General features: G+C 41.7%; 67 protein-coding genes, 1 tRNA gene and 1 pseudogene (2 of these 69 only partly in view). 4 read left to right on the plus strand and 65 right to left on the minus strand.

Annotated features, from left to right (window positions below; genetic code table 11):
* The 14 genes from ACTNB3_RS01695 to murB form a co-directional block, all read right to left on the minus strand.
* Positions 1-6, minus strand: partial view of a metallophosphoesterase family protein gene (locus tag ACTNB3_RS01695; protein ID WP_427807793.1) — the 5' portion only. Its footprint begins 480 nt before the window's first position; the window shows 6 of its 486 coding nt (coding positions 1-6); the start codon lies at positions 4-6; the stop codon falls past the left edge of the window.
* Positions 3-608, minus strand: coding sequence for an XTP/dITP diphosphatase (locus tag ACTNB3_RS01700; RefSeq protein WP_427807795.1), 606 nt, complete (start codon positions 606-608; stop codon positions 3-5). Before ACTNB3_RS01700 ends, ACTNB3_RS01695 begins: the two co-directional genes overlap by 4 nt.
* Positions 609-612: 4 nt before the next feature.
* On the minus strand, positions 613-1,758 hold the full coding sequence (locus tag ACTNB3_RS01705; RefSeq protein WP_441024285.1) for a THUMP domain-containing class I SAM-dependent RNA methyltransferase: 1,146 nt from the start codon (positions 1,756-1,758) through the stop codon (positions 613-615).
* Between the two features lie 175 nt (positions 1,759-1,933).
* A complete protein-coding gene (locus tag ACTNB3_RS01710) occupies positions 1,934-2,161 on the minus strand; it encodes a hypothetical protein (RefSeq protein ID WP_427818816.1) in 228 nt (75 codons plus the stop codon).
* 259 nt (positions 2,162-2,420) lie between these two features.
* Positions 2,421-2,885, minus strand: coding sequence for a DUF1700 domain-containing protein (locus ACTNB3_RS01715; RefSeq protein ID WP_427807801.1), 465 nt, complete (start codon positions 2,883-2,885; stop codon positions 2,421-2,423).
* A 198-nt stretch (positions 2,886-3,083) separates the two neighbouring features.
* Entirely contained in the window at positions 3,084-5,198 is a 2,115-nt protein-coding gene (locus ACTNB3_RS01720) for a glutamine synthetase III family protein (protein WP_441024287.1), read from the minus strand.
* A 213-nt stretch (positions 5,199-5,411) separates the two neighbouring features.
* The gene (locus ACTNB3_RS01725) at positions 5,412-7,535 is read right to left on the minus strand and encodes a glutamine synthetase III family protein (protein WP_441024289.1); all 2,124 of its coding nucleotides are present in this window, start codon (positions 7,533-7,535) and stop codon (positions 5,412-5,414) included.
* Between the two features lie 140 nt (positions 7,536-7,675).
* On the minus strand, positions 7,676-8,542 hold the full coding sequence (fba, locus tag ACTNB3_RS01730) for a class II fructose-1,6-bisphosphate aldolase (protein ID WP_427807807.1): 867 nt from the start codon (positions 8,540-8,542) through the stop codon (positions 7,676-7,678).
* A gap of 38 nt (positions 8,543-8,580) precedes the next feature.
* Positions 8,581-8,652: transfer RNA gene (locus ACTNB3_RS01735), tRNA-Glu, on the minus strand.
* A 114-nt stretch (positions 8,653-8,766) separates the two neighbouring features.
* Complete coding sequence (locus ACTNB3_RS01740) at positions 8,767-9,702, minus strand: diacylglycerol/lipid kinase family protein (protein ID WP_441024292.1); 936 nt, start codon at positions 9,700-9,702, stop codon at positions 8,767-8,769.
* Positions 9,703-9,825: 123 nt separating this feature from the next.
* Entirely contained in the window at positions 9,826-10,089 is a 264-nt protein-coding gene (locus ACTNB3_RS01745) for an HPr family phosphocarrier protein (protein ID WP_427807811.1), read from the minus strand.
* Positions 10,086-11,045, minus strand: coding sequence for a DNA-binding protein WhiA (gene whiA, locus ACTNB3_RS01750; protein WP_427807813.1), 960 nt, complete (start codon positions 11,043-11,045; stop codon positions 10,086-10,088). The genes ACTNB3_RS01745 and whiA overlap by 4 nt, the downstream gene beginning before the upstream one ends.
* Positions 11,046-11,053: 8 nt before the next feature.
* Entirely contained in the window at positions 11,054-11,935 is an 882-nt protein-coding gene (gene rapZ / locus ACTNB3_RS01755; RefSeq protein ID WP_427818811.1) for an RNase adapter RapZ, read from the minus strand.
* A 1-nt stretch (position 11,936) separates the two neighbouring features.
* Positions 11,937-12,848, minus strand: a complete 912-nt coding sequence (murB, locus tag ACTNB3_RS01760) for a UDP-N-acetylmuramate dehydrogenase (RefSeq protein WP_427807843.1) — start codon at positions 12,846-12,848, stop codon at positions 11,937-11,939.
* 142 nt (positions 12,849-12,990) lie between these two features.
* Here murB and ACTNB3_RS01765 point away from each other — a divergent pair, with 142 nt between their 5' ends.
* Positions 12,991-14,259, plus strand: coding sequence for an HlyC/CorC family transporter (locus ACTNB3_RS01765; RefSeq protein ID WP_441017885.1), 1,269 nt, complete (start codon positions 12,991-12,993; stop codon positions 14,257-14,259).
* 51 nt (positions 14,260-14,310) lie between these two features.
* Here the strand turns inward: ACTNB3_RS01765 and ACTNB3_RS01770 are convergent, their stop codons facing one another.
* Both ACTNB3_RS01770 and ACTNB3_RS01775 read right to left on the minus strand, forming a co-directional pair.
* Positions 14,311-14,976, minus strand: a complete 666-nt coding sequence (locus tag ACTNB3_RS01770; RefSeq protein WP_427807819.1) for a sigma-70 domain-containing protein — start codon at positions 14,974-14,976, stop codon at positions 14,311-14,313.
* 70 nt (positions 14,977-15,046) lie between these two features.
* On the minus strand, positions 15,047-15,826 hold the full coding sequence (locus tag ACTNB3_RS01775) for an N-acetylmuramoyl-L-alanine amidase (protein WP_427818810.1): 780 nt from the start codon (positions 15,824-15,826) through the stop codon (positions 15,047-15,049).
* Positions 15,827-16,220: 394 nt separating this feature from the next.
* Here ACTNB3_RS01775 and thiC point away from each other — a divergent pair, with 394 nt between their 5' ends.
* A complete protein-coding gene (gene thiC / locus ACTNB3_RS01780) occupies positions 16,221-17,531 on the plus strand; it encodes a phosphomethylpyrimidine synthase ThiC (RefSeq protein ID WP_427807823.1) in 1,311 nt (436 codons plus the stop codon).
* Between the two features lie 95 nt (positions 17,532-17,626).
* Here thiC and ACTNB3_RS01785 read toward each other — a convergent pair whose 3' ends face one another.
* From ACTNB3_RS01785 to ACTNB3_RS01805, 5 genes are all read right to left on the minus strand, one after another.
* Complete coding sequence (locus ACTNB3_RS01785; protein ID WP_427807825.1) at positions 17,627-18,370, minus strand: amino acid ABC transporter ATP-binding protein; 744 nt, start codon at positions 18,368-18,370, stop codon at positions 17,627-17,629.
* Entirely contained in the window at positions 18,360-19,055 is a 696-nt protein-coding gene (locus ACTNB3_RS01790) for an amino acid ABC transporter permease (protein WP_427807827.1), read from the minus strand. The genes ACTNB3_RS01785 and ACTNB3_RS01790 overlap by 11 nt, the downstream gene beginning before the upstream one ends.
* 24 nt (positions 19,056-19,079) lie before the next feature.
* Positions 19,080-19,853 carry a basic amino acid ABC transporter substrate-binding protein gene (locus tag ACTNB3_RS01795; protein ID WP_427807829.1) on the minus strand — a complete coding sequence of 258 codons (774 nt, stop codon included), beginning with the start codon at positions 19,851-19,853 and terminating at the stop codon, positions 19,080-19,082.
* 153 nt (positions 19,854-20,006) lie between these two features.
* Complete coding sequence (locus ACTNB3_RS01800) at positions 20,007-20,825, minus strand: undecaprenyl-diphosphate phosphatase (RefSeq protein WP_427807831.1); 819 nt, start codon at positions 20,823-20,825, stop codon at positions 20,007-20,009.
* A 27-nt stretch (positions 20,826-20,852) separates the two neighbouring features.
* Positions 20,853-21,722: a Cof-type HAD-IIB family hydrolase gene (locus ACTNB3_RS01805; protein ID WP_427807833.1), complete on the minus strand. Its 870-nt coding sequence runs from the start codon at positions 21,720-21,722 to the stop codon at positions 20,853-20,855.
* Between the two features lie 142 nt (positions 21,723-21,864).
* Here ACTNB3_RS01805 and ACTNB3_RS01810 point away from each other — a divergent pair, with 142 nt between their 5' ends.
* Complete coding sequence (locus ACTNB3_RS01810; RefSeq protein ID WP_441024297.1) at positions 21,865-22,920, plus strand: cell wall hydrolase; 1,056 nt, start codon at positions 21,865-21,867, stop codon at positions 22,918-22,920.
* 87 nt (positions 22,921-23,007) lie between these two features.
* Here the strand turns inward: ACTNB3_RS01810 and ltrA are convergent.
* From ltrA to ACTNB3_RS02025, 43 genes and pseudogenes are all read right to left on the minus strand, one after another.
* Positions 23,008-24,211 (minus strand): annotated as a pseudogene (gene ltrA, locus ACTNB3_RS01815) (group II intron reverse transcriptase/maturase).
* Between the two features lie 568 nt (positions 24,212-24,779).
* On the minus strand, positions 24,780-26,279 hold the full coding sequence (araA, locus tag ACTNB3_RS01820; RefSeq protein WP_427806724.1) for an L-arabinose isomerase: 1,500 nt from the start codon (positions 26,277-26,279) through the stop codon (positions 24,780-24,782).
* 76 nt (positions 26,280-26,355) lie between these two features.
* Positions 26,356-27,042, minus strand: coding sequence for an L-ribulose-5-phosphate 4-epimerase (locus ACTNB3_RS01825; protein WP_427806723.1), 687 nt, complete (start codon positions 27,040-27,042; stop codon positions 26,356-26,358).
* A 26-nt stretch (positions 27,043-27,068) separates the two neighbouring features.
* A complete protein-coding gene (locus ACTNB3_RS01830) occupies positions 27,069-28,664 on the minus strand; it encodes a xylulokinase (RefSeq protein WP_427806722.1) in 1,596 nt (531 codons plus the stop codon).
* A gap of 66 nt (positions 28,665-28,730) precedes the next feature.
* Positions 28,731-29,825 (minus strand): GntR family transcriptional regulator, encoded by a 1,095-nt coding sequence (locus ACTNB3_RS01835; protein ID WP_427818802.1) that lies wholly within the window; start codon positions 29,823-29,825, stop codon positions 28,731-28,733.
* Between the two features lie 67 nt (positions 29,826-29,892).
* On the minus strand, positions 29,893-31,062 hold the full coding sequence (gene mmsB, locus ACTNB3_RS01840; protein ID WP_441024300.1) for a multiple monosaccharide ABC transporter permease: 1,170 nt from the start codon (positions 31,060-31,062) through the stop codon (positions 29,893-29,895).
* 2 nt (positions 31,063-31,064) lie between these two features.
* Positions 31,065-32,624 carry a multiple monosaccharide ABC transporter ATP-binding protein gene (gene mmsA, locus ACTNB3_RS01845; RefSeq protein WP_427806719.1) on the minus strand — a complete coding sequence of 520 codons (1,560 nt, stop codon included), beginning with the start codon at positions 32,622-32,624 and terminating at the stop codon, positions 31,065-31,067.
* Between the two features lie 190 nt (positions 32,625-32,814).
* Positions 32,815-33,930: a multiple monosaccharide ABC transporter substrate-binding protein gene (gene chvE / locus ACTNB3_RS01850; protein WP_427806718.1), complete on the minus strand. Its 1,116-nt coding sequence runs from the start codon at positions 33,928-33,930 to the stop codon at positions 32,815-32,817.
* Positions 33,931-34,355: 425 nt separating this feature from the next.
* A complete protein-coding gene (gene rpiB, locus ACTNB3_RS01855) occupies positions 34,356-34,799 on the minus strand; it encodes a ribose 5-phosphate isomerase B (protein ID WP_427806717.1) in 444 nt (147 codons plus the stop codon).
* 97 nt (positions 34,800-34,896) lie between these two features.
* On the minus strand, positions 34,897-35,922 hold the full coding sequence (locus ACTNB3_RS01860; protein WP_441024302.1) for a substrate-binding domain-containing protein: 1,026 nt from the start codon (positions 35,920-35,922) through the stop codon (positions 34,897-34,899).
* 87 nt (positions 35,923-36,009) lie between these two features.
* Positions 36,010-36,546: a bL17 family ribosomal protein gene (locus ACTNB3_RS01865; protein ID WP_427806715.1), complete on the minus strand. Its 537-nt coding sequence runs from the start codon at positions 36,544-36,546 to the stop codon at positions 36,010-36,012.
* A gap of 127 nt (positions 36,547-36,673) precedes the next feature.
* The gene (locus tag ACTNB3_RS01870; protein WP_427806714.1) at positions 36,674-37,633 is read right to left on the minus strand and encodes a DNA-directed RNA polymerase subunit alpha; all 960 of its coding nucleotides are present in this window, start codon (positions 37,631-37,633) and stop codon (positions 36,674-36,676) included.
* Between the two features lie 155 nt (positions 37,634-37,788).
* On the minus strand, positions 37,789-38,382 hold the full coding sequence (gene rpsD, locus ACTNB3_RS01875) for a 30S ribosomal protein S4 (protein WP_427806713.1): 594 nt from the start codon (positions 38,380-38,382) through the stop codon (positions 37,789-37,791).
* Positions 38,383-38,409: 27 nt separating this feature from the next.
* Positions 38,410-38,805: a 30S ribosomal protein S11 gene (rpsK, locus tag ACTNB3_RS01880; protein ID WP_016223756.1), complete on the minus strand. Its 396-nt coding sequence runs from the start codon at positions 38,803-38,805 to the stop codon at positions 38,410-38,412.
* Positions 38,806-38,854: 49 nt separating this feature from the next.
* Positions 38,855-39,223, minus strand: coding sequence for a 30S ribosomal protein S13 (gene rpsM / locus ACTNB3_RS01885; protein ID WP_427806712.1), 369 nt, complete (start codon positions 39,221-39,223; stop codon positions 38,855-38,857).
* A 330-nt stretch (positions 39,224-39,553) separates the two neighbouring features.
* Positions 39,554-39,667, minus strand: a complete 114-nt coding sequence (gene rpmJ / locus ACTNB3_RS01890; RefSeq protein WP_005339020.1) for a 50S ribosomal protein L36 — start codon at positions 39,665-39,667, stop codon at positions 39,554-39,556.
* A 117-nt stretch (positions 39,668-39,784) separates the two neighbouring features.
* Positions 39,785-40,003, minus strand: a complete 219-nt coding sequence (gene infA / locus ACTNB3_RS01895; RefSeq protein WP_004607275.1) for a translation initiation factor IF-1 — start codon at positions 40,001-40,003, stop codon at positions 39,785-39,787.
* Between the two features lies 1 nt (position 40,004).
* Entirely contained in the window at positions 40,005-40,271 is a 267-nt protein-coding gene (locus ACTNB3_RS01900; RefSeq protein ID WP_427806711.1) for a KOW domain-containing RNA-binding protein, read from the minus strand.
* Between the two features lie 29 nt (positions 40,272-40,300).
* Positions 40,301-41,065: a type I methionyl aminopeptidase gene (gene map / locus ACTNB3_RS01905; RefSeq protein ID WP_427806710.1), complete on the minus strand. Its 765-nt coding sequence runs from the start codon at positions 41,063-41,065 to the stop codon at positions 40,301-40,303.
* Between the two features lie 3 nt (positions 41,066-41,068).
* Positions 41,069-41,713, minus strand: a complete 645-nt coding sequence (locus ACTNB3_RS01910) for an adenylate kinase (RefSeq protein WP_427806709.1) — start codon at positions 41,711-41,713, stop codon at positions 41,069-41,071.
* 86 nt (positions 41,714-41,799) lie between these two features.
* Positions 41,800-43,152 (minus strand): preprotein translocase subunit SecY, encoded by a 1,353-nt coding sequence (secY, locus tag ACTNB3_RS01915; RefSeq protein ID WP_427806708.1) that lies wholly within the window; start codon positions 43,150-43,152, stop codon positions 41,800-41,802.
* A complete protein-coding gene (gene rplO, locus ACTNB3_RS01920) occupies positions 43,152-43,592 on the minus strand; it encodes a 50S ribosomal protein L15 (RefSeq protein WP_427806707.1) in 441 nt (146 codons plus the stop codon). The genes secY and rplO overlap by 1 nt, the downstream gene beginning before the upstream one ends.
* Positions 43,593-43,617: 25 nt before the next feature.
* On the minus strand, positions 43,618-43,800 hold the full coding sequence (rpmD, locus tag ACTNB3_RS01925; protein WP_427806706.1) for a 50S ribosomal protein L30: 183 nt from the start codon (positions 43,798-43,800) through the stop codon (positions 43,618-43,620).
* A 14-nt stretch (positions 43,801-43,814) separates the two neighbouring features.
* The gene (gene rpsE / locus ACTNB3_RS01930) at positions 43,815-44,324 is read right to left on the minus strand and encodes a 30S ribosomal protein S5 (RefSeq protein ID WP_427806705.1); all 510 of its coding nucleotides are present in this window, start codon (positions 44,322-44,324) and stop codon (positions 43,815-43,817) included.
* Between the two features lie 15 nt (positions 44,325-44,339).
* Positions 44,340-44,708 (minus strand): 50S ribosomal protein L18, encoded by a 369-nt coding sequence (gene rplR / locus ACTNB3_RS01935; RefSeq protein ID WP_427806704.1) that lies wholly within the window; start codon positions 44,706-44,708, stop codon positions 44,340-44,342.
* A gap of 19 nt (positions 44,709-44,727) precedes the next feature.
* Positions 44,728-45,270 (minus strand): 50S ribosomal protein L6, encoded by a 543-nt coding sequence (gene rplF / locus ACTNB3_RS01940; RefSeq protein WP_427806703.1) that lies wholly within the window; start codon positions 45,268-45,270, stop codon positions 44,728-44,730.
* A 72-nt stretch (positions 45,271-45,342) separates the two neighbouring features.
* A complete protein-coding gene (rpsH, locus tag ACTNB3_RS01945) occupies positions 45,343-45,744 on the minus strand; it encodes a 30S ribosomal protein S8 (protein ID WP_427806702.1) in 402 nt (133 codons plus the stop codon).
* An 18-nt stretch (positions 45,745-45,762) separates the two neighbouring features.
* The gene (locus tag ACTNB3_RS01950) at positions 45,763-45,948 is read right to left on the minus strand and encodes a type Z 30S ribosomal protein S14 (RefSeq protein WP_008372546.1); all 186 of its coding nucleotides are present in this window, start codon (positions 45,946-45,948) and stop codon (positions 45,763-45,765) included.
* Between the two features lie 13 nt (positions 45,949-45,961).
* Complete coding sequence (rplE, locus tag ACTNB3_RS01955; protein ID WP_427806701.1) at positions 45,962-46,501, minus strand: 50S ribosomal protein L5; 540 nt, start codon at positions 46,499-46,501, stop codon at positions 45,962-45,964.
* A gap of 23 nt (positions 46,502-46,524) precedes the next feature.
* On the minus strand, positions 46,525-46,836 hold the full coding sequence (gene rplX / locus ACTNB3_RS01960; RefSeq protein WP_427806700.1) for a 50S ribosomal protein L24: 312 nt from the start codon (positions 46,834-46,836) through the stop codon (positions 46,525-46,527).
* 12 nt (positions 46,837-46,848) lie between these two features.
* Positions 46,849-47,217, minus strand: coding sequence for a 50S ribosomal protein L14 (gene rplN / locus ACTNB3_RS01965; protein ID WP_427806699.1), 369 nt, complete (start codon positions 47,215-47,217; stop codon positions 46,849-46,851).
* Between the two features lie 35 nt (positions 47,218-47,252).
* Positions 47,253-47,507, minus strand: a complete 255-nt coding sequence (gene rpsQ, locus ACTNB3_RS01970; protein ID WP_427806698.1) for a 30S ribosomal protein S17 — start codon at positions 47,505-47,507, stop codon at positions 47,253-47,255.
* A 38-nt stretch (positions 47,508-47,545) separates the two neighbouring features.
* Positions 47,546-47,749 carry a 50S ribosomal protein L29 gene (rpmC, locus tag ACTNB3_RS01975; protein ID WP_427806697.1) on the minus strand — a complete coding sequence of 68 codons (204 nt, stop codon included), beginning with the start codon at positions 47,747-47,749 and terminating at the stop codon, positions 47,546-47,548.
* On the minus strand, positions 47,739-48,176 hold the full coding sequence (gene rplP, locus ACTNB3_RS01980) for a 50S ribosomal protein L16 (RefSeq protein WP_427806696.1): 438 nt from the start codon (positions 48,174-48,176) through the stop codon (positions 47,739-47,741). Before rplP ends, rpmC begins: the two co-directional genes overlap by 11 nt.
* Complete coding sequence (gene rpsC / locus ACTNB3_RS01985) at positions 48,176-48,832, minus strand: 30S ribosomal protein S3 (protein WP_427806694.1); 657 nt, start codon at positions 48,830-48,832, stop codon at positions 48,176-48,178. The genes rplP and rpsC overlap by 1 nt, the downstream gene beginning before the upstream one ends.
* An 11-nt stretch (positions 48,833-48,843) precedes the next feature.
* Positions 48,844-49,230 carry a 50S ribosomal protein L22 gene (rplV, locus tag ACTNB3_RS01990; RefSeq protein WP_427806693.1) on the minus strand — a complete coding sequence of 129 codons (387 nt, stop codon included), beginning with the start codon at positions 49,228-49,230 and terminating at the stop codon, positions 48,844-48,846.
* 31 nt (positions 49,231-49,261) lie between these two features.
* Complete coding sequence (gene rpsS, locus ACTNB3_RS01995) at positions 49,262-49,543, minus strand: 30S ribosomal protein S19 (protein WP_008372528.1); 282 nt, start codon at positions 49,541-49,543, stop codon at positions 49,262-49,264.
* A gap of 25 nt (positions 49,544-49,568) precedes the next feature.
* On the minus strand, positions 49,569-50,411 hold the full coding sequence (gene rplB / locus ACTNB3_RS02000; protein ID WP_427806692.1) for a 50S ribosomal protein L2: 843 nt from the start codon (positions 50,409-50,411) through the stop codon (positions 49,569-49,571).
* Between the two features lie 68 nt (positions 50,412-50,479).
* Positions 50,480-50,779, minus strand: coding sequence for a 50S ribosomal protein L23 (gene rplW, locus ACTNB3_RS02005; protein WP_427806691.1), 300 nt, complete (start codon positions 50,777-50,779; stop codon positions 50,480-50,482).
* Positions 50,779-51,399 carry a 50S ribosomal protein L4 gene (gene rplD, locus ACTNB3_RS02010; RefSeq protein ID WP_427806690.1) on the minus strand — a complete coding sequence of 207 codons (621 nt, stop codon included), beginning with the start codon at positions 51,397-51,399 and terminating at the stop codon, positions 50,779-50,781. Before rplD ends, rplW begins: the two co-directional genes overlap by 1 nt.
* A 30-nt stretch (positions 51,400-51,429) precedes the next feature.
* Entirely contained in the window at positions 51,430-52,110 is a 681-nt protein-coding gene (gene rplC / locus ACTNB3_RS02015; RefSeq protein ID WP_441024305.1) for a 50S ribosomal protein L3, read from the minus strand.
* 74 nt (positions 52,111-52,184) lie between these two features.
* Positions 52,185-52,502 (minus strand): 30S ribosomal protein S10, encoded by a 318-nt coding sequence (gene rpsJ / locus ACTNB3_RS02020; RefSeq protein WP_427806687.1) that lies wholly within the window; start codon positions 52,500-52,502, stop codon positions 52,185-52,187.
* 712 nt (positions 52,503-53,214) lie between these two features.
* Complete coding sequence (locus ACTNB3_RS02025; RefSeq protein ID WP_441024308.1) at positions 53,215-55,488, minus strand: beta-L-arabinofuranosidase domain-containing protein; 2,274 nt, start codon at positions 55,486-55,488, stop codon at positions 53,215-53,217.
* 310 nt (positions 55,489-55,798) lie between these two features.
* Here ACTNB3_RS02025 and ACTNB3_RS02030 point away from each other — a divergent pair, with 310 nt between their 5' ends.
* Positions 55,799-56,404, plus strand: coding sequence for a TetR/AcrR family transcriptional regulator (locus ACTNB3_RS02030; protein ID WP_427818796.1), 606 nt, complete (start codon positions 55,799-55,801; stop codon positions 56,402-56,404).
* Positions 56,405-56,422: 18 nt separating this feature from the next.
* Here ACTNB3_RS02030 and ACTNB3_RS02035 read toward each other — a convergent pair whose 3' ends face one another.
* Positions 56,423-56,867: the 3' portion of a glycine/sarcosine/betaine reductase component B subunit gene (locus ACTNB3_RS02035; RefSeq protein ID WP_427818795.1), read on the minus strand. 26 nt of this gene lie beyond the right edge of the window; 445 of the gene's 471 nt are visible here — the last part of the coding sequence; its start codon lies off the right edge, out of view; it ends in the stop codon at positions 56,423-56,425.

A 56,867-nucleotide genomic window follows, 5' to 3' on the forward strand; every position in this document is an offset into this window, starting at 1 on the left:
TTTCATAATTTTTTCTCCATTATCTCACGCATCATGCGGAGTCCTTTTCCTCTGTGACTGAGTTCATTTTTTTTCTCGGGAGCAAGCTCCGCTGAGGTACACCCATACTCCGGCAGATAGAAAATCGGATCATATCCAAATCCATTTCCCCCTGCAATCTCATATCCAATTTTCCCCTCCATCGTTCCACGCACAACTTCATGACTTCCATCCGGGAAAACTGCCGCAATCGCACAGACAAACCGGGCCGTCCTTTCTTCGTCCGGAACCCCTTTCATCCTTGAAAGGAGAAGGCTGTTTTTAATATCATAGGAAGTATCTGTCCCAGCATAACGCGCCGAATAAATCCCCGGTTCTTTATTCAGATAATCAATCTCCAATCCGGAATCATCCGCCATAACAATCGCATTCATATTCTTAACTTTATCCAGGCCTGCGATTGCCTTCGCCTTGATCATTGCATTTTCTTCAAACGTCTTTCCGTCTTCTTCAACCTCCACATCAATTCCAACTTCCTTCATGGAAAGTATCTCCATTCCCAGATCGGACAGAATCATACGGATTTCTTTCATTTTGTTCTTATTTCCTGTTGCAAAAATAATCTTCATCTCTCTACCCTCTTTTCGGCGGTTTCGGTCCCATAAACTGATAAAAATACGTTTTCAGCATTCCATTATATATTTTCCGGTTTTTATCTGCCTTGCGTCCAAAGTATCGTTCTGCGTCCTCATAACTTGTAATCATGTACGCCGACCACGAATCCAGGAGTCGGAAGCTTTCTCCAAACTCGCGATAAAGCTCCGGAAGGTTCTTTTTCTCTTCCAGACGTTCCCCATAGGGCGGGTTCGTGATAATAAAACCATATTTTTTCGGATGTCTCAGATCCTTCACCGCTCGCTCCTGAAAATGGATCAAATGATCCATTCCTGCATCCTTCGCATTCTGTCTGGCAGCCTTCACCGCCTCTGCATCAATATCATAGCCTTGAATATCCACTGAAACATTCACATCTACCAGATCATTTGCCTCATCCAATGCATCATACCAGGCCTTTTTGGGAATCAGATTATCCCATTCTTCCGCAAGGAAAGAACGGTTCATCCCCGGAGCCATATTCGCTGCCATCATCGCCGCCTCAATCGGAAATGTTCCACTTCCGCAGAAAGGATCTACCAGAATCCGCTCTTTCTTCCATGGTGTAAGCATGATAAGAGCGGCAGCCAAGGTCTCTGTAATCGGTGCCTTCACTTTCATCTGACGATATCCTCGCTTATGCAGTGATACACCCGAAGTGTCAATTCCGATCGTGACAACATCTTTCATCAAAAAAACACGAATCGGATAAGATGCTCCGTCTTCCGGGAACCATTCCAGCCCATAGTATTCCTTCAGCCTTTCCACCATTGCTTTCTTCATAATGGACTGGATATCGGAAGGACTAAATAGCTTACTCTTAACAGACGCTGCTTTTGTCACCCAGAATTTTCCGTTTTTCGGTATATATCTCTCCCATGGCAGAGCTCTGGTCTTATCAAATAATTCTTCAAACGTCTCTGCCTTAAAAGCGCCCACCTTCAAAAGAACGCGTTCTGCCGTGCGCAAAAAAATATTCGCATCGCAGATTGCCTGCGCATCTCCCCAGAAACTTACTCTTCCATCATCAACCGACGCTATTTCATACCCCAGATCAAGCACCTCTCTTTTAAGAACCGATTCCAGTCCAAAATGACAGGGTGCAATCAACTCCATTTTTTCCATGTGTATCCTCCAGTTTTTCTTCCATTCTATATTACGTTTACTGATACTGTTTTGTCAACACTTCCCTGCAAACAAAAAAACGTCCTTTGGACGTTTTTATCTATATATGATATTAGAATCAGGGGATGCAGTGCCTGTTTAACGGCACCACATCCCCAGCCTTTACAGCAGTACTCTAGTATTTGTCACTTCCCGCATTCCGGTTCTGACCAGCATTGTTTCTGTCAGATACATTTTTGTCCGCTGCGTTTCTTCCTGACGCATTTTTGTTAGACCCATTCCTGTCTGACGCGTTTCTGTTTGATGCATTCCTGTCTGATGCATTTCTACTCTGTTCGTTTCCATACGAAGAATACGAATTTTTGTTTGTGCTGCTCTCTGATGAGCTATAATTCTTTGCCATTTGATATTCCTCCTGCCTGATTTAATAAACATTTTCCGGCTACAAGCACCACTTGCTTGTATCTGGTACAGACTATAGTATCTCCCGGCATTTCCTTTTTATGCGAACCTTAAGGATTTTTTAATTTTTGCTTGATTTTTTTACCAGTTTATATTATACTGATTTCTGTAGAGAGAACACTTTCTACAACCCCTTATTAATTATTTATACTCCCCTCAAAAGACCGGTAGCTCCCCTATCGGTCTTTTATTGTACCCTTCTATTCCTTTGATCCTTTTATCAATTTTATCAGTAGCATAATGATCAGTATCGGAATCACAACTGGTGCAATCAGGCTGACTAATCCGGTGATTATCGAAACGACAACGCAGATAATACCCACAACAACCAGCACAAGCAACAGCTTTTTCCACCATGTATCAAACCGGAACACTTTCACCTGGTTCGTACTGTAATCCTTTCCGGCCCCACCGGCTGCCCCATATCCACTATTCGATTCATAAATATACTCTCCGCCATTCTTCGCTTCCTCGGAGTCAATGATCGTCTTCGCAATCACCCAGGGATCTCCCAATTCTTCCAGTATCTCCTGTTCGCTTCGTCCCTTTCTCATCTCTTCATTGATATATCGTCCGTAATATTCTACATTTTCCCGTACCACATGCGGTGAAACATTCTGATCGAGTGCTTCTCTTAATTTTTCCAAAAATTCTGTTCTGCTCATCCTTGTTCTCCTCTATACTCTCCAACTGGCTTTATCCCATCTGAAACAAACTGCATTTTCCAAAATCCACTCTCTGTTTCAAAAAAGACCTTAGACTTAGCGTAGCATAAAAGCTTCCACTTTCCAAGTCTAAGGTCTTAAAATTATATTATGATTTTCTATGCTTTTTCTAAAATTTCCACTTTATCCCACAGAGTTTTAAACTTCAAACAGAAGATCTCCATAAGAAGGCATCGGCCATACTTCCTTATCCACAATCATTTCCAGTTCATCCACCGGTTTACGAAGTGCTGCCATTGCCGGTACTACACTGAAATGATAAAATTCAGACTGAACTTTTCCTTCTTCTTTTTCAGCAGCTTCTTCTGTAATATCAGACAGAGCAGACAGAGCTTTCTTAGCCTCTGCAAGAAGTGCTGTCACTTCAGAAAGCATCTCTTCCTGAACAGAAGCATCTGCTCCTGCCTCTTTAACTGCGATTACAGTATCAGCGAGAGTCTTTGTATATTTCACAACTGCCGGGATAATCTGTTTTGCAGCAATGTCAATCATCGCTCTCGCTTCAATATTAATTGCCTTGGCATAATTCTCGTATTTAATCTCAGCTCTGGACTCCAGTTCCGCTTTGGTAAATACATGGAATTTACCGAACAAATCTACCGCTTTATCAGTTGTAAGCGCCGGAATTGCTTCCACCATGGACTTAATGTTCGGAAGACCGCGTTTCTCAGCCTCTGCAACCCATTCGTCCGAATATCCATTGCCATTGAAAATAATTCTCTGATGTTCCGTCAGATATTCTTTGATTAAGTTATGTACTGCAACATCAAAATCTTCTGCTTTCTCCAGAACATCACATGCCTCAGAAAAAGCTTCTGCAACGATTGTGTTCAATACAACATTCGGGCCTGCAATCGAATCACGGGAACCTACCATACGGAACTCGAATTTATTTCCCGTAAACGCAAACGGTGAAGTTCTGTTTCGGTCAGTTGCATCTTTTGTCAGATCAGGAAGTGTTGACACACCTGTCATCAATTTACTTTCTGCAAGGCTGTGTGTTGCCTCTCCTGTACTGATCAACTGTTCCACAACATCTTCAAGCTGCTCACCAAGGAATACAGAAATAATAGCCGGAGGTGCTTCATTTGCTCCCAATCTATGATCATTACCAGGATCTGCCGCAGACTCACGAAGCAGATCTGCATGGGTATCTACCGCTTTCAAAATGCAGGCAAGTACCAGAAGGAACTGGATATTCTCGTGTGGAGTTTTTCCCGGATCAAGAAGATTAATTCCGTCATCTGTTGTAATAGACCAGTTATTATGTTTACCAGAACCGTTAACACCGGCAAACGGTTTTTCATGAAGAAGACATTTCATGCCGTGTTCGCATGCAACTTTTTTCAGTGTCTTCATTACAATCTGATTATGATCTACCGCAATATTTGCCTCGGCATAAATCGGTGCAAGTTCGTGCTGTGCCGGGGCAACTTCATTATGCTGTGTTTTTGCAGCCACGCCAAGTTTCCAGAGTTCCTCATTTACATCTTTCATAAAAGCAGCGATTCTCTGACGAATCGTTCCAAAATAATGATCGTCCAGTTCCTGCCCTTTCGGAGGCATTGCTCCAAACAATGTACGTCCTGTATAGATAAGATCTTTTCTCTGCATGAATTTCTTCGCATCTACCAGAAAATATTCCTGTTCAGGACCAACAGATGGTGTCACTTTCTTGGATGTTGTATTTCCAAATAAGCGAAGAAGCCTGATCGATTCTTTATTAATCGCTTCCATCGAACGAAGAAGTGGTGTCTTCTCATCAAGCGCCTCACCGGTGTAAGAGCAGAATGCTGTAGGAATACAGAGGATCGCCCCACCTGCATCTTTTCTCACAAATGCCGGTGAAGTGCAGTCCCACGCTGTATAGCCCCTCGCTTCGAAGGTGGCACGCAGTCCGCCTGACGGGAATGAAGAGGCATCCGGTTCACCTTTGATCAGTTCTTTTCCGGAAAAACTCATTAATACTTTACCACTCGGCAGCGGTGCTGAAATGAAAGAATCATGCTTTTCAGCAGTCACACCGGTGAGCGGCTGGAACCAATGTGTATAATGAGTAGCACCTTTTTCAATTGCCCATTCTTTCATCTCATGCGCAATTACATCTGCAGTTGCAAGATCCAGCTCTTTCCCCTCTTCAATTGTCTCTTTCAGTTTCTTATAAACTTTCTTTGGCAGTCTCTGCTGCATAACAGTATCATTGAATACATCTTCGCCAAAAATATCTGCCACATTAAACAGTTCACTACTCATAACTACCTTCCTTTCCTGATACAAAAAGTGAGGGCATCCCGCCTTATGCGGAACGCCCTCGTTCATGTTCTAAATATATTTGCTTTTTAGATACGTTTACGATACACTCTTTTTTCAAAAAATGCAAGACAATTTTTCCTTTTTGTGGATTTTTTCACAAATCATCATAGCATCTTATGCGATTTTCAACATATCCACCAATACTTTCATGGATTATACTTCAAATAACAGATCCCCGTAAGAAGGCATCGGCCACATGCTCTTGTCCACAATCATTTCGAGTTCATCAACGGGTTTTCTTAATTGTCCCATCACCGGAACTACTTCCTGCATGATAAAATACGCCTGTTCTCTTCCGATTTCTTTTTTCGCGACTTCATCCGTCACGGAAATAAGCTTCTCCAATGCATTTTGTGTATCTGTCAACAGTTCCGATGCCTGTACAAGCAATTTGTCCTGTACGACTGTGCTCGCATTCGAATTCGCCTGTTTCACCTGATTAATTGAATTCGCGAGAGAAGTCACATAATGGATCACCGCCGGAACGATGTGCTTACTTGCAATATCGATCATAGAACGCGCCTCAATATTCACTGCTTTGGAATAAGTCTCGTATTTAATCTCAGCGCGTGATTCCAACTCAGCACGGGTAAACACGTCGAATTTTTCGAACATCTGAACCGTATCTTCTGTGGTCAGATACTCCACAGATTCAACCATAGTTTTGATATTCGGAAGGCCACGTCTTTCCGCTTCTTTCACCCATTCCTCGGAATATCCATTACCATTGAACACAATTCTCTGATGTTCAGAAGCATACTGCTTGATCAGATTGTGTACAGCCATCTGAAAATCATCCGCCGCTTCCAGCACATCACACGCATCCGAAAACGCTTCCGCAACGATTGTATTCAAAACAACATTCGGAGCAGCTACAGAATCTCTGGAACCCACCATACGGAATTCAAATTTGTTCCCTGTAAAGGCAAATGGTGAGGTTCTGTTGCGGTCAGTTGCATCCTTAGCAAAATCCGGAAGTGTACTCACACCCGTATGCAATTTGCCGCCCTTCAAGCTGTGTGCCGCTTCCCCAGTATTGATCAGCTGTGTAAGTACATCCTCCAACTGTTCCCCAAGATACGCTGAAATAATTGCCGGCGGCGCTTCATTTGCCCCCAGCCGATGATCATTTCCCACATCCGATGCCGATTCTCTCAAAAGCTCCGCATGCCGATCTACTGCACGTAAAACACAAGTCAGAACCAGCAGGAATTGAATATTCTCGTGCGGAGTTTTTCCAGGATCAAGGAGATTGATTCCATCATCCGTAACTAAAGACCAGTTATTGTGTTTTCCGGAACCATTCACCCCTTCAAATGGCTTTTCATGAAGCAGGCAATGCAGATTATGACGATACGCGACCTGTTTCAGCGTCTCCATCACAAGCTGGTTGTGGTCAACAGCCACATTACACTGCTCATAGATCGGTGCAAGTTCATGCTGTCCCGGAGCTACTTCATTATGCTGCGTCTTAGCAGAAACTCCCATTTTCCAGAGTTCTTCATTCACATCTTTCATAAAAGCTGCAATTCTTTCACGGATTGCTCCAAAATAATGATCGTCCAGTTCCTGCCCTTTCGGAGGCATTGCGCCAAACAACGTACGTCCTGTAAACACCAGATCTTTTCTCTTCAAATATTTATCCCGATCCACAAGGAAATACTCCTGTTCAATTCCAACTGAAGGAATCACTTTCTGAGAAGTTGTGTTTCCGAACAATCTCAGAAGGCGAATAGATTGTTTATTGATTGCTTCCATGGAACGAAGAAGCGGTGTTTTCTGATCCAGCGCCTCGCCTGTATACGAGCAGAATGCCGTCGGGATATAGAGAATAGCTCCGGTCCCCTCTGGATCCTTTTTCACAAATGCCGGCGAAGTACAATCCCACGCTGTATAGCCCCTTGCCTCAAACGTAGATCTGAGTCCTCCCGACGGGAAAGAAGATGCGTCCGGTTCTCCCTTAATCAATTCTTTACCCGAGAACTCCATCAGTACCTTCCCATCCGATCTGGGCGCAGAAATAAAAGAATCATGTTTCTCTGCTGTCGCTCCGGTAAGCGGCTGAAACCAGTGCGAATAATGAGTTGCACCTTTTTCAATCGCCCACTCTTTCATCTCATGCGCTATTACATCGGCCGTTGTCGCTGCCAGTTCTTTCCCCTCTTCAATTGTTTTCTTCAGTTCCTTGTAAGTTTTTTTCGGAAGACGTTCCTGCATGACAGCATCATTAAATACATTTTCCCCAAAAATATCAGCTACATTTACTACACTACTCATATGTTTCCCTCTCAGATTCTTTCATTCTTATTTCCGGCAGTTATCCCTCTGCCTAATATTATCAAAAAGGAGTCTTGCAGTTAAGCAAAACTCCTTTTATACCATTTTTCATAGGACATCCTTGTCCATTTTCCAAATGATTATTCAGCTTTTCCCACAGAGCCAAATAATTCCATTTTTTCTTTTACTTTAGCAACAATTGCTTCTGCACCCGGTTTCAAAAGTTTACGAGGATCAAATCCTTTTCCTTCCAGGTCTTTACCAGCTTCAATATATTTGCGAGTGGCTTCTGCAAATACGAGCTGACATTCTGTATTAACATTAATCTTAGACACACCAAGATCAATTGCTCTCTTAATCATATCATCCGGAATACCTGTTCCGCCATGAAGCACTAACGGGAGATCTCCGGTAAGCTGCTGGATTGCATCCAAAGTTTCGAAGCTGAGTCCCTGCCAGTTAGCCGGATATTTTCCATGGATATTACCAATACCAGCCGCAAGGAAATCTACTCCAAGGTCAGCAACCATCTTGCACTCGTTCGGGTCTGCGCATTCGCCCATACCAACGACGCCATCTTCTTCTCCACCGATAGCTCCAACTTCTGCTTCAAGAGACAATCCCTTTTCAGCACAAATTGCTACCAGTTCTTTTGTCTTTGCGACATTCTCTTCAATCGGATAATGAGAACCGTCAAACATAACTGATGAGAAACCTGCTTCGATACATTTCATACATCCGTCATAGCTGCCGTGATCCAGATGAAGTGCTACCGGAACCGTAATATTCATTTCTTCCAGCATACCATTCACCATACCAACAACTGTCTTGTATCCGCACATGTACTTTCCAGCACCTTCAGACACACCAAGAATAACCGGTGATTTTGTTTCCTCTGCTGCAGTTAAAATTGCTTTTGTCCACTCAAGATTGTTGATATTAAACTGTCCTACTGCATAATGTCCAGCTTTTGCTTTCTGAAGCATCTCTTTTGCTGATACTAACATTTTCATTCCTCCACTTCTCTGATGGCATTAAAAAAGGCTGACCCCCAGGGGAATCGAACCCCTGATTCGACCGTGAGAGGGTCGCGTCTTGACCGCTTGACCAGGGGGCCAGGTGATTTACCTCACTCGCTTATTGTATCTCATTTTCCACTAATATACAAGTGTTTTTTTTATTTTTTTACTTTTTTTGCTGTTTCAATAGCGAAAGTCCCCGTTTTCGCAGGCTATTTCTCCTTTTTCTTTCTTCCTTCTAAAGACAGATCTTTTACACTTTTTGCAGGCACGACAATAGTCAGACCGCGCTGACAATTATAAATATTCACTTCATCATGCTCTCCTCCGAATTCACCGTCCAATGTCCATGGAATCTCTTCCACTGACTCAAAATGGATTTCCTTGGTTCGAAAAGAATACATATATTTCGTATCGATCTGGCTAATCAGAAGCGATGCTATAATTTCCTGAAGTGCTATCGGATTTTTCGGTGTTTTAATCAGTGTTACTTCAAATTCCCCATCATCAAATATGACGTTTTTCCCGATCATATTGCGAAATCCACCGACTGAACGCGAATTTGTTACCATTCCGAAAATAAATTCATCCTCAAATTCCTCTCCGTCATGCGATACTTTGATTTTATAAGATGGAATATCAAAAAGCCTTGTCATTCCTTCAAGAAGATATGCAAGATGCCCCAGAATGTTCTTCATCTCCTGTTTTGTCTGGTAAGAAACATCCGTAAACAGGCCGAAAGCTGCAATATACACAAATACATCGTCATTAAATTTTCCGATATCACATCCGAACTCCGCTCCGCTGACTGCAGTATCTGCAGCCTGAAGCAAATCTTTCGGAATATGAAGGCTATTAGCAAAATCATTTGTAGTTCCGGTAGGAATGTATCCAATCGGCACTTTTTCTGTTCTCTCCATCATTCCGGTCACAACTTCATCTAACGTTCCGTCTCCTCCGCTGCAAATAACCCTGTCATATTTTTCAGTAAAGGATACAACCTTTCTGTACGCATCTTTATAGCTCTGAGTCGGATAGACCACCACCTCATATCCTGCTTTTACGATAATGTCAAGAATATCCGACAGTTTCGGCTTCAAAAGTTCTTTTCCTGCATTCGGATTATAAATGAATAATGCTTTTTTCATACAGACACCTCCTGATCCATTTCCCCTTCCTCTCCACCCCAAGGCAGTCCGCCGAATCATTTCTACAGACGTTGGGCAAACATTTAAAAAAAGGCATGGCTATCCATGCCTTTTCCAGATTACTTATTTATTCTTTACATTGACAAGAAATGTTTCGATTCCTTTCGCTGCTTCCTCTTCATCTGCCCCGTTGGCTACAACAGTAATCTCTTCACCTGGGGTCAACCGTAAACTCATCATGCCCATAATGCTCTTTGCGTTGACCTGCTTGTCAGCAACTTCTATGTACACTGTGCTTGAATACTGACTTGCTTCCTGAACAAGAAGCGCAATCGGTCTGGCATCTAATCCTTCTGACAATTGAATCGTTATCGGTTTTTTAATCATAATGCTCCTCCTTGCTTTGTCCTTAACTCTTCTGCCATTTCACTTAATTTTCTCAATCTGTGATTCACGCCTGACTTACCAACAGGCGGGGTCAGCAGACTTCCCAGTTCCTTCAAAGATGCCTCCGGATATGTAAGTCTTGTAAGGGCCATATCCTTCAATCCTTCCGGCAGCTTATCCAGTCCTTTTGTTTCCTGTATATATCTTATATCATCGATCTGCTTAACAGCAGCGGAAACCGTTTTATTGATATTCGCAGTCTCACAGTTTACCTTACGGTTCACCGTATTCCTCATATCTTTCAGGATGCGCACATTCTCAAATTCCATCAATGCCACATGTGCCTCCATGACGTTAAGCACATCCGCAATCTGTGAACCTTCTTTTAAGTATACTACAAAAGATTTCTTCCGCAGTACGATCTTGCCATCCAGTTCGAAGCACTTCATAATCTTCTGTATCTGCTCTGCCTTCTCTCTCGTAGCGCATACGATTTCAAAGTGATACGACTTTTCCGGGTCGCTCATGGAACCAGATGCCAGAAAAGCGCCTCTTATAAAAGCTCGCTTGCAGCACGTCTCCTGAATTACAATATTCCGCACCACAGAAAGTTCTTCTTCAACCTCTCCGTACTGATCGATCAACTTCGTCGCCTGTAATATTCTGAGTGCTGCATCATGCTCTTTTACAACGATATAATATGACACACTTCCCTTCATACGGTTCGTGCGTATTGCGATATCAGTTCTTATATTAAATGTTTTTGTTAATAAAGTAAAGCACTTTCTTGCAACTGACAGATTTTCTGTATGAATTTTTAAAGAATACCGGCCTCTACTGTCAATCATAACCCCGCCGCAAATACTGATGATTGCAGCAGTTTCGGCGATACGGCAATGCCTGGCACTACCCAAATGATGCGAAAGCTCTTCTTTTACATTTCCCGAAAACGACATTTTTCCTCCTACTTTGCTTTCACCACAGCATCTTTAGCCAGATCTCGGTGTTCCTTCTTTAATCCATAATCTTCTTCCGTTACAGTCAATCTGTCATACAAAGCATTTGCAATTGTAACAGAACGGTGTTTCCCTCCTGTACATCCAATTGCTATCACTAGCTGATGCTTCCCTTCAGCCGCATAATTCGGCATCAAAAATTGAACCATATCTACCAGCTTCTCCAAAAATTCTCTGGCAAGCTCATTATTCATCACATACTCCTGAACAGGCTTGTCATTCCCACTCTGCGGGCGAAGCTCGTCTATATAATACGGATTCGGAAGAAACCTGACATCAAAAACCAGATCCGCATCATTTGGGATTCCGTATTTAAATCCGAATGACAAAACGGTAATATAAAGGTTCTTATATTCACGGTTTTCAACAAATATTTTACTTAGTTCTGCCTTTAATTCTCTCGTAAGGAGCCTGCTGGTATCCAGAATATAGTTTGCGCGTTTTTTCAGGAATCCCACTTTCTGCCGTTCTAATGCAATTCCCTTTTCTACTCGTCCCGCGCCAGCCAGCGGATGATTTCTTCTCGTCTCTTTGTATCGTTTGATCAATGTTTCATCCCGTGCCTCTAAAAACAGGATCTCATACGGGATTTGAGCGAGATCCATCTCATTCAGGATATTTTCCAGTTCATCCAGATTCTGTCCGCTTCGGATATCAAGTCCAAGCGCAACTTTATTAATCTCTCCATTTGGCACCATAAACAGTTCCGTAAGTTTTGACATCAACGGAATTGGCATATTATCCACGCAAAAATATCCCATGTCTTCCATCATTTTTAATGTGGTACTCTTTCCCGCTCCTGACATCCCCGTCACAATCACGAATCTCATCCTAAAACTCTCCAATCTGTTTTACTTCCGGCTCCAATGTCACGTTTGTCGTTTTCCTGACTCGGTCAATCACCTCTCCAATCAGGCTTTGCACATCCGCTGCCGTTGCATTCCCCGTATTAATCACAAAGCCACAATGTTTTTCTGACACTTGAGCACCCCCGACCGAAAATCCTTTCAATCCGGTATCCTGGATCAGTTTACCGGCGAAGTAGCCTTCCGGTCTTTTAAATGTACTTCCCGCGCTCGGATATTCCAGCGGTTGTTTTGTGACCCTTTTTTCCCGGAGTTCTTCCATTTTTGCCCTGATTTCATCTTTTTTCCCACCGCTTAAAGCGATTCTGGCTGACAGCACAATATACCCCTCCGTCGGGACAATACTGGTACGATATCCCAGCTTCAACTCTTCAGCCTGCAAAGTAAGAATTTTACCTTCCTTCGTCAAGACATCCACAGAAACCAGTACATCTTTCATCTCTCCTCCGTAAGCACCGGCATTCATGACAACAGCTCCTCCCAAGGTACCCGGAATCCCGGCAGCAAATTCAAACCCGGTCAATCCGGCTCCCAGTGCAGCAGATGCAATCTGAGCCAGCGAGCTTCCTGCTCCCGCAGCAATCATATTGTCCGACACTTCGATCTGATTCATCGATTTGAAAATCTGGATCACCACTCCACGACATCCTTTGTCACCCACAAGAAGATTACTCCCATTTCCTACTATATAATAAGGAGTTTTCTCCCGTCTGCAAAGTCCGATTATCAATGCGATTTCTTCTGCATTGTTCGGTCTTACAAAATAATCCGCCGGACCTCCAATCCGAAATGTCGTATGATTCTTCATTGGTTCGTCTTTTAGAATTCTTTCTTTATCTATTAGTGTAAACAGTTCATTTTCAAATTTACTTTTCATGTCAATCTCCTGCTTCTCTTCGTTTTCAATCCTATTAATCATACACTAAATTTTCCTTGAGTTCAATGCGCTCTTGCAAAATGCCCGAAAATGCGTTATATTGGATAACAAATACCAATTTATAAAGGAGTTGATTTACACTGTGGACTCGAGTGACGTCACGCAAATAATAATCTTATTCATTCTGCTGATTCTTTCCGGATTCTTTTCTTCCGCAGAGACAGCACTTACAACTGTAAACAAAATACGAATGCGCGCCCTGGCAGATGAAGGCAACAAGCGCGCGGTCACCGTACTGGAGATAACAGAGAATTCCAGTAAAATGCTGAGTGCAATTTTGATCGGCAATAATATTGTCAACCTGGGAGCCGCCTCTTTGACCACGACCCTGGCATATAGCCTCGGCGGATCAGCCGTCGCATTCGCAAGTGCTCTTCTGACCGTATTTATTTTGATTTTCGGTGAGATTACTCCAAAGACAATGGCTACCATCCACGCCGAAAAGTTTTCTCTGCTCTATGCACCGTTCATCCGCGTTTTCATTAAGGTGATGACACCGGTCATTTTCTTGATTAACATTTTATCGAACGGAGTATTATACTTGCTGAAAGTTGATCCGAATGCTAAAAATGATGCAATGACAGAGACAGAACTGCGCACGATCGTCGATGTCAGCCATGAGGACGGCGTGATTGAATCAGAAGAAAAAGAAATGATTTACAATGTATTTGATCTGGGAGACGCTAAAGCAAAAGACGTTATGGTTCCCAGAGTTAATGTAACTTTTGCAGATGTCAACAGCACTTACGAGGAATTAATCCACTTATTCCGCGAAGACAAATTTACACGTCTTCCGGTATATTCCGAGTCGAAAGACAACGTAGTAGGCACCATTAATATGAAGGATTTACTCCTTTTCGACAACAACAAAAAGGAATTTCACATACAGGATATTCTTCGCGAGGCATATTTCACATATGAATATAAAAACATTTCCGAGCTTCTCGTGGAAATGCGTCAGGCTTCTTTCAACATTGCCATCGTCCTTGATGAATATGGTGAAACAGCCGGTTTGATTACATTAGAAGACATTCTGGAAGAAATCGTTGGAGAGATTCACGATGAATATGACGAGAATGAAGAAGAAAATATTGTCGCCATAAACGAGCTTGAATATATTGTGGAAGGTTCTACCAATCTGGATGATCTGAATGACAGCCTGGATCTGCGTCTTGAATCTGAAGATTATGATTCCGTAGGCGGTTTTATTATTGAACGTCTTGACCGACTTCCTGAAGAAAATGACGAAGTCACTACCGAAGACGGAATCCGGATGGTTGTTGAAAAATTGGACAAAAACCGGATTGAGAAAGTCCATCTCTATCTGCCATCTTCCAAAGAAAGTGTATAATTTTATCATATAGTATGAAAAAAGGTCCTGACGGACCTTTTTTTCATACTTTTATTCACCTGCAAGCCGCAGAATATCTTCAATTTCTTCTTCGCTTACTCCCATCAGCTCCACCAACTCGTCTACACTGATCTTTCTCCCCATTTCTTCCGTCAGCTTTTTAATCTGCTCATCCAGATTATTGACCTTTTCTACCATTTTGCGATCCTGAAGCTTCATCTCCGTCTGTGATTCCAGAAGGGCCTGCATGCTTTCACGCGCCATAAGGAGCATCGTTTCTTCTTCTTCCGTCTGGCTTGCCGCCAACATCATCCCCATATTTCCTTCTTGTATCAGATCACCAATAAACACTTCCGGGCGATGCATTTCTTTTGCCATCTCTACAATTCTCGGCAGCAACGCAGCAAACGGCTCGTCCCCTTTCATCACCTGTAGTTCCTTCTCATATACTGCCAGATACTGTTCTTCTTCACTGCTGAATACCGAATTTCCTTCCTTTCCGGACGCAGCGATCACGCTGCCCCCGGCTTTCACGTATCCCTTTACAATAACTCTCTGAGACAACAGATAATCAAATACCAGTTCCATCTGTTCCGGTGTAAGGTTATCTTCCTGAAAAAATGCCTCCACCTCCTCTTTCAAAACCACATTTTCTTTTGATTCGCATATCTTCAGAATTCCTGTCAGTTTCTCACGAAATTGTAACTTTTCCGCCATATTTATTTCCTCCAGCTTTAACATTTTATCCTTTTTCTTTGTATATCGATCTTCTAAGACGCTTCATACTCTATAACGGGATACTCACGATAACCGTAGGATACCCCGCCATTTTCAGTCGCCGCTCCATAGTCGCCGCCTCATCCAGTGTCCGATATCTTCCCACCTGTACCCTGTCAAATTGTCCCTTATCATCAATATATGCCGGGAAGTCCTGTTCTGTCAACTCCCTAAGCAATCTCTCTGCGTAAACACTGTTTCGAAAAGCCCCTACCTGTACCCGCAGCTCTGTATCCGGCTGTGTCTGTCCGGTCGTTCCTACATTCAATGTATCCATGATCCCATCTGCAATCGCCGATGCAATATCATTAAAATTTTCGTCAAACAGTTTGTTGTCCGTATCTGAATTCATAAATCCGACCTCCACCAGAACCGCCGGCATTTGCGTTCTCCGAAGAACCACCAGATTAGGACGTGCCTGCACTCCAAGATTAACAAATCCTACCGTTTCCAGTTGGGCATTGATATTTTTTGCCATCTCATATTTGATGCCGGAAAGATCATATACAAGGCTCTCCACTCCCATGTACTGGTTCGGAATTGGACTGGAATTTCGGTGTATTGATATGAAGAAATCCACTCCTGCCTCATTTGCCTCCATCGCTTTCTGATATGGGCTCTCATAAACATCCGTTGTTCTCGTATATTCTACATCAATTCCGTTATTTTGTAAAATCTCACCAATAGCAAGTACAAGGTTCAAAGTATCATCTTTCTCCTGTCGTCCCATATAGACTGCTCCCGGCTCTTCCCCACCGTGTCCTGCATCCAGCATAATTGAATACGGCATTTCTTTTCCTCACAAGAAATCTTTTCCTTATTAATATATGCAAAATGCCATCCCTCGTTCGCCCCTTCTCTTGACTACACTCCATCAGAGTGCTACAATAGACAAGTAAACACGGGGTGCTTGCAGAAGCAGGCTGAGAGTAAGCTGTATTGCTTTAACCCATAACCTGATTTGGATAATGCCAACGTAGGGAACAAATTGCTTTTATACTGCGATACCGGTTGGTGTACCGCAGTTTTTTTGTTCTATAATAGCTTTATTCCATAAGGCACCCACCGCGACCGATTGGGGGCACCACCTTCTGCCGCGGTGAATAGGAGTTTTCCTATTCAGGTAACCAAAGCCGGATACCTCCGGCGCCATTTTCATATTTGAAAACAAGGAGGAAAACGAGATGTCAAATTACACAACACAGATGAATGCCGCACGAAAAGGCATCATTACCCCACAAATGGAAATTGTTGCTCAGAAAGAGCATATGGATGTGGAGGATTTAAGAAAACTGATTGCAAAAGGAGAGGTAATCATTCCATGCAATAAAAAACATACCAGCTTAAGTCCGAGCGGTGTCGGAGCCAAGCTGACCACCAAGATCAATGTAAATCTGGGCGTATCCCGCGACTGGAAAGATGTGGATATGGAATATGAGAAAGTCCGTTCTGCAGTTGATATGGGTGCCGAAGCAATCATGGATCTCAGTTCCTACGGCGATACCCGTACTTTCCGCCGCAAATTGACAGAAACCTGTCCGGCTATGATCGGAACTGTGCCGATTTACGACGCTGTCGTTTATTATCATAAAGCCCTCGGCCAGATCACTTCTGAAGAATGGCTGGACATCGTGCGCATGCACGCAGAAGACGGTGTGGACTTTATGACCATTCACTGCGGAATGAATCGTGCTACTGCTGCCCGCTTTAAGCAGAACAAACGTCTTATGAATATCGTTTCCCGCGGTGGATCTATCATGTTCGCCTGGATGGAAATGACCGGAAAGGAAAATCCGTTCTATGAGCATTATGATGAAATTCTCGATATCTGTCAGAAATATGACATTACTATGAGTCTCGGTGATGCATGCCGTCCCGGCTGTATTGCAGATGCTACAGACACTGCACAGATTGAAGAATTGATCACGCTTGGAGAACTGACAAAACGTGCATGGGAGAAAGACGTTCAAGTAATGATCGAAGGCCCTGGCCATATGCCGATGAACCAGATTGCAGCAAATATGGAAATCCAGAAAACACTGTGCCATGGTGCTCCGTTCTACGTGCTCGGACCTCTTGTAACAGACGTTGCTCCGGGATATGATCATATAACCTCTGCGATCGGAGGCGCAATCGCCGCTGCAGCCGGCGCTGCGTTCCTCTGCTACGTAACACCTGCAGAACATCTTCGTCTTCCGAACGCAGCCGATGTAAAAGAAGGAATCATCGCAGCAAAAATAGCGGCCCACGCTGCTGATATTGCCAAAGGAGTTCCAGGAGCTGCTGATTGGGATTACAAGATGAGTGAAGCAAGAAAGCGCCTTGACTGGGAAGCTATGTTCGAACTGAGCATGGATCCGGAAAAAGCCCGCCGTTACCGTGCCGAGGCAAAACCGGAAAAAGAAGACACCTGCAGTATGTGCGGTAATTTCTGTGCTGTCAAGAATACCAATCGTATCCTTGACGGTGAGATTGTAAGCATTTTCGACGAGTAATACACAGAGATATCACTGTCGGGAGGATTGTCTGAACCACTACAATCCTCCCGACAGCAGTAAAAAACGCTCATATGAAATATATTTTCAGAATTCTAAAGGATTTTTGACAGGAATTCTTTCAGACGTTCATCCTTCGGATGCTCAAAGAATTCTTCCGGTTCAGCCTGTTCTTTCACTTTTCCTTCATCCACAAAAAGAACACGCGTTCCCACTTCTTTCGCAAATCCCATCTCGTGCGTGACGACTACCATAGTCATTCCGTCTCTGGCGAGTTGTTTCATAAGTTCCAGTACCTCTCCTACCATCTCAGGATCAAGAGCTGAAGTCGGTTCATCAAACAGCATCACATCCGGATCCATTGCCAGCGAACGCACAATTGCAATCCTCTGTTTCTGCCCTCCTGAAAGTTGGGAAGGATAAGAATTCGCTTTCTCTTCAAGATTAACAAGTTTCAAAAGCTCCATAGCTCTTGTTTCTGCTTCCTCTTTGCTTTTTTTCAAAAGCTTGATCGGAGCAAGTGTAATATTTTCCAGAATCGTTTTATGTGGGAAAAGATTAAAATGTTGAAATACCATTCCCATCTTCTGACGGTGTTTGTCCAGATCCACATTCTTGTCCGTAATATCTACATTTTCAAAATAAATGTGTCCTTCTGTTGGGACCTCAAGCAGATTCAACGAACGGAGAAATGTAGATTTTCCCGAACCCGAAGGCCCCACGATCACAACCACTTCACCTTTTCTAATTTCTTCATTGATTCCATCTAGTGCATAAAAATCGCCAAAGCTCTTGCGGAGACCTTCAACACGGATTAAAACTTCTCCATTAGTGATCACTGTTTCTCAGCCTCCTCTCCAGCAGACTCACGAGTTTCGTGAAGATCATCACCATAATCAGATAGATCAGCGCCACTGCCATCAACGGCATGAATGCATCGAATGTACGGCTTCTGATAATGTCGCCGCCCTTCGTCAGATCCTGAAGAGCGATATATCCGGAAACCGAAGTTTCCTTAAGCAGAACAATAAATTCATTTCCGAGCGCCGGTAGTACATTCTTAAATGCCTGCGGCATAATAATGTAAAACATTGTCTGCCGGTAATTAAATCCCAGGCTTCGTCCGGCTTCAAACTGTCCGTTATCGACAGACATGATTCCTGAACGGAAGATCTCAGCCACATACGCACTGGAGTTCATTCCAAATGCAAGAATTGCAACCAGTTCTTTGCTTATATCTCTTGCGCTTCCAAAAATAACAAAATAAATAATCAAAAGCTGCACAACTACCGGCGTGCCACGAATCACCGTAATATATGCCTGGCAAAGAGCATTCAGTATTTTCATGCGTCCGGTTTTATCATATGTCGAACGTACAATGGCAAGAAGGAATCCCAATACCACACCGATTATTACAGCACAGAAGGTTACAACTAATGTAACCTTCAGTCCATCTGCGATATAATGCCATCTGCTGTCTTCTATAAAATTCGTATAAAAACGTTCTTGTAAACTACCCATCATGGTTCCCGCCAATCTGTCTATCCACTAATCTGTGATATATTTTGAAATAATTTCATCAAAAGTTCCGTCTTCTTTTAATTCTTTAATCGCAGCATTTACCTTTTCAAGGAGCTCATCGTTTCCTTTTTTTACTGCCATTGCATAATCTTCTTCCACATACTCTGTTTCCAGTATTTTCAAACCTTCCACCTGTTCTGCGAAAGTCTTTGCCGGCTGGTCGTCGATAATCACAGCATCTACTTTTCCCTGCGCCAGAGCCTGTACTGCTTCCATACCTTTGTTGTAACGCTCGATATGTTCATCACCATAATCATCTGTTGCATAAATATCACCGGTTGTCCCCTGCTGAACACCGATCTTGATCTTATCTCCTGCAAGGTCATCCGGAGAAGCAATCGTACTTCCTTCCGTAACAATAATAACCTGGCGTCCGGTATAATATGTGTCTGTAAAATCTACCTGTTTCTTTCTCGTATCATCTACCGTGATGCCTGCAACACCAAGATCTGCTTTACCGCTCTGTACAGCAGACAGAATAGAATCGAATGCCATATCTTCAATCTTCAGTTCCATCCCGAGTTTTTCGGCAATCGCTGCTGCAAATTCTGCATCGATTCCCACAATATCATCACCTTCATAATATTCATACGGTGGGAATTCAGCATTTGTAGCCATAATCAGGGTTTCGGTCTCTTCTTTTGTTTCTCCGTTATTTTCTTCTTTTTTAGATCCACAAGCTGTCATCGTCAAAGCGCAGGTAAGGACAAGCGCAAGACTTACTAATTTTTTCATTTTCATAATCTTTTCCTCCATTCTATCATAAACACTTCGCATTGGTATTATTGTATCACTTTTTTTCTAAAAGTAAAGTGGTTATTTATACATTTATATGCATAAACAACCACTTTTTTCTATTCAATATGCAGAATTATAGTTTTTTATCCGTCACACTTAGCCCCAGATAATAAAATAAAGTAACACCAGCACACCGAGTGCAATCCTGTAATATCCGAACACTTTGAAATCATGCTTCTTGATATAAGACATCAGAAACTTGATAGCAAAAACAGATACAAAGAACGCAACCAGACATCCCGTGATAAGAATTGCCACTTCCATTGCCGAGTAATGCAGTCCGAACTTAATCATTTTAAGCGCACTCGCCCCAAACATGACCGGAATCGCAAGATAAAATGTAAATTCTGCTGCAACATACCTGGATGTACCAAGAAGAAGTCCTCCCAGAATCGTAGCACCGGAACGGGAAGTACCCGGAATCATCGCAAGTACCTGAAATAATCCTATGTAAAGAGCTACCGTATATGGAAGTTCCGAAAGTTTCGTAATAATCGGACGCACATGTGCATTTCTCTTCTCAATCACAATAAACGCAATACCATAAACAATAAGCATAATCGAAACGACTACATAATTATACAAATACTTATCCAGGACATCATCAAACAGGAAACCGATAATAGCTGCAGGAATACAAGAAACAATAATCTTAGACCAAAGATTCAGTGTATTCTGCCTTTGTTTGGCCGTCTTCCGTTTCGAAAACGGATTCAGTTTATGGAAATATAACACCACAACCGCCATGATAGCTCCGAGCTGAATTACCACCCGGAACATCTCCATAAACTCATCAGATACAGACATATGAAGAAATTGCTCTACAAGAATCATATGTCCGGTACTGCTGATCGGAAGCCACTCCGTAATTCCTTCAACAATACCCAAAATAATTGCAATTAAAATATTCAACATCTTTTTTCCTCTTTTCTCTCACAGTATTTATTTTATTCTATGAAAAACATCCTTCGGTATTACCTGCTCCAGGACGATTTTTTCAATCGCTTTTGCCGCTCCGTCTTCTTCATTCGATTCCGTAATGTAGTCAGCAGCATTCTTTACCTCATTTGTTCCGTTTTCCATGGCAACTCCTACTCCCGCCATACGAATCATTTCGAGATCATTGCTGCCGTCGCCACATGCCATTATTTCTTCCGCCTTAATTTTCAATAGTTCTCCCAGTCGAAGCAGTCCTGCACCCTTATTAACTCCTTTCGCATTGATTTCCAGATTCCTTCCCAAAGAACTGCTGATAGAAAGAGAATCCGCACAATCTTCAATCCGCTTTGCCGCGGCCTTCTGTTCCTCTGTATTCGCAAATAAAGCGTGCACTTTATCCATGCCATGGCCATCCATTTCTATGATCTTCTCCCAAAGATTCGGAACAACGATACGGGTATTTCGTATATAATCGGCCATCGGTTTTGATAGGATATACCGGTCAATTTTTGCAAGTTCATCCGCCTGCACATATCCCTGCCCGTCAAAATAAATCTCTCGCATTGTGTCATATTCTTCAAATATCTTCACTACCCGAATCGCATCTTCATATGGCACAAGATTCTCATAAAGTATCTTTTGATACTGCATATCAAGAATTCTTCCTCCGTTAGCAGTCACTGCATAACGCATGCCCGGTATCTCTTTCAATTCTTTTGGAATTCCTGTAATCGGTCTCCCCGTTGCAACAAGCACAGTTACACCCGCATCCAGAGCACGGCAGATTACATCCCTTGCATACGCCGTCAATTCTTTTCTGTCATTCAGCAATGTTCCATCCAAATCCAGACCTACCATTTTAATTTTACTCATTTTTATTCCATTTTCCTCGATTTTTCAAGATTTCCTGTATATCAGCTCTTTTACTTTCATATCATAGTATAACAAAGTTTGCTAAATAAAGCAATTTGTAGTATAATATTATAGACTCATTTTTGACGAAAGGAAATATGTTATGAAAAAGAAGTTAAAAGCGCTGTCCAGGACATGCCTTGCACTTGCCTGCGCTATTACTGTATTCTCTGCCGATACAGTAATCTACGCAACAGATTCTGTAGAGAGTCTCGAAAAACAGACTTCTAATCTGGAAGACAAGCTGAACTCTTTAAATCAGGATCTGGATGCTTTAAGCTCGGACATCTCAGAACTCGCATCAAAAATTGAGGATACAGATGCATCTGTAAAGAAAGCGGAGCTCGATCTTGCCGCAGCCCGCGTAAATGAAGAGATGCAGTATGATGCAATGAAGAAGAGAATCAAATATATGTATGAAGCTGGAAATACTTCGCTTCTGGAAATTATATTCTCATCTCAAAGCATGGGGGAATTTTTAAACAATACAGAGTTTGTCCGAAATGTCACAGAATATGACCGAGAAAAACTTAAAGAATTACAAGAAGTACATCAAAATGTTAAAGCAAAAGAAGTTTCACTGAAAGAAGAACAAGAAAAACTCCAGAAGATGAAAACCCAGCTGGATGATCAGAAAGAAGCATTAAACTCTGCAATTTCATCAACGTCCAGCGAACTTGCCTCTTCCTCGGATGCACTTGCAAAAGCCAAAGAAGCCCGTGCTGCGGCGGAAGACGCATTAAAAGAAAAAGAGCAGTCACAGCAGCATTCATCCGGCAGCAGCGGAAATATCATTGTTCCGCCAACCACTGCCGAAACAAATGATCTGGTTTTATTTGCCGCTCTTCTTCAATGCGAGGCAGGATCCTCTGATTATGATGCTTTGCTCGCAGTTGCCACAGTAGTCATGAATCGCGTGGAGAGCAATCGCTATCCCAACACACTTTACGGCGTAATCTACCAGAAGGGGCAGTTCTCACCTACCTGGAACGGCTCTCTGAACCGGGTACTGAATAAAGGTCCCGCTTCACTCTGCTATCAGGTTGCTCAGGATGCGCTTGGAGGTGCGCGGCTCGCCGCTGTTAAAGACTGCTATTCCTTCCGTGCTTCCTGGAGTGGACATGCCGGAGTACTTGTAGGAGGAAACGTATTCTTTTAAATTGAGTAGGAGAGATTTCTCTAAATGAGAAATCTCGACCTCTCACACCACCGTGCGTACCGTTCGGTACACGGCGGTTCAATCAATTTAACAAGTAACACACCTTTCGGTGTAGTAATCTAACATGGAGACTAATCCAAATGAGGTTAGTCTCTTGTTTGTTATAGCGATATTAACTGCTCCACAACTGCATACATGTGCATATGCTCGGCTACAGTTAGCCGCTTTGTGAGCTGTTTTCTTATCTATTCCTAACTTCATCAAGTTACGTTCTCTTGTTTTCGGGTTCTTCCAATGCTTCCATATACACATGCGCAATCGAAATCTAATGTTTGCGTCGAGTTCTTTGCAGAGTGTTTTCATACTTCCTATCTTGAAATAGTTAATCCACCCTCTGATGAGTTGGTTGAGTTTCTCCACTTTGTAGCTGTTGCTAACGCCCCAACTACGACGCGTGAGTATTTTCATCCTTTTCTTGAACTTTTCAACTGATTTTGCATGTGGCTTTGCCTTGTATTGGTGTGCTCTTGAATCAAAGTAAAATCCAAAACCGAGATATATTTCTCATTACTCGATTTGCAGACATTTCACTTCCGACCATGATGATACAGGCATCGGCATATCGTGCAAAGTTAAGACCTCGCTTTTCCATTTCCTTATCAAGTTCATTGAGCATGATGTTTGCCAACAACGGTGAAAGATTTCCCCCTTGTGGTGTTCCCACAACAGAGTCCTCATACTCGTCATCAATCATGATTCCGCTGACAAGATATTTCCTTATGATGGAAATAACATCTCCATCCTTAATTGTTCTGCCAATAATAGTCATCAGCTTATCATGGTTTACCGTGTCAAAGAACTTTTCCAGGTCAATGTCTACAATCCAATCATTTCCGTCATTCATCATGTCTAATGCCGTTATGATTGCCTGTTGTGCACATCTATTGGGTCTGAATCCATAACTATGCTCATGAAACTGTTCCTCATAGATTGGTGTTAATACCTGTGCAATGGTTTGTTGCATAAATCTGTCTGTTACTGTTGGTACTCCCAGGTTTCTGACACCGCCGTCAGGCTTTGGTATCTCCACTCTTCGTACTGGTTGAGGTTTATACTTTCTTGTCCTCAACTGTTCCTTGATGATTTCGCCGTTCTTCACAAGATGCTCTTTAAGTTCCGTGTACTTCATTCCGTCCACTCCCTCTGCACCTTTATTCCGTACGACTTGCAGATATGCTCTGTTGAGATTATCGCTAGATAAAATCTGCTCCATTAGACTACTTGTGTCCATGCGTTCTTTCCTTTCCGTCTCGCTTGATTTGACCACCTTTTACCCGATTGGTTACGGCAGATGTTGTCATCTCTGCAATACGCGACATACTCAAACTTATTGATTGTTCGCCCCTTTGCTCCATTTCCATTACAGAAACTTCTTCACTACTATGGGCTCGGCTGACTTCTCACAGTTCGTTGTTACTAGGCTAATGGAACCTCTGTGAGACCTCCACGCTTAAGGTGCACGCTCTTTCTCTCCATATATCCGCCACATTTACTCTGCTACTACAAAAGTGGTAGTTATTAGACTTTGTTGAATTAAGCCAACTTATCTCTCGTAGCCTAGCCTTATATGTGATTTCTGTTCGTCGGACCAGAGATTTGCCTGCAGCTTCCTTCAGATTCCACCTCACGATGGACACCCTTGCTGTTCGGCTATACATTTCCCACTACCTGGGCATGTTCGGGACTTTCACCCGTTAGAGCGCGCTCATGGCGCGCAAACTTAAAAAGGAGTGGCATCATGCCACTCCTTTTTTCTTTGGATATTTTCAACTTATAATCCGTCCTTCAAAATCTTCGTCTTATTTTCTAAATGCAGCTTCATTCCACATTAATTCATTCTTGAAGTTTCTGATCGTTGTATCCTTATCAATGTAAACAGCTTCGATACCCATTGCTTCTGCCCAGTCTCCCATCTGCTCAGCAGTCAGGTCATAAGAGAATGCAGTATGATGTGCTCCACCTGCAAGAATCCATGCTTCAGCACCTGTCTTCAGATTCGGCTGCGGTGTCCAGAATGCAGTTGCAACCGGAAGCTTCGGCATCGGTTTTTCAACTTTCTTGCACTCTACGTCATTGATGATCAAGCGGAATCTGTCGCCAAGGTCAATGAGTGATGTTGCAACAGCCGGACCAGTCTTTGAAGTAAATACAAGACGTGCCGGATCCTCTCTATTGCCCATAGAAAGCGGCTGACATTTGATGCTGATCGGGCCATCTGCAATTGTCGGGCAAACCTCAAGCATGTGAGCCTGCAGAATACCTTCTTTTCCCGGAACTAGATTGTAGGTATAATCTTCCATAAAAGAAGTTCCTTTTGCGTTCTTCATTCCCTGAGTCATGATCTTCATGATACGAACCATAGCGGCGGTCTTCCAGTCACCTTCCGCTCCAAATCCATAACCTTTTTCCATCAATCTCTGAATTGCAAGTCCCGGTAACTGCTGAAGAGCCCCCAGATCACCAAAATGTGTAACGATTGCCTGATAGTTTTTCTCTTCCAGGAATTTCTCAAATCCCACTTCAATCTGAGCCTGTACTGCTACATGTTTTCTGAACTCAGCTTCATCTCTTCCTTCCAGAAGGATCTCATATTTATCATAGTATTCTTCAACCAATGCATCGATATCGCCCTGTGCAACATCTTTTACGGCATCGGCAATTTCATTTACCGGATAAGCATCAATTTCCCAACCGAACTTAATCTGCGCTTCTACTTTATCACCTTCTGTTACAGCTACATTTCTCATGTTATCTGCAATACGCATTACACGAACATGACTGCTTTCAATAACACCAATTGCAGTTCTCATCCAGGATGCGATTCTTTCCTGTGTATCCTTATCTTCCCAGTATCCCATAATTACTTTACGGCTCTTGTTCAGACGTGTGAAAATATGCCCGAATTCACGGTCTCCATGGGCAGCCTGGTTCTCATTCATGAAATCCATATCAATCGTATCATATGGGATTTCACGATTGAACTGTGTATGAAGATGAAGCAACGGTTTTCTGAGCTCTTTCAGACCTAAAATCCATGATTTTGCCGGCGAGAAAGTATGGCACCATGTAATAACGCCCGCACAATTTTCATCTGTATTTGCTTCATTAAATGTCTTTCTGATCACTTCATTTGTGATTAAGGTTGGTTTCCAGATGATTTCATATGGAAGAATTCCGGAATCATTTAAAGCCTTTACAATAATTTTTGAATGCTCAGCTACATGTGCAAGGCATTCATCTCCATATAAATCCTGAGAACCTGTACAAAACCAAAATTTGTAATCTTTGCATGCTAACATAGTATTAATCTCCTTTTTGTTCATTTTTCAGAAAGTTCCGACACGCTTGGCACGTGTTCATAAATTTGTTATTTGTTTATTGTCCGTAGTAGGCATTTGCACCATGCTTTCTGTAGTAGTGCTTGTCTTGCAGTTCCTGCGGTGCCGGTTTCACATCCGGATTGATCATCTCACAGCGTGCTGCCATTTTTGCTACTTCTTCCAATACTACCGCATTATGTACGGCTTCGTGTGCATCTTTCCCCCACGAAAATGGTCCATGGTTTTTGCAGAGTACTGCCGGCATTGCCATGTATTCTGTTCCTTTAAAATGTTCTACGATTAGAAGGCCTGTATTTTTTTCGTAGGCTTCATCGATTTCTTCTTTGGTCAGATTACGAACACACGGGATTTCTCCATACATATAATCTGCATGAGTCGTTCCATAGCAAGGAATTCCTCTTCCTGCCTGAGCCCAGCTTGTCGCCCAAGGTGAATGTGTATGAACAATTCCTCCCATATCCGGGAACGCTTTATAAAGCTCCAGATGAGTTGCTGTATCAGAAGAAGGATTGTAATGACCTTCTACTTTATTACCTTCCAGATCCATGACTACCATATCTTCCGGGGTCAGTTTATCATACTCCACACCACTTGGCTTAATTACGAACAGCCCGCTTTCACGGTCTATTCCACTTACATTACCCCATGTAAATGTTACAAGACCGTATTTTGGCAGTAACATATTGGCCTCATATACTTCTTTTTTCAGTTGTTCTAACACTTTTACGCCTCCTCATTTAAAATATATTATTTCAGAGAGTCAACGGCTGCTCTTTCAATTGGAAGCCCTTCAAGGTATCTCTTGCTGAATACATCAAAGCCTTCTACATCCTTTGGATTCGGTTCCATTCTGCTTCCTGCCTGACCAGCAAATACTTTATTGGCAAGATAAGCATCCAGAGCTTCTCCTTCTTCCTTATTGAGCATGTAAGAAGCCAGAAGAGCAATTCCCCAGGCACCGCCTTCTCCTGCAGTTTCCATAACAGAAACAGGCGTATTAAGAGCTGCCGCAAGGATTCCCTGTCCTACGCCTTTTGTCTTGAAAAGTCCGCCGTGGCCGAGGATTTCATCCAGCTTCACTCCCTCTTCTTTCAGGAGAATATCCATTCCTGTTTTCAGGACTCCAAGAGAAGCAAACAGATTTACTCTCATGAAATTTGCCAGATTAAACTTGCTGTCCGGTGTACGCACGAATAACGGGCGTCCCTCTTCAAATCCTGTAATGTGCTCGCCTGAGAAATAATTGTATGCCAGAAGTCCGCCACAATCAGCATCACCTTCCAAAGCCTTGTTATAAAGTGTACCAAACAGTTTATTCATATCCACTTCCATTCCAAATGCTTCAGCAAATTCCTTGAAAATTCCTACCCATGCATTCAGGTCAGACGTACAGTTGTTGCAATGAACCATTGCCACAAGATCACCTGCCGGAGTCGTCACCAGATCAATTTCATCGTGGACTTTTTGAAGTTCTTTCTCCAGAACTACCATTCCGAATACACTGGTACCGGCAGAAACATTTCCTGTGCGTACCTTCACGCTGTTTGTAGCAACCATACCGGTTCCCGCATCGCCTTCCGGCGGGCATACCGGAATTCCGGCTTTCAGTGTTCCGGTAGGATCCAGAAGTTTCGCACCTTTTTCGGTAAGAGCACCTGCTTTTTCACCGGCAAGAAGTACCTTAGGTAAAATTTCTTCCAATTTCCACGGATAGCCTTTTGGTGCAACCAACTCATCGAACGATGCAACCATTCTCTCATTCCAGTTTCTGGTAGCGATATCAATCGGGAACATACCGGAAGCTTCTCCAACTCCGAGTACCTTCTCGCCTGTAAGCTGCCAGTGAATATACCCGGCAAGTGTTGTAAAGAATGTTACATCCTTTACGTGTTCTTCACCATTTAATATTGCCTGATACAAATGAGCGATACTCCATCTCTGCGGAATATGGAAATCAAATAACTTCGTCAACTCTTCTGAAGCCGGACCGGTAATTGTATTTCTCCAGGTACGGAACGGAACAAGAAGTTCACCGTCCTTGTCAAATGCCATATATCCATGCATCATTGCACTGAATCCAATAGCGCCAACAGTCTCCAAAGCAACTCCATACTGTTTCTTTACATCCTCTGTCAGATTCTTGTAACAATCCTGCAGTCCGGTCCATATATCCTCCAGCGTGTAGGTCCAGACTCCATCCACATATCTGTTTTCCCATTCATGGCTTCCGGAAGCAATCGGTGCATTATCCTCCCCCACCAGAACTGCCTTAATACGGGTCGAACCAAATTCAATTCCCAATGAGGTTTTCCCATTTAAAATGGCATTCTTTACATCACTCATAGCGTTAACACCTTTCCCTTTCTTTTTTTATTTGAAAGACCTGCGTCTTCTCAATCTTTTAAACTTCTAAAATCCATCTCTCAGGCGTACTGAATTACGATTCACAATTTCAGGATCCAATTCAGTCACTTTTGGTACCGGCATTCCTTTCATCATTTCAAGCATTTCCAATGCTGCTATTTTACCCAGATCTCTTACTGGATTTTTTGCAGAAGTAAGCGGAACTTCACAATAATTTGCCAGATCCGAATCATCAATTCCGATGATAGACAAATCCTCCGGAACCCGGATCCCCTGCTCGAGACAGACCGCAACCAACTTCGTTGCCACTTCATCATTGTAGCACACACACGCAGTACATCCTTGCAATCGTCTGAGGATCCACCCTGCATCTTCCTTCATATGTCTGACTTCTTCCGTATCGATCCAGATTACCTGCATTCCTTTAATTTTGATATCTGCCTCCATCAACGCTTCCACATATCCGGCATATCTGTGGTGTCCCTGCCCGTCATCAGCCTTGAAAATCGCACCGATATTACGATGTCCGCACTTAAGGAGATGATTGGTGACCATCTTTCCTGCCAGTTTATCATTCAAAGATACATGCGGAATATCAAGTCCCGGATAATAACTATTAATAAAAAGAACCGGGATTCCTTTATTCATAATTTTTCTGTATATATCTAAATTTGGATTGGGAAGTCCGCTCTTGGTCGTCTCAGCGATCAGGCCGTCCACCATATTCTTTTCCAAAATATTTTTCAAAACAAACCTTTCTTTTTCGACCGCATTGTTCGTAAAAGAAATCTGCAAACCATATCCCGCGCGGGATAACTCATTCTCAATCTGTTGTATAATAGAAGAAAAAATATATTTCTGAACATAGGTTGTCATAACAGCAACCTGCATGGTTTTTTCTTCTTTTTCTTGTACATTTACTGTGGCTTTGATATAGGTACCACTTCCTCTTCGCCTCTCCACAATGCCTTCTTCTTCCAGAAGTGCAATTGCATGGCGAACTGTCTGACGGCTCACACGAAAATGTGCGCACAATTGATGTTCCGATTCTACGCGATCACCGGGCTTCAATTCTCCGCTTTCCAAACGCATTTTCAGCCACCTTAAGATTTCTTCATATTTGGCCAGTAACTCTTCCATAGTTATCTGTCCCCCTTTGTATCAGGGCGAAGCCCAGACAAGCTTCGCCCGACATTCATCTTAATAATTATTTTTTCTTCTTGTTAGAAAGTATATCGAATGTTACAGCTCCAAGAAGTACAAGACCTTTTACTACTTTCTGAAGGTCTGTAGAAAGTCCGATCAAGAACATACCATTGTTCAAAACACCCATAACGAATGCTCCGACTACAGCACCGATTACAGTACCGATACCACCGGCTGCCGCTGCACCACCGATGTAGCAGGATGCGATCGCATCAAGCTCGAATCCGTCGCCGGCCTTCGGTGTAGCGGATGCGTTACGTGCTGATAATACGATACCAGCAATAGCTGCAAGGAATCCCATGTTTGTATATACCCAGAAGAATACTTTTCTGGTATCAATACCGGAAAGTCTTGCAGCCTTTGCATTACCACCCAATGCATAAATCTGACGACCCGGTACCGTCTTACTTGTAATGAAATGGTAAATACCAACAATAACAGCCATAATAATGAGCACAATTGGAATACCATTGTATCTTGCAAGTTTGTAGAAGAAGAACCATACGATTGCAATGATAATTGCAAGTTTTACAATTGTCTGCCATGGAGTAACAATTGCAAGACCGTATTTCTGTCTTGTCTTAATAGATTTTAATTCTGATAAAATGATCAGGGCTGTTGCAACAATTGCAACGATAATACATACGATATCAAGTGTACCTGATCCCATCTGGATTTTATTTGTAATAAAGAAACCAGCACCAACCTTTACATATGCATCCGGAAGCGGTCCTACTGTCTTTGATTCAAGAAGTGTGTATGTAAGACCACGGCCAATAAGCATACCTGCCAGAGTAACTACGAATGGCGGGATATCAAGGTAGGCAATAAAAAATCCGTTAAATGCACCAAAAGCAGTTCCAACAAGGATAGTAATAAGGAAAGCAAGCGCAATGCTCATGCCATTTTCAACTACCAATTTTGCAGCAATTGCACCACAGAGTGCGACATAAGAACCAACACCAAGGTCAACGTTACCAGTTAATACACAAAGCAGCATACCGGTTGCAAGAATGACAACGTAACTGTTCTGCATGATCAGGTTGTTCATATTCATAGGTGTTGCATTAATTCCACCTGTCATGAAATAAAAGATAATATAAATTGCAATCAAAGCAAATACCATACCGAATTGCTTTAAATCAAGATTAACTGTTTTTTTCTTCTCCATTGTTATTCCCCTTTCCTGTTATTATGCTGCATAATGCATTTCATAATCTTTTCCTGAGATAACTCTTCTTTTGATAATTCTCCTGCGATCTGTCCTTCGTTCAGTACATAGGTTCTATCACAGGTTCCAATGATTTCCGGCATTTCAGAAGAGATAACGATGACCGCTTTTCCAGCCTTTGCCAAATCATTAATTGCACAATAAATCTCGTATTTTGCACCAACGTCAATACCACGGGTAGGTTCATCCAGAATCAGTACATCCGGCTCTGTCAACATCCATTTCGACAAAACTACTTTCTGCTGGTTACCACCTGACAAGGAACCAACCGCCTGGTCAATGGAGTTTGCTTTGATGTTAATGAGCTTTTTGTATTTCTCTGCCGCAAGCACTTCTTCATTGGCATTTACAATACCATTCTTAGAGAAGAATCCACGAAGGGCAGCCAATGTCATGTTCCATTTAATGTCATTGATCAATACAAGTCCATATGTCTTTCTGTCTTCAGAAGTATATGCAATCTTATTAGCGATTGCATCTCTTACATTCTTGATCTTAACTTCTTTTCCGTGCATAAAAATCTGTCCGGAAATTTTCTGACCATACTCACGTCCGAAAAGACTCATTGCGAACTCAGTTCTTCCTGCCCCCATCAGACCAGCAAGTCCTACAACCTCTCCTGCACGAACTTTAATATTCACATTCTTCAGTACCTGACGGTTCGCATCTTCCGGATGGAATACATTCCAGTTTTTCACTTCCAGGACAACATCTCCGATCGGGCATTCCTCCGGATTTCTTTCCGGATAACGGTTTGTCAGCTCACGGCCAACCATTCCCTTAATGATACGGTCTTCTGAAAAATCATCAATTCCTTTTGTAAGAGTTTCAATCGTGTGTCCATCACGGATAACAGTGATAGCATCTGCGACATAGCTGATCTCATTCAGTTTGTGTGAGATGATGATACATGTAATTCCCTGTTCTTTCAGTTTCAGCATGATCTCCAAAAGCTGTGCACTTTCTTCATCATTCAATGCTGCAGTCGGTTCATCCAGAATCAACAGATCAACCTTTTTAGCAAGCGCTTTTGCAATCTCGATCAGCTGCTGCTTTCCTACACCCAACGTGTTGATCGGCGCATCCAGATTTTCGTTGTAAAGTCCAACCTTTTCCAGCATTGCCTGGGCTTTATTATGCGTCTGTGTCCAGTCAATAACTCCCTTCATAGAAGTCTGCTCATTTCCCATAAAAACGTTTTCTGCGATAGAAAGATATGGGCTAAGTGCAAGTTCCTGATGAATAATTACAATACCTTTTTTCTCACTGTCCTTAATGTTGTGATTTTTCACGATTTCTCCGTTATAAACGATATCACCAGAATATGTACCGAACGGATAGATACCGGATAATACATTCATCAAGGTTGATTTTCCAGCACCATTTTCACCGCAAAGTGCATGAATCTCACCGCGTTTAACCTTAAGGTTTACATCGTCCAACGCCTTTACGCCTGAGAATTCTTTGGTGATATGGTTCATTTCCAGAATGTAATCAGACATTTTCTCAGCTCCTTTTCTTTTATATTTCCAAAGCCTTGCGGCTTCGTTTTCAAACTCAAACTCCCCCTGCTCATGCCTGAGGTTTCTTCTGTTCCCCGAATCACTTCCAGGGACCTTACTTCGTAATAAGGATTTCAAAAATCAGGGCGGCAGCAATATCGCCGCCGCCCTATCTTAAACATTATTCAGATTATTCTGCGTTCTGAATTTCTTCTTCTGTGTAGTATCCACTGTCTACTACGAGTTCTTTGTAGTTATCTTTATCAAGAGCTACTGGTTCGCAAAGGTAAGAAGGTACAACCAATTTGCCATTGTCGTATGTTTCAGTATCGTTGATTTCCGGTTCTTTTCCTTCAAGCACTGCCTGAACCATTGTTACACATTTTTCTGCAAGAAGTCCTGTGTCTTTGAAGATTGTAGCTGTCTGTTTACCAGCAATGATATTCTTAACTGCCATAACTTCTGCATCCTGTCCTGTGATGATTGGCCAGTTTTCTTCAGTATATCCAGCACCTTCAAGAGCAGCTTTGATACCATATGAGAAGCCATCAAATGCTGAGCAGCAGATGTCAAGATCTTCGTCTGCATAGAATCCTGATAAGTAGTTCTCACAGTTCTGCTGAGCTGTTTCCTGAGACCATCTTAAGATACATGTATCCTCGAATGATGTTCTTCCTGATTTGCATACAAGCATTCCATTGTCAAGATACTGCTGAAGGACGCCCATAACACCTTTGTGAAGAAGAACTGCGTTGTTGTCATCCGGAGATCCCATGAAGAATTCAATTGTCTGAGGCTCTGTGGCTGTCTTAAGTCCAGCTTTTTCTTCGATGTATTCACCAATCTTTCTACCAACACCTTCATTATCGAAAGATGCATAGTAGCTTACTGCATCTGTATCCATTAACAGACGGTCATAAGCGATAACCGGGATGTCATTGGACTTAGCCTGAGCAAGTACGTTAACCAGAGCTGAAGAGTCGATAGCTGCAACAACCAGGCAATTAGCACCTTTAGCAATCATGTTCTCAATCTGAGAAACCTGTGCCTGAACATCGTCTTCTGCGTACTGAAGGTCTACTTCATATCCGATTCCCTCCAGTTTTTCTTTCATGTTCTTACCGTCTCTGATCCATCTCTCTGAGCTCTGAGTCGGCATTGCTACACCTACTTTTTTACCATTATTCTCCGTCTTGCTTCCGCTGTCTCCGCTTCCACCTTCTCCAGACTTGTTACCGCATCCTGTAAACGCAAGCGAAAGTGCCATAACTGCTACAAGAGCTACACTGAGAATTCTCTTTTTCATGCTTCTTTTCCTCCTTTAAATTCTCTTAATGAGCGGATTATAAATTTTTTGTTGAATTTGTATAGTTTTCCGTCTCATCAATTTTGTTTATGGTATTAATATACAACACAACTTTTCATTTAGCAAGACGTAATATATTACAAAATCAAGTACAACTTTTTGTACAAATTTTAAACTTGTATTTATTTGTATATAAGTTGTATGTATACATATTTTATTTTTTTCGCGGCAATACATCAAAATATGTACAAAAACTATCGTATTATTTCTACGTTTTTTTACTTGACATGATATTATTAAGAAAATCTGTATTAATCCATACATACAAAACAATTCTATTAAAAAAGCCACAAAACATCTCTCTTATATTTTCCAGATGCTCTGCAGCTTAGTTTTTATATTCTATTCCTATATCAACTACTATTCTATTGTCGTTCTTCAATCGCCATGATCATATCCACTCGATCCTGATGACGTCCGCCCTTGAATTCTGCATTCAGCCACTCATCAAGAATCATCTTTGCAGTCTCTATACCAATGACTCTTGCACCAAATGCAAGTATATTCGCATTATTATGTTCTCTTGCCATTCTTGCTGTATATGGTTCCGAACATACGGCAGCCCGAATACCATGTACTTTATTCGCAGCAAGTGAAATTCCCAGACCTGTTCCGCAAATCGCAATTCCCAATTCAACTTCTCCATTTACAACTGCATGCGCAATCTTTTCGCCGTATTCGGGATAATTGCAGCTTTCATATGAATCTGTTCCGTAGTTTATGACTTCGTAACCTTTCTCAACCAGGTATTCGACGACCTGTTTTTTCATGTCAACAGCAGAATGATCATTCGCAACTCCTATTTTCATATTAACATTCTCCTTTTTTCATACTCAAAATGATTTTACAAGCTAGTTTTATTATAAGCATACAGTTCTTCGTAGTCAAGAATGTGAAATAAAGAGTTTAATATGATCTTTTTTCTATAACTTCTTCAAGATCGTTATTGATATCGTAATAGCTTTCTTTCACATATTGCTTTTTATCAATATTGATTCCTGCCTCTAATTTTTGAATAATTTCAGCTGTTTTGGGTGCTAGAAAAGGTGTACATTCAAAAGATATATTGATTTTCCCTTCCTGCACTGCTTCAAGGCCTTCTCTACTCGCATCAAAAGAAATTAGAATGACATCCCCGTCCGATCCTGAACTCATATTTTTTTCTCCCAGTGCATCAATTACGCCCATGGCCATTTGATCGTTTTCCGCTATAACAACATCAATTTTATCCTCATTTTCAAGAAACATCAACATGACTTCTTTTGCAGTTGTTCTATCATTTTCAGCTGTTTGCTGTCCTACGATTCTCCAGTTTGAATGCTTTCCGAGTATTTTCTGATATCCTTCCGCTCTCTCCATTTGCTCCGGCGAACCGATACTCCCCTGAATCATCGCAATGTCCAATTCTTCTTCGTCCTCGGCTTTATCTTCTTTATCCAGATGATCTTCAAGCCATTTCAGTGCCTGTTTACCTTGTTCTTCATAGTTACTTCCAATCCAGCATTCATACATAGAAGCATCGCTTTCATCAATCTGCTGATTGACAAGAATAACGGAACTTCCAGCGCGTTTTACGTCTTCCAGTGCTTCTTCCCATCCCATTTCCGCAACCGGATTCAACAAAATATAGTCCACGCCTTCTTCCGCAAATGCACGAATAGCCTCAATCTGTTTTTCCTGATCATTTCCGGCATCCTTAAATAAAAATCTATATCCGTTTTCCTCTGTAAAGATTGATTGAAAAGATTCTGTATTTGCCTCTTTCCACGCAGAGTCCTCTCCTCCCTGAACCATTCCTACCGTTATTAGATAATCAAATTCTTCCTGCTGTCCACTTCCATTTCTTCGTTCTCCAGTGCATCCAAGTCCAATTTTTGAAATTACAAAGGCTAAACATATTGCCGTCATAAGAGCAGCTGTTTTCCATTTCATCAAGGTTCACCCTTTCGCAAATATTATTTCAAATTTGAAAAGACCGCACATCATTATGATATGCGGTCACATTTTTATAGTTAAGTTCTATACTAATTCGATAAGAACTTCCATTGCAGCGTCACCTTTACGCTGTCCAATTTTAATAATTCTTGTATATCCACCATTACGATCTGCATATTTCGGCGCAATTTCTGTAAACAGTTTATCTACAAGATCTACTTCTTTCGTATTTTTTCTTCTTCCTGCTGCAGCAGTCGGTACTTCTGTTACAGGATAAAGAACTTTGAGCATCTGACGTCTTGCATGAAGTCGTGACGGATTATCCTTTTTGATTGTCTTTTCAACTTCATCGTAAACGGTTACTCTCTTACCGTCAACAACTTCTTTTACTCTCTTTCCGTCTTTGTCTTTTCTTGCAACTTTCGCTTTGATAGTTACTTCTTCATAATTATCTTTTTCTTTTACAGCAAGAGCAATCAGGCCTTCTGTAATCTTGCGGATTTCTTTTGCCTTAGCTTCTGTTGTTTTGATCTTTCCATGCTGAAGTAACATCGTTACCTGATTTCTTAATAAAGCTTTTCTCTGACTTGATGTTCTGCCAAGTTTTCTATATTTTGCCATTTTCTTAATCCTCCATTTATTTGGGACATATCACGTGCTTCTTTGGACTTACCGGGATATGCCATCTGGTTATGCTTTCATCGGGCTTACTAGCCAGATAGTTACCTGAAAGGCAGAGCCATATGCTCTATTCCTCTCCCTGACTTAATTCCAAGCCAAGTTCTTTTAATTTAGCCAGAACTTCTTCGAGTGATTTACGTCCGAGGTTACGAACTTTCATCATATCTTCAGGCGTTCTGTTTGTAAGTTCTTCTACCGTATTGATACCTGCTCTCTTCAGACAATTGTATGAACGTACTGAAAGTTCAAGTTCATCAATACTCATTTCAAGTACTTTTTCTTTTTCATCATCTTCTTTTTCAATCATAACTTCTGCAGCCTGAGCTACTTCAGAAAGATCAATAAATAATTTCAGATGTTCATTGAGTACTTTTGCTGCCAGACTGACTGCTTCATCCGGCAAAAGTGTTCCATTAGTCCATACATCCAACGTAAGCTTATCAAAATCTGTGATCTGGCCAACACGCGTATTCTGTACTGTAAGGTTTACACGTTCAACCGGGGTGTAAATGGAATCAATCGGAATCACGCCAATCGGCATATCTTCCGTCTTATTCTTGTCAGCGCCCACATATCCCCTTCCCTTTGTAATGGTCAGTTCCATGTAAAGCTTGCTGTCAGTTCCGCCATTCAATGTAGCAATCACTGTATCAGGATTCATGATTTCAATATCAGAATCAGCCTGAATATCTGCTCCCGTTACGACACCTTCACCTTCAAACTCAATATAAGCCGTTTTCGGTTCATCTGTTTCGGAAGTATTCTTGATTGCCAGGGATTTCAAATTCATGATGATTTCAGTTACATCTTCCTTAACTCCAGGAATGGAGCTGAATTCATGCAGTACACCGTCGATTTTAATCTGGCTGATTGCTGCACCCGGTAAAGAAGAAAGCATAATTCTTCTCAAAGAGTTACCCAACGTCGTACCATATCCTCTTTCCAAAGGTTCTACTACGAATCTGCCATATTTTTTATCTTCAGAAATTTCTGTAATTTCAATATTTGGTTTATTAAAATCAAACACTATTTTGGTCCCTCCTTATGGGTTTTTGAATGTTGAGGGTTGCTTTGTCCCGGACCCTCCTCCCTGCAGGATAGCCGGGTATTCTTTTCAACAGCACCTTAACGAACCCGAAAATCAGGTTCGTTAAGTACTGCATCTTCTTAAATGAATGCGTTTTATTTAGAATATAACTCGACAATCATCATTTCGTCTACCGGAACATCAATTGCTTCGCGAAGCGGAAGTTCTTTTACCGTTCCCTTTAAAGCTTCCGGATCTGCTTCAAGCCAATCCGGAACCATGCGTCCAGCAGTCACTTCCATAATGTCTTTGTATCTCTGAAGGCTCTTCTTTCCTTCTTTGATTTCGATAACATCACCGGCTTTGATCTGGTATGATGGAATGTTTACCTGTTTTCCATTCACAAGTACATGCTTATGATCCACAATCTGTCTTGCTTCACGTCTTGTTCTGGCAAATCCGAGACGGAAAATTACGTTATCCAGTCTTGATTCAAGAAGAACCATCAGGTTATCACCTGTCATACCTTTCATACGATCTGCTCTTTCAAAGTAGTTTCTGAAAGGTTTCTCTAATACACCATAGATAAATTTAGCTTTCTGCTTCTCGCGTAACTGCAGACCATACTCGCTCATTTTTCTATTAGATCTTTTCAACTGTCTGTTAGACTTTTTATCAATTCCTAAATATACCGGATCCATTCCTAATGAACGGCATCTTTTCAGAACCGGAACTCTATTTACTGCCATGCTCTTTATCCTCCTATAATAATTCGACTAGACTCTTCTTCTCTTCGGTGGGCGGCATCCATTGTGCGGTACCGGTGTTACGTCTCTGATGCTTGTTACATCAATTCCGCATGCCTGAAGTGCACGGATTGCTGCTTCTCTTCCTGAACCAGGTCCTTTTACGAATACATCTACTGATTTAAGACCATGAACTAAAGCTGCTTTAGCTGCCGTCTCTGCTGCCATCTGAGCTGCATAAGGAGTAGATTTCCTTGAACCTCTAAATCCCAGACCACCTGCACTTGCCCATGATAAAGCATTTCCCTGAGCATCTGTCAAAGTAACGATTGTATTATTGAAAGATGACTGGATATGTGCCTGTCCGCGTTCAACGTTTTTCTTGACACGTTTTTTTGTCACTTTTTTTGTAACTTTTTTAGCCATAATAAAACTAACCTACACTTTCCTATTATACTGTTATCTGTTTCTCAAATTATTTCTTTTTGTTTGCAACTGTTCTCTTCGGACCTTTTCTTGTTCTTGCATTCGTCTTTGTCTTCTGACCACGAACAGGAAGTCCTTTTCTGTGACGGATTCCTCTATAGCATCCGATTTCCTGAAGTCTCTTGATGTTCAGCGCGATCTCTCTGCGGAGATCACCTTCTACCATCTGAGTTTCGTCGATTACTGCACTGATTTTCTTAACTTCGTCATCTGTTAAGTCTCTGCAGCGGGTATCTGGATTAACTCCAGCTTCTGCAAGAATACGGTTTGAACTTGTTCTACCGATTCCGTAGATATAAGTCAATCCGATTTCTACACGTTTGTCTCTTGGTAAGTCTACACCTGCAATACGAGCCATTTGTGATTTCCTCCATTTGATTCATTTTTTGATACTGTCTTAAATTGAGGCTGAGGGTATCCCGTTATCAAAAGCACCCTACCGGACATTCCTTCACCTTACATGACTTGTCCGATATACCAGCCCAGATGCGTCGGTATTCGCATCCTTTCCGGCAACCGATCTATCGGCTAATGACCGCCGGTATTGTAAGCAATATACTTGAAACCACCGCTTTAGCTTTATGGCAGATGGGGTGTTTCCCTGTATATTTGAAATAGCATCCAACGCCCTACACACTTCCAGGCGTATCGTGCTATCAGCCGCCTAATTCATTATAAACATTCGTCATTATCCCTGACGCTGTTTATGTTTCGGATTTTCGCAGATAATTCTGACGCTTCCTTTTCTCTTGATAACTTTGCATTTTTCGCAAATCGGTTTTACTGATGATCTAACCTTCATGTCAAATCCTCCTTTCATACCTTGCCAGTTTGCATTTTCCCACCACTGTCTATTAATACCCGACAGCAGTTCGCCTAATATTATAGCATTACACAAAATATAAAGTCAATAGTTATTTTACTTATCTCTCCAGATAATTCTTCCTTTTGATAAATCATATGGCGAAAGTTCCAATGTTACTTTATCTCCCGGTAAAATTTTAATAAAATTCATACGAAGCTTTCCGCTGATATGTGCCAGGACCTGATGACCATTTTCGAGTTCTACCTGAAACATTGCGTTTGGAAGTTTTTCAACAACCGTCCCTTCAATTTCAATTACATCTGCCTTTGACATATTAAGATTCCTCCTTCATTCCTGTCAGTGATTTACTGTACTCTTTCAATATCCTTTTTACTTTTTCATCATCTGCTGAATTAATTTCATGTTTTATCCGAATAAGCTGCACATGCTTTTTCTTTTTCTTTTTTGGATTATCTGTTTTTCTGTTTTTTCCGTCTGACAGATATACATATGCATCTTCTATCTTAGTAATGACATAAACTTTTTCTTTATCATGCCCCGCCAGTGACCTGGCAAGCATACCTTCTTCCCATCTTTCCATATCTTCGCGCCTCATCATGTTACACAGACTTACTTTATTTTGCCGCCAAGTGTCAAAAGTATGGGCTCTCCCTTTGTAATCAGCACTGTATTCTCATAATGTGCCGAAAGCTTCCCATCTCGCGTCACAACCGTCCAATCATCATCCAGCCATCTGACTTTCTCAGTACCAAGATTGATCATAGGCTCGATCGCAAGGGTCATTCCGGCTTTTAATTTAGGTCCGCGTCTCATCATCGGAAAGTTCGGGATTTCAGGATCTTCATGCAGGTGGGTTCCGATTCCGTGTCCGCAAAGTTCCCTTACTACTCCATAACCAAATCCGGCAGCATATCTTCCTATTGCACCGGAAATCTCAAATAAATAATTGCCTTCTTTTGCATATTTTATTCCTTCAAAAAAGCTTTGTCTGGTCACTTCGATCAGTTTTTTTGCTTCTTCACTGATTTCTCCTACTGCATGCGTCCTTGCCGCATCTGAATGATACCCCTTATAAATAAGTCCCGCATCCAGACTTACAATGTCTCCCTCCTGAATGATCCGATTTCGTGATGGAATTCCATGAACAACTTCTTCATTAACCGATACGCAGATAGATGCCGGATACCCGTTATAATTCAGGAAAGAAGGTTCGCAGCCGTAGCTGCGAATCACTTCCTCTCCAATTGCATCAATGTCCAGTGTTGTCATTCCCGGCTTTAATGCTTTTTCCATCTCCTCATGTACGATTTCCAGAATCCTTCCGGCCTGGGTCATCAGTTCAATTTCTCTTTCTGATTTAATCGTAATTGCCATGAGCTATTCTCCCAAGATAGAAACAATGGCAGCAAATACGTCTTCCATATCTACTGTTCCATCTACAGTTTTTAAAATGCCTTGATTCGTATAATACTCAATCAGCGGCTGTGTCTGTTCATGATATACGCCAAGACGTTTCAGAACAGTCTCCGGTTTATCATCATCACGCAGAATTAATTCACCGCCACATACATCACAAATTCCTTCCTGTCTGGTCGGTGCATATTCAAGATGATATGTAGCGCCACATCCCACACAGGCGCGTCTTCCGCCCATGCGGCGAACAATATTTTCATCCGGAACATCTACATCGATAGCATAATCCATTTTCTGTCCCTGGGCAGCAAGCGCTTTATCCAGTGCTTCTGCCTGAGGAATTGTTCTCGGAAAACCGTCAAGTACATATCCATTCTCACAATCTTCTTGATTGACACGATCTACTACAAGATCCACAACAAGTTCGTCCGGAACGAGAAGTCCCTGATCCATATAAGTCTTTGCTTTCTTTCCAAGTTCCGTACCGTTTTTGATATTTGCCCTGAAAATATCTCCGGTTGAAATATGCGGAATTCCATATTTTGCCGCTATTTTCTTAGCCTGAGTTCCTTTTCCTGCTCCAGGAGCACCTAACATAATAATCTTCATACTGCTACCTCCTTTTTTAACATGTTCAAATAGCTCGTTGCAATTTATCTATTATGTAATGATAAACAACAACGAGCCACTGTGTTCTAAAATCCAAGGAAACTGTTCTTCATTGCATTTCCTTTGTTATTTAAAAATCCTGTATAGTTTCGTACGAGCATCTGTGATTCAATTTGTTTCACAGTTTCAAGTACAACACCAATAATAATGATCAAAGATGTTCCACCGAACGATACCTGCGCTCCAAATACTCCATTAAAGAAGAACGGAATCACCTGCACAATTACAAGACCACACGCACCGATAAAGATAATATAATTTAAAATCTTCGTCAGATAATCTACAGTAGGCTTACCAGGACGAATACCTGGAATAAATCCGCCGCTTTTCTTCATATTATTCGCAATTTCAAGTGGGTTAAATGTAATGCTCGTATAGAAATATGCAAAAAATACTGTCAATGCAATGTATACGATCAATCCCCATGAATATTGAAGATGAGACGGGTTACACCAGTTTCCTGAATTTAATCCACGAAGTATTTCACTTCCAATGCCAGTTCCATTGCCTTTTCCTAAAAAAGAAGCAATTACAATTGGAAACTGCATAATAGATGAAGCAAAAATAACCGGAATAACTCCTGCTGTATTTACTTTAAGCGGAATATTTGTTGACTGTCCGCCAACACTTCTTCTTCCCTGTACTTTCTGAGAATACTGAACCGGAATTCTTCTTTCTGCATCCTGCAGCACAACTGTAAACACTACAAGTGCAAGAATAATTGCCAGAATGATAAGCGCCGCAAGCCCACCTTTTGCAAGGCCTTTACCTTTGACAAAAGTTTCATACAACGTAGTCAGATCACTTGGTACACGCGACAGAATATTAATTAAAAGAACGATAGAAATTCCGTTTCCTACGCCCTTCTCCGTAATTCTCTCACCTATCCACATCAAGAATGCAGAACCAGCTGTCAGTGTCAGAACTACGATTGCTGCATTTACAAAATTGTATTCTTCCAGAAGTCCCCGACGTCCAAAACCAACTGCCATGGCAGTTGATTCAATCAGAGCCAGACCAACTGTTACATAACGTGTAATCGTAGCAATTTTCTTTCTTCCGTCTTCTCCCTCTTTCTGCATCTCTTCCAATTTCGGAATTGCAATCGTGAGGAGCTGCATGATAATGGAAGAAGTAATATACGGTGTAATACTCAATGCGAAAACGGACATCTGTTCAAAAGAACCACCGGTGAAAGCATTAAAGAAATTAAATGTTTCACCGGTCTGATTTGCAAAGAAATCCTTAATGTAGTTCGGGTCAACTCCCGGGGTAGGGAGTTGTGACCCGAGGCGTACTACAAACAACATCGCAAGGGTATACAGTATTTTTTTCCGTATATCTTCAATTTGAAATGCCTTACGGAATGTCTGTAGCATTAGATCACCTCTGCTTTTCCACCAACTGCTTCAATCTTTTCTACAGCACCTGCACTAAATGCATCTGCCTGAACAGTAAGCTTTTTGGTTAACTCTCCATTTCCAAGAATTTTAACACCATCTCTAGGATTCTTAACGATTCCTGCTTCGATCAAAGTCTCAACGGAAACAACTGAATCATTTTCAAATACTTCTAAAGCACTGACATTAATTCCTACGATTGTCTTAGAGTTTCTGCATGTGAAACCTCTCTTAGGAATACGTCTGTATAATGGCATCTGACCACCTTCGAAACCTGGTCTGGTTGCTCCAGAACGGGCTTTCTGACCTTTGTGTCCTTTTCCGGCTGTCTTACCATTTCCTGAACCGTGTCCACGGCCTCTTCTGAAATTATCGCTATGTTTTGCTCCGTCAGCAGGTCTTAAATTTGATAAGTCCATTGTGACACCTCCTTATCTATAAGATTTATGCTTCTTCTTCAACTTTTACCAGATGTCTTACCTGCTGCACCATTCCTCTGACTGCAGCATTATCCGGCAATACAACTGTTTTATTTACTTTTCTCAGCCCTAAAGCTTCTACTGTTTTTTTATGTTTCGGAACAGCACCGATTGTAGATTTCACTAATGTGATTTTCAAATTTGCCATCTGTAATCTCCTCCTTAGCCTAAAATCTCTTCAACAGATTTTCCGCGAAGTTTAGCTACTTTTTCTGGAGCTTTCAGTTCACTTAAACCATTGATTGTAGCAAGTACTACATTCTGCTTATTGTTTGAACCAAGAGATTTTGTACGAATGTTCTTGATTCCGGCAAGCTCGATAACGGCACGAGCCGGTCCACCAGCGATAACACCGGTACCTTCCGGAGCTTTCTTCAGAAGTACAGAAGCACTTCCGAATTTTCCGATATAGTCATGTGTAATACTTTCATTTTCATCTAATGTTACTGTGATGAGTTTCTTCATGGCATCTTCTTTTCCTTTGCGGATCGCTTCCGGAATTTCTGCTGCCTTTCCTAAACCTGCACCAACATGGCCGTTTCCATCTCCGACAACTACTAAAGCTGTGAATCTCATGTTACGACCACCCTTAACAACTTTGGTAACACGTTTAATTGATACTACTTTTTCGGTAAGTTCTAACTGTTTAGCATCAATACGTTCCTGTTTCATGTGTGCGCCTCCTTACTAGAAATTCAAACCAGCTTCTCTAGCTGCGTCTGCTAATGCTTTAATTTTTCCGTGGTAGATGAATCCACCTCTGTCAAATACAACTGTTGTAATACCTTTTTCCAATGCCTTCTTTGCAATAACAGTTCCAAGGTATGCTGCTGCTTCAACGTTGTTGGTCTTTTCCAGTTCAGCTTTTACATCTTTCTGAAGAGTGGAAGCTGAGACAAGAGTATTTCCAACAGTATCGTCAATGATCTGAGCATACATATGATTATTACTTCTAAACACAGCAAGACGCGGTCTTTCAGCTGTTCCGCTGAAACGGTTGCGTAATTTTCTATGCTTATTTTCACGAACTTCGCTTCTAGATTTTTTACTAACCATTTGTTCACACTCTCCTTACTTATTTTTTACCAGTCTTACCAACTTTACGTCTAATAACTTCATCAGCATATTTGATACCTTTACCTTTGTAAGGTTCCGGTCTTCTCTTATCTCTGATTTCAGCTGCATACTGGCCAACTTTTTCTTTGCTAATTCCCTTAACGATGATTTTGTTCTGTCCTTCAAGAACCGTTTCAATTCCTTCTGGATCTTCCATCTCAACCGGGTGAGAGTATCCCAAACTCAATGTTAATTTATTTCCAGATTTTGCTGCTCTGTAACCAACACCGTTGATCTCAAGAACTTTCTGATAACCTTCTGTTACACCAATCACCATGTTATTAATAAGAGTTCTTGTAAGACCATGTAAAGATTTCATCTTCTTTAAGTCATTCGGTCTTGTTACTACAACTTCGTCGCCTTCTTTTTTGATTTCCATTTCAACCGGAAGTTCTCTAACGAGAGTTCCTTTTGGACCTGTAACGGTCACTACATTATTCTCTGCGATTTCAACAGTTACACCTGCCGGGATCGCTACCGGATGTCTTCCAATACGTGACATGCCTTTTACCTCCTACACTTACATTCTCGGAACGAGTGCTGTGCTCATTCTGTTTTCAGTTGCTACTTTATATTACCAGATAAAGCAAAGAACTTCTCCGCCTACGCCAAGTTTTCTTGCTTCTTTATCAGTAATGACTCCCTGATTTGTAGAAATAATAGCTGTTCCAAGTCCTCCGAGTACCTTCGGGAGTTCGTCTTTACCAGCGTAAACGCGAAGACCCGGTTTAGAGATTTTCTTCAGACCAGAAATAACTTTCTCATTTTTATCTGCACCGTATTTTAAGGTGATGCGGATTGTGTTGAAGCTGCCTTCTTCTACGATATCGTATTTTGCAATATATCCCTCATTCAGAAGAATATCTGCAATAGCGATTTTCATTTTAGATGCCGGAACATCAACTGTATCATGTTTTGCAGTATTTGCATTACGGATTCTTGTAAGCATATCTGCAATTGGATCACTCATAGTCATCTGGATTGTCCTCCTTTTCTACCAACTTGCTTTCTTAACGCCCGGAATTTCACCCTTGTATGCCAGTTCACGGAAGCATACACGGCAGATTCCATATTTTCTTAAATATGCATGTGGACGTCCGCAGATTCTGCAGCGATTGTATTCTCTTGTAGAGAATTTCTGTTTGCGCTGCTGTTTCAGTTTCATTGCTGTCTTTGCCATGAAAATTTCCTCCTTACTTTGTGAATGGCATGTTGAACTGTGTTAATAATTCACGAGCTTCTTCGTCAGTTCTTGCAGTTGTAACGAAGATAACATCCATACCTCTTACTTTATCCACTTTATCGTACTCGATTTCAGGGAAGATCAGCTGCTCTTTGATTCCAAGAGCGTAATTTCCTCTTCCGTCAAATGCGTTCGGGTTAACTCCTCTAAAGTCACGAACTCGCGGCAGTGCAAGGTTAATCAGACGATCAACGAATTCATACATCTTCTCGCCTCTTAATGTAACCTTACATCCAATTGCCATACCTTCACGGATTTTGAAGTTAGCAACAGATTTCTTAGCTCTTGTAAGAACCGCTTTCTGTCCGGTAATTTTTTCCATATCAGCTACTGCTGAGTCTAATGCTTTTGCATTATCTTTTGCTTCGCCAACACCCATGTTGATTACAACTTTATCGAGTTTTGGCACTTCCATAATATTCTTATAACCAAATTTCTTGATCATTGCATCAACGATCTCATTCTGGTACTGTTCTTTCAGTCTACTCAAAGCTCTGGACCTCCTTCCTCGAATTAATCAATCACTTCGCCTGTTGATTTAGCAAAACGAACTTTCTTGTCTCCTTCAAGTTTAAAACCAACTCTTGTGGCTTCTCCCTTGTGCACATACATTACGTTGGACGCATCGATCGGTCCTTCCTGATGGATGATTCCACCTTCCGGATTGGAAGCGCTCGGTTTTGTATGTTTTGTTCTCATGTTAACATTTTCCACAAGGACAGTTCCGTCTTTTTTATTAACAGCGATTACTTTGCCTTCTTTGTCTTTGTCTTTTCCGGCGATTACTTTAACAGTATCACCTTTCTTGATCTTCATTGTTGACATATTCGAACCTCCTTACAGTACTTCCGGAGCCAGGGAAACAATTTTCATAAACTGTTTCTCACGAAGTTCTCTGGCTACAGGTCCAAAAATACGAGTTCCTCTTGGGTTTTTGTCATCTTTTATAATTACTGCAGCATTCTCGTCGAATCTGATGTAAGAACCATCTTTACGACGTGTGCTGTTTACAGTACGAACTACAACAGCTTTTACTACATCACCTTTTTTAACAACGCCGCCTGGTGTTGCATCTTTAACAGACGCAACGATCACATCGCCGATTGCTGCATATCTTCTTGTAGAACCGCCTAATACACGGATACAGAGTAATTCTTTAGCACCTGTGTTGTCAGCTACTTTTAATCTGCTTTCTTGCTGTATCATGCAGGTAAACCTCCTTATACTTATTCAAAGCCAAACTATTTAACTTCTTCTACGATTTCAACAAGTCTCCATCTCTTATCTTTCGATAACGGTCTTGTTTCCATAACTTTTACTCTATCGCCAATATTGCATTTATTCTCTTCATCATGCGCTTTTAATTTATAAGTTCTTTTTACGATCTTATTGTAAAGCGGATGTTTTACATGGTCTTCTACTGCAACAACGATTGTCTTATCCATCTTGTTGCTTACAACCTTACCAACTCTCGTTTTTCTCAGGTTTCTTTCCACGGTTTTGCTCCTTTCTAGAACACTCTAAGCTACGCTGCTTATTCGTTGCCTTTTTCAGTAATCACTGTCTGAATTCTTGCGATGTTCTTTCTGACTTCTTTGATTCTGCTTGTATTATCTAACTGGTTTGTTGCGTTCTGGAATCTCAGGTTAAAGAGTTCCTTTTTAGCAGCTACTAATTCTTCGTTCAGCTCCGCAACTGATTTTGCTTTTAAATCTTCTACGAATGTCTTAATTTTCACTGTTATCACCGCCTTCTAAATCTGCACGAGAAACGACTTTACATTTGCATGGTAACTTGTGCATAGCCAGACGAAGTGCTTCTCTTGCAACTTCTTCAGGTACTCCTGACAGCTCAAACATAACACGTCCTGGCTTAACAACTGCTACCCAGTATTCAAGAGTTCCTTTACCAGAACCCATACGAGTTTCAGCCGGTTTTGTTGTTACTGGTTTATCCGGGAAAATCTTAATCCAAACTTTACCACCACGCTTGATGTAACGTGTCATAGCAATACGGGCAGCTTCGATCTGATTGGATTTGATCCAACATGGTTCCATTGCCACAAGACCATATTCACCGTTCGTGATCTTGTTTCCTCTTAATGCTTTACCCTTCATGGAGCCACGGAACTGTTTTCTACGTTTTACTCTTTTTGGCATTAACATTATTTATCGCTCCCTTCCTTACTAGCCTTTGTTGGAAGTACTTCGCCTTTGTATACCCATACCTTAACACCAACTTTTCCATAAGTTGTGTCTGCTTCAGCGAAGCCATAGTCAATGTCTGCTCTTAATGTCTGAAGCGGAATCGTTCCTTCACTGTAGAACTCTGTACGAGCCATATCAGCTCCGCCAAGACGTCCTGATACAGAAGTCTTAACACCAAGCGCTCCTGCTTTCATAGTTCTGGACATGCAGGACTTCATTGCACGACGGAATGAAATACGGTTTTCCAGCTGCTGTGCAATATTCTCAGCTACTAACTGTGCGTCCTTATCCGGTCTCTTCACTTCTTTGATATCAACGATAACTTTTTTATCCGTCATTTTCTGAAGTTCAGCTTTTACTTTTTCAATCTCTGAACCGCCTTTACCGATTACGACACCCGGTTTAGCAGTATAAATAATAATCTTCACACGGTCAGATGCTCTTTCGATTTCAATCTTAGAAACACCGGCACTATATAATTTCTTTTTAAGAAATACTCTGATTTTATGGTCTTCTACCAGGTAATCAGCGAAATCTTTCTCTGCATACCATTTTGAGTCCCAGTCTTTGATAACACCGACTCTCAAGCCATGAGGATTAACTTTCTGTCCCATGATTGTCCTCCTTATCTTTCATTCAGCACAAGTGTAATATGACTCATTCTCTTTTCGATTCTGTAAGCTCTACCCTGTGCTCTCGGTCTGATTCTCTTCATTGTTGGTCCTTTATTTGCGTAACATTCCTCGATATAAAGGTTTTCAACATTCATACCATTGTTGTTTTCAGCATTAGCAATTGCTGACTCTAATAATTTCTTTATAATGCTTGAAGCGTATCTTGGGTTATATGTCAAAATACCAAGCGCTGTCTGTACATCCTTACCTCTGATGGCATCTAATACGAAGCATGCTTTCTGAACAGAGACTCTAGCGTAAGATAACTTAGCTGATGGTCTGGTGTCTTTATTTGCATTTCTTTCTCTCTTAATTTGACTTCTATGTCCTTTTGCCATGGGATGAAACCTCCTTTCAATACGTTAAATATTATCTAACTTTGGATTTCTTTTCGTCTTTTCCATGTCCTCTGTAGGTTCTGGTTGCAACGAACTCTCCGAGTTTGTGTCCAACCATATCCTCTGTTACATATACCGGAACGTGTTTTCTTCCGTCATGAACTGCAATTGTATGTCCAACCATAATCGGGAAGATTGTAGAACGGCGAGACCATGTTTTAATAACACCCTTGTCTCCTGATGCGTTCATTGCTTCCACTTTTTTCAGCAGACTTGCATCTGCAAATGGTCCTTTTTTAAGTGAACGAGCCATAGGTTATAACCTCCTTCAAAATTAACTATTTGATTCCTCTACCGTCTTTTCTTCTGATGATCAGCTTATTAGACTGTTTGTTTTTCTTACGAGTCTTAAGGCCAAGTGCCGGTTTACCCCAAGGTGTGCACGGACCCGGACGACCAATTCCAGTCTTACCTTCACCACCACCATGTGGATGGTCATTCGGGTTCATTACAGAACCACGAACTGTAGGTCTGATACCCATATGACGTTTACGTCCTGCTTTACCAATATTTACCAGGTTGTGATCACCATTACCAACTACACCAACTGATGCGCGGCATTCGATCGGAACCATTCTCATTTCGCCTGAAGGAAGACGAAGTGTTGCATATTTACCTTCTTTAGCCATTAACTGAGCACTGTTTCCTGCAGAACGAACCATCTGTCCGCCTTTTCCAGGATGAAGCTCAATGTTGTGGATCTGTGTACCAACCGGGATGCAGCTGAGCGGCAGGCAGTTTCCTACATGTACTTCCGCTTCCGGTCCGTTCATAACTTTCATTCCATCCTTAAGTCCTTCCGGCGCAAGGATGTATGCTTTCTCGCCGTCTGCATAACAGATCAATGCGATGTTAGCTGTTCTGTTCGGATCGTATTCAATTCCGATTACAGTAGCCGGGATTCCGTCTTTTTTACGTTTAAAATCCACAATTCTATATTTTCTCTTAACTCCGCCTCCGCGGTGTCTTACAGTAATTTTACCCTGATTGTTACGTCCGGCTGTCTTATTCAAAGATACAACTAAGGATTTTTCCGGAGTTGTCTTTGTGATTTCTGAGAAATCAGAACCGGTCATATGTCTTCTGGATGGTGTATATGGGCGGTATGTTTTAATTCCCATTACTCTATCTCCTTTCGTTACTTCTAATTATTAGTGTCACGGAATTGCACCGTTTAATCAGTTTGTTCTTACAGTCCCTGGAAGATTTCAATCTCTGCTGAGTCTTCTGTTAACTGAACAATCGCTTTCTTTGTTTTCGCTGTCTTTCCAAATGTCATGCCACGACGTTTTGTCTTGCCATCAAGATTCATTGTATTCACTCCGGCAACTTTTGTTCCCGGGAACATTTTTTCAACAGCTTCTTTCACCTGATTCTTTGTAGCTTCTGTGTGAACTAAGAACGTGTATTTCTTATCAGCCATAAGCTCCATTGTTTTTTCTGTAATTACCGGTTTAAGGATTACATCATAATACTGAACGTTTGCCATTATGCGTACACCTCCTCAATCGCTTCAACAGCAGCTTTCGTAGCGATCACTGTGTTGTATTTCAGGATATCATACACATTGATTGTATTTGTTTTGGCTGTCTTAACATCAGCAATGTTTCTTGCAGAAAGTTCTGCATTCACATTTCCATCTTCCAATACAACTAATGCTTTAGATACTGACAGGTTGTTTAATACTGCCTGGAATTTCTTTGTCTTGATTTCATCAAAATTCATCTCATCAACTACGATGAATTTGTTTTCTTCTACTCTGGAAGTAAGTGCAGACTTAAGAGCTGCTCTCTTTTCTTTCTTGTTCATCTTGAAAGAATAGTCTCTCGGAACCGGTGCGAATACTACGCCGCCGCCTGTCCACTGCGGAGCTCTTGTAGATCCCTGTCTCGCATGACCGGTACCTTTCTGTCTCCACGGTTTTCTTCCACCACCGGAAACTTCAGAACGAGTTTTCGCTTTCTGCGTTCCCTGGCGATTATTTGCAAGCTGGTTAACAACTGCCATGTGTACAAGATGTTCGTTAACTTCTACACCGAAAATAGCGTCGTTCAGTTCGATTGTACCAACTTCTTTGCCTTCGATATTGTAAACAGATACGTTTGCCATCTGTGTGTTCCTCCTTTCCTAGTGCAAATCTTAGATAGATTTTACAGATTCCTTAATAGTTACTAAAGATTTCTTTGGTCCCGGTACGGCACCTTTTACTAAGAGCAGGTTGTTTTCAGCATCTGCTCTTACAACTTCAAGGTTCTGAACTGTAATTCTCTTTGCTCCCATGTGTCCCGGCATTCCTTTTCCTTTGAATACCTTGCTCGGGTCAGAACAAGCACCGTTTGAACCTGCATGACGATGGAATTTAGAGCCATGCGCCATAGGTCCTCTGTGCTGATTGTGTCTCTTGATTGCACCCTGGAATCCTTTACCCTTTGAAATTGCTGTTGCGTCAACTTTGTCGCCAGCCTCAAAGATGTCAGCTTTAATTTCCTGAGCCAGCTGATATTCATCAGCGTTCTCGAATTTGAATTCTCTTACGAATCTTTTTCCTGTTACGCCAGCTTTGTCAAAATGTCCTTTTTCAGCTTTTGTAACACCGTGTCTATGCACGATTTCTTTCTTTCCGTTCTTGTCCACGTTAACGATCTTTTCTTTCTTGTCAACGAATCCAACCTGAACAGCACTGTAACCGTCATTCTCAACAGTCTTGATCTGTGTCACAACACAAGGACCTGCCTGAAGAACAGTTACCGGAGTCAATACTCCATCTTCGTTGAAGATTTGAGTCATTCCGACTTTTGTAGCTAAGATAGCTTTCTTCATTATAATTACCTCCTGTGATTTACAGCGGAACATCGGATTGATGTTCATCCTAAATTTTAGGAATTACTGTGTTCTTATTTTGTTTTCATTTTGATATCAATATATACACCAGCCGGCATTTCCAATCTGGAAAGAGCATCAACCGTCTTCTGTGTCGGTGCAATGATATCAATCAGTCTCTTATGAGTTCTCTGTTCGAACTGTTCTCTGGAGTCTTTGTATTTGTGAACCGCTCTTAAGATTGTTACAACTTCCTTCTTTGTCGGAAGCGGTACCGGTCCGCTAACCTGTGCTCCATTCTTCTTTACAGTTTCGATGATTTTCTTGGCAGATGCATCAACCAGCTGATGGTCATATGCCTTCAATGTGATTCTCATTACTTGACTTGCCATAAAAAAAGTCGCCTCCTTTTCGTACTTAAACCTCAGTACGACAAGCGGTGACTGTACACTTCCCCGTGTGTGTCGTGAGAAACTCACACGTTGTTACCGCATCTCAGCGGCTGTTATGATTCAGTACAGTGACTTGTCGCCAGTTTCCTAACTTGACATTCGCTCCACGGAAAACCTGCCATATCAGGCAGCAACCTCACGCTTCACAGCTATCATGTCACAGCTTTTTCAGTATACAAGATATCTTTCTTATTTGCAAGGCTTTTCCGAAAAATATTGTATTTTTTTAGGTACAATCCCACCAACCGTATGCATTTATAAAAATACATTTTTTTGCATTTCGCTTATTGACACCATCACAATAAAGTGTTATAGTGTAACCAACTTAATCGAAAGCAATAAACCAAGGACGGTTTCCAAGAAAGTTGGATATCGTCTTTTTTTATTTTTTCAATTAGGTATAAACCGATTGGTTGCTGTTGCAGTTATATCATTGCCGATTGTTTCCCCCAAGAATAATGCTGCGATGGTAAAACTCAATTTATATATACTTCCTCTTTCGAGGAGCATTCCCCAGCTTTGTATATAGACGAGACTGCAAGGCAACGAGGAAAAACCTCTCAATGACATACCAAAAAGAAAAGGCACGACTACAGTCGTGCCTTTTCTCTTTTAATCAGGCCTTTCTTAATGGTATGTAATTTACATTTTTCTAACATTGTCCGCTCTCCGGTGCAAGAAAATATACATGGTATTTTTGCGTATCTATTTCAGGAAAAGGAACAAACTCAAGTCCTTCCACTTCAAAATGCAACTTTTCTTTCATTGGTCGGATTTTCTCAAGATCCGGGAGTGGAAAGAATTCTTCCACATCAGACAGCGCCGCAAGAATATAGGGCCCATAGGCGAGATTCACAAACCTGCAGTCTGACGGATTTTTCACAACACGTAGCTGCATCGGCAAATGCAGAACGATTTCATCATCCGACCTGCATTGTTCCCCGACACAGAGATATCCATCTTCCAATGTAATTCTGCTTATTTCTCTCCCGTTAAGTTCCGCCCGGAGTCCATCTTCCGCCCAGGATGGAATGTGAATCTTAAGTCCCTTGTCCATATCATTTCGGCATACCACTTTTACGATTCCGTCCGTTTCCGAAGTGTCAACTTCTATTGAAGCCTCCCCACCCAAAACCGAATCAATCAAAAGATTAACATACACATATTTTTCATCCGTTGCATAGATATTTTCCATATAGCGGAATCTACTTTCCATTCCCGTTCCATGACAGCATGTATTTTCTGTTGTCGAATACGCTTTTCGTTGTCCCGGTCCCAGCGGCATGAAATAAGTGGTTCCTCCGTCATCAGCATGGCTGGCCGATGTAAGGATATGATTGCGGAGCGTATTATCATAATAATCCATCATCGCCCCATCAACAGTATACTCAAACAACTGCGCCGTCAGTCTAAGCATATTATAGCTCGCGCAACTTTCAGCTGCTTTTTCTGTCAGATAGTCGCATGTCGTTCCGGCACAGTGGAACATTTCCGTTTCTCCCACACCACCGATACAATACGCATGATCTGCGGTCACAATTTTCCAGAAATTTTTTCCGATTCTCCACCATTTTTCTTCTTTCGTCACCCGGAATAACTCCATCGCTCCTATAATTTGAGGAATGTGCTGATTTGCATGCACATCTTCCAATGTATCGCACTTTTCCAGCATCGGATAAAATAGTTTATCATTCACAAAAAAGCACGCAGCTTTTAAATGATTTTCTTTCCCGGTAATCTGATACAGTTTTACCATCGTACCCAACATGCCACCAAATTCTCCAGCAATGTACATTGACCACATTCGATCGAGTACTTCCCTCGAAAGACGCGAAAGCCTGTCATAAACCCAGTCCCCCATCTTTTCTAATATTATTTTCGCTTTTTCACATCCGGCAATCTGAAAGCAATCATACAGCCCACACATAATTTTATCCAAAGTATAATAAGGTGCCCATATTTCCGGATAACGCGTGAATTGTTCTAACAGATCAAACTGTTCTTCATCATAGGCGCTCAAATACCCTGTATGATGTTCTCCCGACTCAGCAAATGCCACCTGACATTCCTCAAGTCCGTCCACAATATAATTTATTTTCTCCCGGAATTTCGGGTTCCCTGTAGCCCCCCAGGCCAGCGCCAATCCTGACATATAATGCCCTGTCGTATGCCCTTTTAATTTACAGTTTTCTTCATCCCAACCGGTCATAGGCGCCGCACCATGCGTATCCAGACCGGATGCTCTCCGGAAATTATACAACATTTGATCATCGTCTATGTTCAAAAGATAGTTCAGCATATTCTGCTGGCGTTCATAAAAGATCGTCCCCTCTTTAAGCCGCACTTGCCCAATCGGTAAAAACTCCACCTTTCTTTTTGGTATGTCATAATGAGTTTCTTCTATATTATAATAATGTATACTGGCAATTGCGCTCTCCTTATATTTTTCTACAATCCCCCGCACATGTATGATTCCTTCTTTCCAAAGTGGTTCATATTTCTCCCACTTAACAGGTAGTGTGGTTCTACGTCCGTCCGTAGTTCTCGCAATCACCACTGACGGTAGTGCCGCTTTTTCTCCTGGCATCGCTTCCAAATTCACTTCCAGAATTTCCGCTACAATATTTTCTTTCTTTTCCTGCAGAACCGTTGCCTCAAATTCACGCTCCTCGCTGTACCCTTCGTACACTGCTTTTACTTTCAATTTGACATTCCGATTTCCCATGCCATATAGCGGCCTGTGAACTTTACCGTCAGCCCTGATAAATCTTTCCTCTTCTGTAAACCAATTTAATACAGAACCATATTTCCCATGCAGCGGCAGACTCAAATCTTCATCTACCGTATTCAAATTCCCGATATAGATAGAATCTACATCCATTTTTACAATTTCTTCCGGTTTTAATTTTGCTAAATACTCACTCATATATTTCTCCTTTTCAGCCGCATTCGATACTCAAAGCCATTCTTCCACCATGTTCGCATCAATTACACTGTAATATTGGATTCTTATCACAAATACCTCATTCATTGTACCAAAGCATTTCCACATTGACCAGATATCTTTTCATCCATTACTCCAAAATACTCTCTTAATTCTTACAGCGAATATTAATTGACCGAAAGTCATTATTTTGCTTATATAAATTGACTTTTGTCAATTTTGCATTTATAATACGAATTGCGAAATCATTTCCGACAATTATAATTTCACTTTGACAAGGGGAGAATATACCATGGGGAAGGTAGACGAAAACAAACAGCAAAAATCCGATGCCCTCTATCGGAGCGCCTATGATTTGTTCATAGAACAGGGCATCGAGAAAACCTCCATTAGCGACATCGCCAAGTATGCAGGTGTAGCAAAGGGAACATTTTATCTTTATTTTACAGACAAATATGAATTACGCGACCGGCTCATAGCCAAAATAACAGGGAATCTTTTTCTTGCCGCCTGGCAGGCTCTGGAGTCTTCTCACACTCCCCAGTTTGAAGACCGAATTATTTTTATTGTAGATTATATTCTGGAGCGTATGAAGGAAAATAAACCAATGCTTCGCTTTATTTCCAAAAATCTGAGCTGGGGAATTTTCAAGCAGGCAATTTTACAAAGTAACGACGAAGAAGAGATCAATGTAAAGGAACTGTACAGAAACCATCTTCTAGAGAATCCTGTCGTTAAACTCAGAGATCCCGAAACAATGATGTTTCTAATCATCGAGCTTGCAAGTTCTACCTCTTACAGCACAATTCTGGAAAATGATCCAATGCCTTTTGAGGATCTCAAACCTTATCTCAACGCGAGCATTCGCGCAATTATTAAGAATCATGTGATTTCATAAAGAAAGAAAAGAGACGCTTTACGTGTCTCTTTTTCGCATTTTCAGCTTCAAAAGCGCCGTAACCTTTCTGGCGTCAAGCTGTGTCACATTATTTTCCCCGACCATATTGGTCTCGACACCTTCTGCGCTTTTATTGATATCCAGAATTCCGTCCAGATAGTCATTCGTCACAACAAACTGTCCAACCGTTCCGCTGAATTTAAGGCCCGCAACCGGAATTCCACGGATTTCCATCTGCTCCACCGTATTTGCAAAATCCACATCACTGTTCCCCCATCCGTCAGAGGAAAGTATCACTCCGTCAGCGCGCATGGCTTCCGCCCAAACAGCAGCGCGAGTTCCTACCAGCAATTTATCGGCATTGTCATCCGGAGTTCCCACAATCATGATCCCCATCAGATCCAAATCCTCGTCCGCCGAAACCACATCCAGCAGCGGATCCCGAAAATGATGTAACGACGTT

It is taken from the genome of Bariatricus sp. HCP28S3_D3, assembly GCF_052065755.1.
In the GTDB taxonomy this organism is placed as follows: Bacteria; Bacillota; Clostridia; order Lachnospirales; family Lachnospiraceae; genus Allocoprococcus.

Coding starts and splice junctions, on each gene's coding strand:
- ACTNB3_RS02030 (WP_427818796.1), top strand. CDS start 55,799: ATGGGGAAGGTAGACGAAAACAAACAGCAAAAATCCGATGCCCTCTAT.
- rplN (WP_427806699.1), bottom strand. CDS start 47,217: ATGATACAGCAAGAAAGCAGATTAAAAGTAGCTGACAACACAGGTGCT.
- thiC (WP_427807823.1), top strand. CDS start 16,221: ATGTCAAATTACACAACACAGATGAATGCCGCACGAAAAGGCATCATT.
- rpmD (WP_427806706.1), bottom strand. CDS start 43,800: ATGGCAAATTTGAAAATCACATTAGTGAAATCTACAATCGGTGCTGTT.
- ACTNB3_RS01900 (WP_427806711.1), bottom strand. CDS start 40,271: ATGGAAAGATGGGAAGAAGGTATGCTTGCCAGGTCACTGGCGGGGCAT.
- ACTNB3_RS01795 (WP_427807829.1), bottom strand. CDS start 19,853: ATGAAAATGAAAAAATTAGTAAGTCTTGCGCTTGTCCTTACCTGCGCT.
- rpsC (WP_427806694.1), bottom strand. CDS start 48,832: ATGGGACAGAAAGTTAATCCTCATGGCTTGAGAGTCGGTGTTATCAAA.
- rplV (WP_427806693.1), bottom strand. CDS start 49,230: ATGGCAAAAGGACATAGAAGTCAAATTAAGAGAGAAAGAAATGCAAAT.
- murB (WP_427807843.1), bottom strand. CDS start 12,848: ATGAAAAGTAAATTTGAAAATGAACTGTTTACACTAATAGATAAAGAA.
- rplO (WP_427806707.1), bottom strand. CDS start 43,592: ATGGACTTATCAAATTTAAGACCTGCTGACGGAGCAAAACATAGCGAT.
- ACTNB3_RS01710 (WP_427818816.1), bottom strand. CDS start 2,161: ATGGCAAAGAATTATAGCTCATCAGAGAGCAGCACAAACAAAAATTCG.
- mmsA (WP_427806719.1), bottom strand. CDS start 32,624: ATGTCTGATTACATTCTGGAAATGAACCATATCACCAAAGAATTCTCA.
- ACTNB3_RS01810 (WP_441024297.1), top strand. CDS start 21,865: ATGAAAAAGAAGTTAAAAGCGCTGTCCAGGACATGCCTTGCACTTGCC.
- rpsH (WP_427806702.1), bottom strand. CDS start 45,744: ATGACTATGAGTGATCCAATTGCAGATATGCTTACAAGAATCCGTAAT.
- fba (WP_427807807.1), bottom strand. CDS start 8,542: ATGTTAGTATCAGCAAAAGAGATGCTTCAGAAAGCAAAAGCTGGACAT.
- infA (WP_004607275.1), bottom strand. CDS start 40,003: ATGTCAAAGGCAGATGTAATTGAAATTGAAGGGACGGTTGTTGAAAAA.
- whiA (WP_427807813.1), bottom strand. CDS start 11,045: ATGTCGTTTTCGGGAAATGTAAAAGAAGAGCTTTCGCATCATTTGGGT.
- rplX (WP_427806700.1), bottom strand. CDS start 46,836: ATGTCAACAATGAAGATCAAGAAAGGTGATACTGTTAAAGTAATCGCC.
- ACTNB3_RS01705 (WP_441024285.1), bottom strand. CDS start 1,758: ATGGAAAAAATGGAGTTGATTGCACCCTGTCATTTTGGACTGGAATCG.
- ACTNB3_RS01950 (WP_008372546.1), bottom strand. CDS start 45,948: ATGGCAAAGACAGCAATGAAACTGAAACAGCAGCGCAAACAGAAATTC.
- araA (WP_427806724.1), bottom strand. CDS start 26,279: ATGTTAGCATGCAAAGATTACAAATTTTGGTTTTGTACAGGTTCTCAG.
- ACTNB3_RS01805 (WP_427807833.1), bottom strand. CDS start 21,722: ATGAGTAAAATTAAAATGGTAGGTCTGGATTTGGATGGAACATTGCTG.
- ACTNB3_RS01910 (WP_427806709.1), bottom strand. CDS start 41,713: ATGAAGATTATTATGTTAGGTGCTCCTGGAGCAGGAAAAGGAACTCAG.
- ACTNB3_RS01725 (WP_441024289.1), bottom strand. CDS start 7,535: ATGAGTAGTGTAGTAAATGTAGCTGATATTTTTGGGGAAAATGTATTT.
- ACTNB3_RS01720 (WP_441024287.1), bottom strand. CDS start 5,198: ATGAGTAGTGAACTGTTTAATGTGGCAGATATTTTTGGCGAAGATGTA.
- rplW (WP_427806691.1), bottom strand. CDS start 50,779: ATGGCAAACGTTCAGTATTATGATGTAATCCTTAAACCGGTAATTACA.
- rpmJ (WP_005339020.1), bottom strand. CDS start 39,667: ATGAAGGTTAGATCATCAGTAAAACCGATTTGCGAAAAATGCAAAGTT.
- rplB (WP_427806692.1), bottom strand. CDS start 50,411: ATGGGAATTAAAACATACCGCCCATATACACCATCCAGAAGACATATG.
- rpsE (WP_427806705.1), bottom strand. CDS start 44,324: ATGAAACAGGAACGTATTGATGCTAAACAGTTAGAACTTACCGAAAAA.
- rplR (WP_427806704.1), bottom strand. CDS start 44,708: ATGGTTAGTAAAAAATCTAGAAGCGAAGTTCGTGAAAATAAGCATAGA.
- ACTNB3_RS01835 (WP_427818802.1), bottom strand. CDS start 29,825: ATGGAAGAGTTACTGGCCAAATATGAAGAAATCTTAAGGTGGCTGAAA.
- ACTNB3_RS01770 (WP_427807819.1), bottom strand. CDS start 14,976: ATGGCGGAAAAGTTACAATTTCGTGAGAAACTGACAGGAATTCTGAAG.
- rpsK (WP_016223756.1), bottom strand. CDS start 38,805: ATGGCTAAAAAAGTTACAAAAAAAGTGACAAAAAAACGTGTCAAGAAA.
- ACTNB3_RS01830 (WP_427806722.1), bottom strand. CDS start 28,664: ATGAGTGATGTAAAGAATGCCATTTTAAATGGGAAAACCTCATTGGGA.
- ACTNB3_RS01860 (WP_441024302.1), bottom strand. CDS start 35,922: ATGAAATGGAAAACAGCTGCTCTTATGACGGCAATATGTTTAGCCTTT.
- rplP (WP_427806696.1), bottom strand. CDS start 48,176: ATGTTAATGCCAAAAAGAGTAAAACGTAGAAAACAGTTCCGTGGCTCC.
- rpsJ (WP_427806687.1), bottom strand. CDS start 52,502: ATGGCAAGTCAAGTAATGAGAATCACATTGAAGGCATATGACCATCAG.
- chvE (WP_427806718.1), bottom strand. CDS start 33,930: ATGAAAAAGAGAATTCTCAGTGTAGCTCTTGTAGCAGTTATGGCACTT.
- rplD (WP_427806690.1), bottom strand. CDS start 51,399: ATGGCAAACGTATCTGTTTACAATATCGAAGGCAAAGAAGTTGGTACA.
- secY (WP_427806708.1), bottom strand. CDS start 43,152: ATGCTACAGACATTCCGTAAGGCATTTCAAATTGAAGATATACGGAAA.
- ACTNB3_RS01775 (WP_427818810.1), bottom strand. CDS start 15,826: ATGCCGTATTCAATTATGCTGGATGCAGGACACGGTGGGGAAGAGCCG.
- rpsM (WP_427806712.1), bottom strand. CDS start 39,223: ATGGCTCGTATTGCAGGTGTAGACTTACCAAGAGACAAACGTGTAGAA.
- ACTNB3_RS02025 (WP_441024308.1), bottom strand. CDS start 55,488: ATGAGTGAGTATTTAGCAAAATTAAAACCGGAAGAAATTGTAAAAATG.
- rpsD (WP_427806713.1), bottom strand. CDS start 38,382: ATGGCAGTAAATAGAGTTCCGGTTCTGAAAAGATGCCGTTCATTAGGA.
- ACTNB3_RS01715 (WP_427807801.1), bottom strand. CDS start 2,885: ATGAGCAGAACAGAATTTTTGGAAAAATTAAGAGAAGCACTCGATCAG.
- rplF (WP_427806703.1), bottom strand. CDS start 45,270: ATGTCACGTATTGGAAGACATCCGGTAGCGATCCCGGCAGGTGTAACT.
- ACTNB3_RS01745 (WP_427807811.1), bottom strand. CDS start 10,089: ATGATTAAAAAACCGATAACGATTCAATTGTCAGAAGGATTAGATGCC.
- ACTNB3_RS01865 (WP_427806715.1), bottom strand. CDS start 36,546: ATGGCAAAATATAGAAAACTTGGCAGAACATCAAGTCAGAGAAAAGCT.
- ACTNB3_RS01740 (WP_441024292.1), bottom strand. CDS start 9,702: ATGAAAAAAGCATTATTCATTTATAATCCGAATGCAGGAAAAGAACTT.
- map (WP_427806710.1), bottom strand. CDS start 41,065: ATGGCAATTACGATTAAATCAGAAAGAGAAATTGAACTGATGACCCAG.
- rpiB (WP_427806717.1), bottom strand. CDS start 34,799: ATGAAAATAGGAGTTGCGAATGATCATTCTGCTGTTGACATGAAAAAA.
- rpsS (WP_008372528.1), bottom strand. CDS start 49,543: ATGGCTCGTTCACTTAAAAAAGGACCATTTGCAGATGCAAGTCTGCTG.
- ACTNB3_RS01790 (WP_427807827.1), bottom strand. CDS start 19,055: ATGATGGGTAGTTTACAAGAACGTTTTTATACGAATTTTATAGAAGAC.
- rapZ (WP_427818811.1), bottom strand. CDS start 11,935: ATGAGATTCGTGATTGTGACGGGGATGTCAGGAGCGGGAAAGAGTACC.
- rplC (WP_441024305.1), bottom strand. CDS start 52,110: ATGAAGAAAGCTATCTTAGCTACAAAAGTCGGAATGACTCAAATCTTC.
- ACTNB3_RS01800 (WP_427807831.1), bottom strand. CDS start 20,825: ATGTTGAATATTTTAATTGCAATTATTTTGGGTATTGTTGAAGGAATT.
- ACTNB3_RS01700 (WP_427807795.1), bottom strand. CDS start 608: ATGAAGATTATTTTTGCAACAGGAAATAAGAACAAAATGAAAGAAATC.
- mmsB (WP_441024300.1), bottom strand. CDS start 31,062: ATGGAGAAGAAAAAAACAGTTAATCTTGATTTAAAGCAATTCGGTATG.